This is a genomic window from Paenibacillus terricola (assembly GCF_014779765.1).
In the GTDB taxonomy this organism is placed as follows: domain Bacteria; phylum Bacillota; class Bacilli; order Paenibacillales; family Paenibacillaceae; genus Paenibacillus_T; species Paenibacillus_T terricola.
Genome location: NZ_JACXZA010000008.1, coordinates 111,498 through 169,168 on the forward strand (window position 1 = coordinate 111,498; position 57,671 = coordinate 169,168).

At 49.5% G+C, this 57,671-nt stretch carries 47 protein-coding genes and 1 pseudogene (1 of these 48 only partly in view); 29 read left to right on the forward strand and 19 right to left on the reverse strand.

Features of this window, described 5'->3' with window-relative positions; all coding sequences use genetic code 11:
- From H8B09_RS26225 to H8B09_RS26265, 9 genes are all read left to right on the forward strand, one after another.
- Positions 1-1,243: the 3' portion of a DegT/DnrJ/EryC1/StrS aminotransferase family protein gene (locus H8B09_RS26225; RefSeq protein ID WP_191206559.1), read on the forward strand. The gene continues 83 nt to the left of window position 1, outside the view; only the last 1,243 of its 1,326 coding nucleotides appear in the window; its start codon lies off the left edge, out of view; the stop codon is at positions 1,241-1,243.
- A complete protein-coding gene (gene argC, locus H8B09_RS26230; RefSeq protein ID WP_191206560.1) occupies positions 1,240-2,295 on the forward strand; it encodes an N-acetyl-gamma-glutamyl-phosphate reductase in 1,056 nt (351 codons plus the stop codon). Before H8B09_RS26225 ends, argC begins: the two co-directional genes overlap by 4 nt.
- On the forward strand, positions 2,295-4,142 hold the full coding sequence (locus H8B09_RS26235; RefSeq protein WP_191206561.1) for a M20/M25/M40 family metallo-hydrolase: 1,848 nt from the start codon (positions 2,295-2,297) through the stop codon (positions 4,140-4,142). The genes argC and H8B09_RS26235 overlap by 1 nt, the downstream gene beginning before the upstream one ends.
- Before the next feature lie 3 nt (positions 4,143-4,145).
- Positions 4,146-4,952 carry a thiamine pyrophosphate-binding protein gene (locus H8B09_RS26240; protein WP_191206562.1) on the forward strand — a complete coding sequence of 269 codons (807 nt, stop codon included), beginning with the start codon at positions 4,146-4,148 and terminating at the stop codon, positions 4,950-4,952.
- Complete coding sequence (locus H8B09_RS26245) at positions 4,931-5,893, forward strand: transketolase family protein (protein ID WP_191206563.1); 963 nt, start codon at positions 4,931-4,933, stop codon at positions 5,891-5,893. The genes H8B09_RS26240 and H8B09_RS26245 overlap by 22 nt, the downstream gene beginning before the upstream one ends.
- The gene (locus tag H8B09_RS26250) at positions 5,874-7,088 is read left to right on the forward strand and encodes an MFS transporter (RefSeq protein WP_191206564.1); all 1,215 of its coding nucleotides are present in this window, start codon (positions 5,874-5,876) and stop codon (positions 7,086-7,088) included. The genes H8B09_RS26245 and H8B09_RS26250 overlap by 20 nt, the downstream gene beginning before the upstream one ends.
- A gap of 41 nt (positions 7,089-7,129) precedes the next feature.
- Positions 7,130-8,395: an ATP-grasp domain-containing protein gene (locus tag H8B09_RS26255; RefSeq protein WP_191206565.1), complete on the forward strand. Its 1,266-nt coding sequence runs from the start codon at positions 7,130-7,132 to the stop codon at positions 8,393-8,395.
- Positions 8,396-8,440: 45 nt separating this feature from the next.
- Positions 8,441-8,995, forward strand: coding sequence for a flavodoxin family protein (locus tag H8B09_RS26260; protein ID WP_191206566.1), 555 nt, complete (start codon positions 8,441-8,443; stop codon positions 8,993-8,995).
- A 136-nt stretch (positions 8,996-9,131) separates the two neighbouring features.
- A complete protein-coding gene (locus H8B09_RS26265; protein ID WP_191206567.1) occupies positions 9,132-9,701 on the forward strand; it encodes an SF0329 family protein in 570 nt (189 codons plus the stop codon).
- Between the two features lie 97 nt (positions 9,702-9,798).
- On the opposite strand, the gene H8B09_RS26270 is transcribed toward H8B09_RS26265, so the two are convergent.
- Positions 9,799-10,281 carry a GNAT family N-acetyltransferase gene (locus tag H8B09_RS26270; RefSeq protein ID WP_191206568.1) on the reverse strand — a complete coding sequence of 161 codons (483 nt, stop codon included), beginning with the start codon at positions 10,279-10,281 and terminating at the stop codon, positions 9,799-9,801.
- 297 nt (positions 10,282-10,578) lie between these two features.
- Between H8B09_RS26270 and H8B09_RS26275 the strand changes: the two genes are divergently transcribed.
- Together H8B09_RS26275 and H8B09_RS26280 are read left to right on the forward strand one after the other, a co-directional pair.
- A complete protein-coding gene (locus tag H8B09_RS26275; protein ID WP_191206569.1) occupies positions 10,579-11,361 on the forward strand; it encodes an RNA polymerase sigma factor in 783 nt (260 codons plus the stop codon).
- Between the two features lie 4 nt (positions 11,362-11,365).
- On the forward strand, positions 11,366-12,340 hold the full coding sequence (locus tag H8B09_RS26280) for a hypothetical protein (protein WP_191206570.1): 975 nt from the start codon (positions 11,366-11,368) through the stop codon (positions 12,338-12,340).
- A 94-nt stretch (positions 12,341-12,434) separates the two neighbouring features.
- On the opposite strand, the gene H8B09_RS26285 is transcribed toward H8B09_RS26280, so the two are convergent.
- The 5 genes from H8B09_RS26285 to H8B09_RS26305 all read right to left on the reverse strand — a co-directional run bounded on the left by H8B09_RS26285 (position 12,435) and on the right by H8B09_RS26305 (position 17,406).
- Complete coding sequence (locus tag H8B09_RS26285) at positions 12,435-13,346, reverse strand: aldo/keto reductase (protein WP_191206571.1); 912 nt, start codon at positions 13,344-13,346, stop codon at positions 12,435-12,437.
- A 114-nt stretch (positions 13,347-13,460) separates the two neighbouring features.
- Positions 13,461-14,366 carry an RraA family protein gene (locus H8B09_RS26290; RefSeq protein ID WP_191206572.1) on the reverse strand — a complete coding sequence of 302 codons (906 nt, stop codon included), beginning with the start codon at positions 14,364-14,366 and terminating at the stop codon, positions 13,461-13,463.
- A gap of 55 nt (positions 14,367-14,421) precedes the next feature.
- Positions 14,422-15,807 carry a mandelate racemase/muconate lactonizing enzyme family protein gene (locus H8B09_RS26295; RefSeq protein ID WP_191206573.1) on the reverse strand — a complete coding sequence of 462 codons (1,386 nt, stop codon included), beginning with the start codon at positions 15,805-15,807 and terminating at the stop codon, positions 14,422-14,424.
- 61 nt (positions 15,808-15,868) lie between these two features.
- Positions 15,869-16,612 carry an SDR family NAD(P)-dependent oxidoreductase gene (locus H8B09_RS26300; RefSeq protein WP_191206574.1) on the reverse strand — a complete coding sequence of 248 codons (744 nt, stop codon included), beginning with the start codon at positions 16,610-16,612 and terminating at the stop codon, positions 15,869-15,871.
- Positions 16,609-17,406 (reverse strand): SDR family NAD(P)-dependent oxidoreductase, encoded by a 798-nt coding sequence (locus tag H8B09_RS26305; RefSeq protein WP_191206575.1) that lies wholly within the window; start codon positions 17,404-17,406, stop codon positions 16,609-16,611. The genes H8B09_RS26300 and H8B09_RS26305 overlap by 4 nt, the downstream gene beginning before the upstream one ends.
- 371 nt (positions 17,407-17,777) lie before the next feature.
- Between H8B09_RS26305 and H8B09_RS26310 the strand changes: the two genes are divergently transcribed.
- From H8B09_RS26310 to H8B09_RS26345, 8 genes are all read left to right on the forward strand, one after another.
- A complete protein-coding gene (locus H8B09_RS26310; protein WP_191206576.1) occupies positions 17,778-18,431 on the forward strand; it encodes a GntR family transcriptional regulator in 654 nt (217 codons plus the stop codon).
- Between the two features lie 52 nt (positions 18,432-18,483).
- Complete coding sequence (locus H8B09_RS26315; protein ID WP_191206577.1) at positions 18,484-19,641, forward strand: helix-turn-helix domain-containing protein; 1,158 nt, start codon at positions 18,484-18,486, stop codon at positions 19,639-19,641.
- A gap of 57 nt (positions 19,642-19,698) precedes the next feature.
- Positions 19,699-20,706: a mannonate dehydratase gene (locus H8B09_RS26320; RefSeq protein ID WP_191206578.1), complete on the forward strand. Its 1,008-nt coding sequence runs from the start codon at positions 19,699-19,701 to the stop codon at positions 20,704-20,706.
- A gap of 185 nt (positions 20,707-20,891) precedes the next feature.
- Positions 20,892-21,848 (forward strand): carbohydrate ABC transporter permease, encoded by a 957-nt coding sequence (locus H8B09_RS26325; RefSeq protein WP_191206579.1) that lies wholly within the window; start codon positions 20,892-20,894, stop codon positions 21,846-21,848.
- Positions 21,849-21,910: 62 nt separating this feature from the next.
- Positions 21,911-22,681: a carbohydrate ABC transporter permease gene (locus H8B09_RS26330; protein WP_224754055.1), complete on the forward strand. Its 771-nt coding sequence runs from the start codon at positions 21,911-21,913 to the stop codon at positions 22,679-22,681.
- Between the two features lie 49 nt (positions 22,682-22,730).
- Positions 22,731-24,026 carry an ABC transporter substrate-binding protein gene (locus tag H8B09_RS26335; RefSeq protein ID WP_191206580.1) on the forward strand — a complete coding sequence of 432 codons (1,296 nt, stop codon included), beginning with the start codon at positions 22,731-22,733 and terminating at the stop codon, positions 24,024-24,026.
- Between the two features lie 136 nt (positions 24,027-24,162).
- Entirely contained in the window at positions 24,163-25,044 is an 882-nt protein-coding gene (locus H8B09_RS26340; protein ID WP_191206581.1) for a nicotianamine synthase family protein, read from the forward strand.
- A 206-nt stretch (positions 25,045-25,250) separates the two neighbouring features.
- Positions 25,251-27,077: a sensor domain-containing diguanylate cyclase gene (locus H8B09_RS26345; protein WP_191206582.1), complete on the forward strand. Its 1,827-nt coding sequence runs from the start codon at positions 25,251-25,253 to the stop codon at positions 27,075-27,077.
- Here the strand turns inward: H8B09_RS26345 and H8B09_RS26350 are convergent.
- Positions 27,039-27,554: a hypothetical protein gene (locus tag H8B09_RS26350; RefSeq protein WP_191206583.1), complete on the reverse strand. Its 516-nt coding sequence runs from the start codon at positions 27,552-27,554 to the stop codon at positions 27,039-27,041. The genes H8B09_RS26345 and H8B09_RS26350 overlap by 39 nt on opposite strands.
- 230 nt (positions 27,555-27,784) lie before the next feature.
- On the opposite strand from H8B09_RS26350, the gene H8B09_RS26355 reads away from it, so the two are divergent.
- Complete coding sequence (locus H8B09_RS26355) at positions 27,785-28,882, forward strand: amidohydrolase family protein (protein WP_191206584.1); 1,098 nt, start codon at positions 27,785-27,787, stop codon at positions 28,880-28,882.
- An 80-nt stretch (positions 28,883-28,962) separates the two neighbouring features.
- Here the strand turns inward: H8B09_RS26355 and H8B09_RS26360 are convergent, their stop codons facing one another.
- The 7 genes from H8B09_RS26360 to H8B09_RS26390 form a co-directional block, all read right to left on the reverse strand.
- On the reverse strand, positions 28,963-29,145 hold the full coding sequence (locus H8B09_RS26360) for a hypothetical protein (protein WP_191206585.1): 183 nt from the start codon (positions 29,143-29,145) through the stop codon (positions 28,963-28,965).
- Between the two features lie 83 nt (positions 29,146-29,228).
- Positions 29,229-30,899: a ribonuclease J gene (locus tag H8B09_RS26365; protein WP_191206586.1), complete on the reverse strand. Its 1,671-nt coding sequence runs from the start codon at positions 30,897-30,899 to the stop codon at positions 29,229-29,231.
- Between the two features lie 131 nt (positions 30,900-31,030).
- On the reverse strand, positions 31,031-31,531 hold the full coding sequence (locus H8B09_RS26370) for a GNAT family N-acetyltransferase (protein WP_191206587.1): 501 nt from the start codon (positions 31,529-31,531) through the stop codon (positions 31,031-31,033).
- Between the two features lie 148 nt (positions 31,532-31,679).
- Positions 31,680-32,261 carry an LOG family protein gene (locus tag H8B09_RS26375; RefSeq protein ID WP_191206661.1) on the reverse strand — a complete coding sequence of 194 codons (582 nt, stop codon included), beginning with the start codon at positions 32,259-32,261 and terminating at the stop codon, positions 31,680-31,682.
- A gap of 20 nt (positions 32,262-32,281) precedes the next feature.
- A complete protein-coding gene (locus H8B09_RS26380; RefSeq protein ID WP_191206588.1) occupies positions 32,282-32,602 on the reverse strand; it encodes a MazG nucleotide pyrophosphohydrolase domain-containing protein in 321 nt (106 codons plus the stop codon).
- Between the two features lie 497 nt (positions 32,603-33,099).
- A complete protein-coding gene (gene glgP / locus H8B09_RS26385) occupies positions 33,100-35,274 on the reverse strand; it encodes an alpha-glucan family phosphorylase (RefSeq protein ID WP_191206589.1) in 2,175 nt (724 codons plus the stop codon).
- Between the two features lie 91 nt (positions 35,275-35,365).
- Positions 35,366-36,199 carry an AraC family transcriptional regulator gene (locus H8B09_RS26390; RefSeq protein ID WP_224754030.1) on the reverse strand — a complete coding sequence of 278 codons (834 nt, stop codon included), beginning with the start codon at positions 36,197-36,199 and terminating at the stop codon, positions 35,366-35,368.
- 188 nt (positions 36,200-36,387) lie between these two features.
- On the opposite strand from H8B09_RS26390, the gene H8B09_RS26395 reads away from it, so the two are divergent.
- The 8 genes from H8B09_RS26395 (at position 36,388) to H8B09_RS26430 (ending at position 49,768) form a co-directional block, all read left to right on the forward strand.
- On the forward strand, positions 36,388-38,562 hold the full coding sequence (locus H8B09_RS26395; RefSeq protein ID WP_191206590.1) for an alpha-galactosidase: 2,175 nt from the start codon (positions 36,388-36,390) through the stop codon (positions 38,560-38,562).
- A 121-nt stretch (positions 38,563-38,683) separates the two neighbouring features.
- Positions 38,684-40,468: a sensor histidine kinase gene (locus H8B09_RS26400; protein ID WP_191206591.1), complete on the forward strand. Its 1,785-nt coding sequence runs from the start codon at positions 38,684-38,686 to the stop codon at positions 40,466-40,468.
- Complete coding sequence (locus tag H8B09_RS26405) at positions 40,465-42,015, forward strand: response regulator transcription factor (protein WP_191206592.1); 1,551 nt, start codon at positions 40,465-40,467, stop codon at positions 42,013-42,015. The genes H8B09_RS26400 and H8B09_RS26405 overlap by 4 nt, the downstream gene beginning before the upstream one ends.
- A gap of 85 nt (positions 42,016-42,100) precedes the next feature.
- Complete coding sequence (locus H8B09_RS26410; protein ID WP_191206593.1) at positions 42,101-43,057, forward strand: ABC transporter permease; 957 nt, start codon at positions 42,101-42,103, stop codon at positions 43,055-43,057.
- A gap of 14 nt (positions 43,058-43,071) precedes the next feature.
- Positions 43,072-44,010: a carbohydrate ABC transporter permease gene (locus H8B09_RS26415; protein WP_191206594.1), complete on the forward strand. Its 939-nt coding sequence runs from the start codon at positions 43,072-43,074 to the stop codon at positions 44,008-44,010.
- 86 nt (positions 44,011-44,096) lie between these two features.
- Positions 44,097-45,806 carry an ABC transporter substrate-binding protein gene (locus H8B09_RS26420; RefSeq protein ID WP_191206595.1) on the forward strand — a complete coding sequence of 570 codons (1,710 nt, stop codon included), beginning with the start codon at positions 44,097-44,099 and terminating at the stop codon, positions 45,804-45,806.
- Positions 45,807-45,947: 141 nt separating this feature from the next.
- Positions 45,948-46,910 carry a glycosyl hydrolase gene (locus H8B09_RS26425; protein ID WP_191206596.1) on the forward strand — a complete coding sequence of 321 codons (963 nt, stop codon included), beginning with the start codon at positions 45,948-45,950 and terminating at the stop codon, positions 46,908-46,910.
- Positions 46,911-46,987: 77 nt separating this feature from the next.
- Complete coding sequence (locus H8B09_RS26430) at positions 46,988-49,768, forward strand: DUF8487 domain-containing protein (RefSeq protein WP_502572621.1); 2,781 nt, start codon at positions 46,988-46,990, stop codon at positions 49,766-49,768.
- Between the two features lie 90 nt (positions 49,769-49,858).
- Here H8B09_RS26430 and H8B09_RS30795 read toward each other — a convergent pair whose 3' ends face one another.
- The 3 genes and pseudogenes from H8B09_RS30795 to H8B09_RS26440 all read right to left on the reverse strand — a co-directional run bounded on the left by H8B09_RS30795 (position 49,859) and on the right by H8B09_RS26440 (position 53,259).
- On the reverse strand, positions 49,859-51,358 hold the full coding sequence (locus H8B09_RS30795) for a glycosyl hydrolase (RefSeq protein WP_263576162.1): 1,500 nt from the start codon (positions 51,356-51,358) through the stop codon (positions 49,859-49,861).
- Positions 51,359-51,469: 111 nt separating this feature from the next.
- Positions 51,470-51,682 (reverse strand): annotated as a pseudogene (locus H8B09_RS30935) (carbohydrate-binding protein); the annotation flags it as partial.
- A gap of 572 nt (positions 51,683-52,254) precedes the next feature.
- A complete protein-coding gene (locus H8B09_RS26440) occupies positions 52,255-53,259 on the reverse strand; it encodes a polysaccharide deacetylase family protein (RefSeq protein WP_224754031.1) in 1,005 nt (334 codons plus the stop codon).
- 362 nt (positions 53,260-53,621) lie between these two features.
- Here H8B09_RS26440 and H8B09_RS26445 point away from each other — a divergent pair, with 362 nt between their 5' ends.
- Positions 53,622-54,932 (forward strand): VWA domain-containing protein, encoded by a 1,311-nt coding sequence (locus H8B09_RS26445; RefSeq protein ID WP_191206599.1) that lies wholly within the window; start codon positions 53,622-53,624, stop codon positions 54,930-54,932.
- Between the two features lie 78 nt (positions 54,933-55,010).
- On the opposite strand, the gene H8B09_RS26450 is transcribed toward H8B09_RS26445, so the two are convergent.
- Together H8B09_RS26450 and H8B09_RS26455 are read right to left on the reverse strand one after the other, a co-directional pair.
- Positions 55,011-56,507, reverse strand: a complete 1,497-nt coding sequence (locus tag H8B09_RS26450; RefSeq protein ID WP_191206600.1) for a glycoside hydrolase family 43 protein — start codon at positions 56,505-56,507, stop codon at positions 55,011-55,013.
- 131 nt (positions 56,508-56,638) lie between these two features.
- Positions 56,639-57,502 carry an AraC family transcriptional regulator gene (locus tag H8B09_RS26455; RefSeq protein ID WP_191206601.1) on the reverse strand — a complete coding sequence of 288 codons (864 nt, stop codon included), beginning with the start codon at positions 57,500-57,502 and terminating at the stop codon, positions 56,639-56,641.
- Positions 57,503-57,671: the final 169 nt, after the last annotated feature.

The window sequence follows — 57,671 nt, forward strand, 5'->3', positions numbered from 1 at the left end:
CGCTGTTCTGCCTGAAGATGTAAGAAAGACGAACTTCCCGATCATTACGAAGGAAGATGTCATTCAAATGCTTGTCTCCATCCAACAGGATGGAGACAAGGTGGTGGAAGAATTTCAGGAGGCATACCGTCAATATGTGGGTGCCAATTATGCGATCGCAACGGCCTCCGGAACCTCTAGTCTGCACCTGGCGTTAGTCGGGGCGGGCGTCCAGCCGGGCGATGAGGTAATCGTGCCTGCGTTTACATTCATCGCTACCGCGCAGGCGGTAGTGGCAGCCAAGGCGATTCCGATCTTCGTCGATATCGACCCTGTTACGTACTGCTTGGATCCTTCGAAGGTTGAAGATGCCATTACGCGAAAGACAAAGGCAATTATGCCTGTCCATGTACACGGACTTCCGGCAGATCTGCCTGCTTTAAGCGGAATCGCCAATCAATATTCGCTTCGTTTGGTTGAAGATGCCTCCCACGCGCATTCGGCCTCGATTCATGGCCGGTTGGCAGGTTCGATCGGGGATAGTGCCGGACAAAGCTTAATGGCGGACAAAAACTTCCCAGTAGGCGGAGAAGGCGGCATCGCTTTCTTCAAAGAGAAAGAAGATTATAAACGGGCGCTCGATTTCCTGAACACATCCGGTATTGATTACCGAATGTCGTGGATTGCGGCAGCCTTTGGTCTCAGCCAATTAGATCGCCTTCCCTATTACGATGCGATTCGCGCGCGCAATGCAGCTTACTTGACGAAAGCATTGGCGGAGACGAAGCTATTCAGCGGCCCGCATGTGCCGGGCGGCTATAAGCATAGCTACAACATGTACCGGGTGAAGCTGTCGCCGGAGCGACTGGGACTGGACGATCTGGAGGATTTCCGAGTGAAGGACGCGATTCAGCAGCTCATTCAGCTTGAAGGCGTCTACGCTAGGGAATGGCAGAACGTGCCGATTCCGGGGCATCTCCCATTCCAGAATCGGAAAGGCTTCGGCAACGGGTATCCTTTCACGCTGTCGGACCGTAAAGATTTCGGTTATGACGTCAATCGATTCCCTGTGACGTTAAACATGCTGCGCAATTCCTTAACGATCTGCCGCGAGCTTCGAACGCCGATTGAATATGAGCGCATCCAAGCTTACGCGCTGGCGTTCAAGAAAATCGATGCGAACCCGCATATTATACGTGAGCTTGTCGAGCGAGGCGGCGGCGAGCTGAAATCTCCTTATGAAAGGGATGCCAGATTAGGATGAGTGCGAACGCATCCCCAGGCCGAATCAGAACAGCCATTCTCGGCGGCAGCGGGTTCACTGGCGCCGAGCTGTACAGGCTGCTCAGCAGGCATCCTCAATTCGAAGTGGCGTTCATCTCTTCCGAATCGAGAGCGGGCTACCCGGTTGATAAATACTTTATTGGTTCCGTTCATAAGAAAAAGCCAAGCGCGCTCAAATTCAGCAAGCTGGCGGAGCTTGACGGCCATTATGATGCTATCTTTTCTTGCTTGCCTACGGGAGCATTACCGGAAATTATCCATCAAGTGGCGGAGCATGCGCAATACATTTTCAATGTGAGCGGCGATTATCGTCTCTCCGATCCTACCTTATTAAACGAACATTATCCGAAGACGCTCAAACATGCATTCGAAGAGAACAAACATTATTTTATACCGGAGTTTAGTGAAGTAGACCGCTCGGCGAAGGTCGTCAACTTGCCGGGCTGCATGGCGGTCGCGTCGATTTATACGCTCTATCCGCTCGTGGCTCATGACCTGATTGAAGCGAAGGTTGTAACTGACGCCAAGACGGGTTCAAGCGGTGGCGGCAAATCGACGTCCGAGCATCATGCGGAACGCGCCAACAACTTCAGAGCCTTCAAGCTTCATGGGCATCGTCATCGACCGGAAATCGAGTATGCGCTGCAGCTCCACCTTGATCGGACGGTTCAATTACAGTTTTCCGTGTTTAGCTTGGATTTGCCAAGAGGAATCATGGCGACGTCGTATACGACCTTAAAGGAGCAGGTGAGCGCTGTTGATGTGAAAAAGGCGTTCTATAGCGCTTATTCGTCCAAGCCGTTCCTTCATTATTTCAATTCGGGCAGCTCATCTCCCATGATCAAGACGGTTGTAGGAACAAACTATGCGGAGATTGGCGCTTACGTGGTAGGACGCAGCTGCGTTTCGCTTGCTACAATCGATAATTTGATCAAAGGGGCTGCTGGACAAGCGATTCAGGCGGCAAATCTTTATTTCGGCTTTCCAGAAGAAGAAGGTTTGCTGTTCGAAGGGGAAGGAGCGTGGCCTTAATGAGCAGCGGCAGTTTATATGTAATTAAGCTGGGCAGCAGCACAATCGTGAATCACCCCGAAGTATTCGCCGAGATTGAACGCATAGCGAGGCGAGGCAGCCGAGTGTTGATCGTTGCAGGCGGGGCGGAGGCGATACGCCGGAAATATGAGGCAATATCGCGACCGATGCCATTCCTGACGCTAGCCTCTGGTGACGAGGTACGTTACTGCTCGCCAGAGGAGCTTCCCATCATTCGCGATGCTTATCACGAGAACATCCTGAGCGTTATTCATCAACAGCTGAATGGGCGAGGGCTGCGTGTGTACGCACAGTTGGGCGGAGACCAAGGGTTGGTGTACGGGCAGAAAGCCAAGCCGATTAAGGCTATTCGCGATCACAAGCCGGTTATCGTCCGTGACTCTTATTTCGGACAATTTACTGGCAGCCATACAGCCTTCCTCCAATCCGCTCTGAACGCCTTTGATGTCGTGACGCTTACTCCGCCGATTTGGGATCCGGAGCTTCGCTCCTACATTAATATCGACGCCGATGTGCTAGCCGCGCATCTGGCCGTCGATTTGAAGGCGCATCATTTGCGCTTTGTTACGGGAACGGAGGGACTGTTAAGCGATATTGCCGATCCGCATTCAACGATTGCCGATGTGTATGAAGACGATGTGATCCAATCGGTTCAAGGCCGAATGAAGCAGAAGGTTCGCGCTGCTCAGCTGGCTATTCGGGAAGGCGTCGGCGACGTTCAAATTACAGGGGCGCATACGTTGGAGAAAGGCGGACGAACAAGGTTCTGGAGCGGCAAGAGGGGTCCGGAAGCGTTTGACCTGCTAAACAAGGTTGCTCGAATTCCTTCCGTGTCGGAGGATGAGCATGAGCTTGCCCGTTTCTTGTTGGAAAACGTTCGTATTCCTTCTGTGGCTGGCAAGATTGACGAGGCAGGCAATATCGTATTCCGCAAAGGAAACGGGCCTCATACGCTGCTTTTGCTTGGGCATATCGATACCGTTCCTCATGTGTGGCTAGTCCGTTCGGACAACGAAGGCCTCACAGGAAGAGGCGTCGTTGATGCCAAAGGAAGCTTTGTCAACTTTGTTCATATGCTTGAAGACGTTGAAGTGCCTGAACAAGGAACGCTGCTCGTTATCGGGGCGGTCGAAGAGGAAATATCCTCTTCGAAGGGTGCGTTCTATGTTCGCGACCATTACGCAGCGGATGCCGTTATTATCGGCGAACCCAGCGGAGACGACAGCTTAACGCTTGGTTATTACGGCCTGTTCAAGCTGCGGATTACGATTCGACGGGCGCAGGAGCATACGGCGGCTAAGGATACGGTAAGCGTCGCCGACGAGCTGTATCAGGTGGTATCGGTGATTCGTCAACGAGTGCTGGCAATTGATCCGCATTCGTTGTCCTCGCTTATCGATATTCAGCACAGCCATGAAGAGGGCTATTTGACGGCGGTCGGCATACTCAATTTCCGAATATCGCCGGAGGCTGGCAGCGATTATGCCAGCAGCGTCCCGCTGGCGTTCAATGAAGGCGTAACCGTTGAAGTGCTTCGGGCTACGCCGGGATTTGCGAATCCGCGATCGGACGATTTGGTCAAGTCCTTCATCCGAAGTTTTGCGAAGCAGCAGCGATCGATCCGATATCTCAAGAAAAAGGGAACCAGCGATATGAATACGCTGGCGACGACGTGGAGAGGCGTACCGATGGTTGCATACGGACCGGGCGATTCCAGTCGGGATCATACGAACGAGGAGTATTTGAGCTTTAAGGAATCGGCATCAGCCCGCGTGATACTAAGAGAAGCGGTATCGGAATGGTTCCGGATTCGAACGGGGGTGTAAGCGGTGCAGACGATATCTCTTCTTAGACAATCCGAAGACGAACTCTCGCAGCTGGCAGAGAAAGCGAAGTTGGCTAGGCGTCTTATTATCGACATGGCGGCATCGCCAGTGGGCTGCCACATCGGGGGCAGCTTATCCGTTATTGATTTGCTTATTGGAGCGTATGCCGTTTACGGCAGCGATCCGGATTCCGTTATCGTGCTCAGCAAGGGGCATGCCGCTGCAGCCCTCTACGCCGCTCTATATGTGAACGGCATCCTTGCGGACAATCCGGCGGACAGCTACGGGCAAGAAGGATCCCTATTCACCGGGCATCCGAATCATAAACTGCCTGGCATTCCTTTTGCGACGGGGAGCTTGGGACATGGCATTCCGTACGCTGCCGGGTGGGCGCTTGCCCAGAAGCTGAAAGGATCGCCCGGCATTGGGCTCGCAATCAGCGGAGACGGTGAACTGCAGGAAGGTCTGTGCTGGGAGACGGCGCAAATCGCGCAAGCGCAGTCGCTTGCGAACTTCATTTATATTGTCGACTGCAACGGCGGACAGAATGACGGGTATATCGCCGACATCTCGCCGATCCGCAACTTGCGTCAGCGATTTGAGGCATTTGGCTTCCTCGTCCGCGAGATTGACGGCCACAGCTTAGAAGAGATTGTGGGTGCGGTGGTGCCAGACCCAGAGAAGCCGGTAGCCGTTCTAGCGGCAACGGTCAAAGGGAAGGGAGTGGCGGCAATCGAAGGAAAAGCAGAGGCGCATTATGCCAAAATTCCGCAGAAGCTTGCTGAGCGATGGAAGGCGGGATTGCGTTGACGTTGTCAGGGAGGGATGCCTACAAGGAGGAGCTTGCCGATCTGGCTGCTATTCATAGCGGAATCATCTGTATGGAGGCTGATTTGGGTGGGAAAAATCATCCGTTTCAGCAGCGTCATCCCGATCGATTCGTGAATGTCGGGATCGCGGAGCTCGCAGGCATCGATATAGCCGCTGGGTTGGCGGAAGCGGGTTACGTACCGTTCTTCTCCACATTCGCTTCGTTTGCTGCTCTTCGTGCATCCGAGAGCATGAAGCTAGCGATGGGGTATATGGGCAAGAACGTCAAGGTAGTTGCCGCTTATGGCGGAGTGTCAGGCGGATGGTTCGGCACGACGCATCATGCATTGGAGGATATTGCCGTCGTTCAATCGTTTCAGAATATCCGTATTGCTTGCCCGCACGGAGAAGAAGAGACGAGGCGAGTCATACGGGAAGCTGCGGAATCGGAAGAGCCGTATTACATTCGGCTGTCCCGTAACGACGTATTCGAGAGCATCCCCCGCGAGGAAGGCGGCAGTTGCCGCGATATTCTGGTCGAAGGCGGCAGAGCGGGTATCCACCCGCGGTTATGCCTCCTCTCAGTCGGCGAACAAGCGACAGAGCTCTGCCGCGAAATCGTGAGGAACGACGACTCGATCGTGCATGCTCATCTTTGCTACGTTGATCCTGTCAGTTTAAAGGATTCCATCGAGCAGCTAAGCCGCTTGTCCGACCGTTTGCTTGTTGTTGAAGAACACCGCGCTACGGGAAGTACCGCATCTTATCTCGCGCTGCTGCTTCCGAAGCATGAGGTTTATTCCCATCATTGCGGCGAGCGCTGGCCGATATACGGAGGAACGCACGCCGAGGTGCTATCCTATTTGGGCTTCGGACTCGAACCGCTGCAGCAGCAAATTCGCGAGATTGCAGGAGGTTCCGATGATCTTTCGCGTTCTTAAGCTCAAGGACTTCCGTAATTATTTCATCGCGGATATCGTATCCGGCTTCGGAGTAGGGATGAGCACGATCGGAGCTAACTGGTATCTGATGGATAAGACGGGATCGATATCCGCAGTAGGGCTGATGCTTTCGCTCAATGTCATCGCTGGCTTTCTGATCTCAACCTTTGCCGGAACGTTCATCGACAAGTGGAACCGGAAGACGATTATTTTATGGGCGAATATCGTTCGGGCCGCAGCGCTGCTGTTGATTCTCGGCGGGTTTCTGTGGACAGGATTCCGGGTGGAGTATGTGTACGCCTTTGCTATCTTGAACGGCATGGGATGGGCGTTGTATATTACCGCTTCGCGCAGCTTGCTGCAGGAGATGCTGCCGGAGAACGAGCTTATCCACGGTAATTCTTTAATCGAGATTAGCTTGCAGGTCGGCATGTTCTCGGCGGGCGCGCTATCAGGCGTCCTCTACAAATATGTTGGCTTCGAAACAATTCTTCTTCTGAATGCCATTGCCTTTATTGCAAGCAGTCTCTTTCTTGGTAAAATCCGGTTTACTCCGGTTCATGCCGAGAATCGCGAGGAAAGCTATTTGCACAATTTCAAAGACGGTATCCGCTATTTGGCGGATCGGCCATTTCTTTTTCTGCTCGGCGTCATTTCCATTATTCCGCTTGTGTCCACGATGATCTTTAACGTTGTGCTCCCGGGCTATGTAAGCCGTGCAGTGAACGGCGATTCGGTCGTGTTCGGACTGTCGGACATGTTCTACGGAGTTGGAGGGCTGATATCCGGTTTTATTGCAGCTCCATTGGCTAGAAAACTATCGCAGAACGGTACGATCGTCTTGTTGTTTGCGGTCGCTGTGCTCAATCTGGCGGCGGTATCCTTCAACAAAACAATTGTACTGCTGTATATCGGCAGCGTGCTGATTGGCTTGACGAATTCCTCCCTGCGCGTCTTGATGACGACGGCGTTGATGGAGTCGGTCTCCAAGTCGTATATGGGACGGGCGACGTCGGTTTGGATGGCAATCTCCTTGCTGCTGCAAACTTTTGCCGCTACGGGACTGGGGACATTAATCGACGCTTATACGCCAGGCGCCGGATTTATTTGCATGAGCGGTCTCATGTTCGTCGGGCTTGTGCTGTATTTCGCGTTGAACAGCAGACGAGCGGATAAGGTAACGCTGGAAGCCTGAACGATTATGAGTTGGAATAGGAATATAAGGAGGATGATGAAATGTCTGTAACGGTCAAAACGGTAGCTTTTGTCGAGCCAAGTTTTTATGGCGTAAGCTTCGCCAGAGCCGCATTCGAACAAGGTCATCAGGTAATCGCCATTGTGTCTTCTGCGGATAATCCACGCAAATACGGCTACGAAGGCATCTATCATGATCTCCTTGTTGCCGACATCCGTGATGAGGAGTCCATCTACGAAGCAATCGCGGCTTCTCCTTACGCCAATCGGCTGGATGCGCTTATTCCAGCTACGGATTATGCTTCGCATCTGACGGCGAGGGTGGCGGAGCGGCTTGGCCTTCGCGGCGTTCCTTATGAAGCCGCTTTGCGTTCCCGGAACAAAGATCTCGCCAGGGAAGCTTATGCAAGGCATCAAGTGCCGGGCGCGAAGTATCATAAAGTAAAGACGTACGAGGAAGCAGAGCTTGCAGCTAACGAAATCGGCTATCCAGTCGTACTTAAGCCGACCAACGCCGCAAGCAGTCAACATGTTTATTTTATTCACAGCGGGTTGGAGCTTCAGCAAGCGTTCAGCCAAATCGCACAGTTTAAGGTTTCCTATTTGGATTTTCAAGTACGCAATGATTATTTGATCGAGGAATATATCGACGGACCTGAGTTTAGCGTAGAGCTGTTCCTTCAAGAAGGTGAAGCGGTTTTCTCAGCCGTTACGGAGAAGATCACATCGCCGCTCCCGTATTTCGTTGAAGTACAGCATACACTGCCTACGCCGTCTTACGTAGAACAGGAAGGGGATATCATTCGAACAGCTATTGCCGCGCTTCAGGCGATCGGCATTGCGAATGGCCCAAGCCATGTAGAGATCCGGTTGTCCTCAGACGGTCCTCGCATTATCGAGGTGAACGGCAGACCGGGAGGCGACAACATTTCATCCGATTTGCTCGTACAGGCGTTTGGCGTGAATATATTCGAAGCGACAGTGAATTATTATTTGGGTCAGCCCGTATCGATTGATAAGAAGCATCATCGCGCCGCCTCCATTGCTTATGTGACGGCTGAACGCGACGGGATATTCGAGCGGCTTGACGGATTTGAGCAAATTGAAGGGAAAGCCGGGGTTGTTCGCAGCCTGCTAACCGTGTCCCCAGGTGATCGGATTAAGGTAGCTGCAAGCTCCGATGACCGTCTGGGGTATGTTATCGCAGCAGCCGATACGCCGGAAGAAGCGCGGACGATTGCTCGAACGTTGGTTGATGGCTTGAACATCGTTTATCGGAAGCAGGAGGCGGAAGCGGAGGTAGTCTAGCTTTTCGTCTTCATGCTCTTTATTTCATCGAGAGGTGACGTGAGAATGGGGATTGCAGTTATACATGGAAGCTCCCGCAAGAACGGTAATACGGATCAATTAGCCCGCTTACTGGTAGAGGGGTTCGAGGCAGACCATATTTATTTGGCTGATTATCGGATCGAGCCGATTGTCGATTATCGCCATTCCGAGAAAAGGCCGTATCCGGACGATGACTACCGTAACGTTCTGGAGCGGGTATTGGCTCAAGACGTGCTCGTATTCACGACGCCGATCTATTGGTATGGGCCGTCGGGTCTTACGAAGACGTTCATTGATCGGTGGTCACAGTCGCTGCGCGAGAATAAGGAGCCATTTCTTGCTGCCTTGCGTGCAAAGTCAGCTTGGGTGCTAGCTGTTGGAGACGATGAGCCTCATCTCAAAGGAATACCGCTAATCCAACAATTCCAGCATATATTCGGGTACACCGGAACCAACTATGCGGGCTACATCATTGGCAAAGGCAATAAGCCTGGCGATATTGTGCAGGATACGGTTGCTTTGGCTGCGGTAGAAGCCGTTCGACAGCAGTGGACTCTCGAGAGACGAACACTTACTTGATGCGGCGGTTTGCATCCCAATGAAGAACAGGTCATTTTAAGCTTATCGTCCATCGCGACGGTAAGCTTTTTCCTTTTAAATGTGAAACTCCTTATAGTATGATGGGTATTACTATCGAACATCGGAGGATTACATTTTGTCTTGGAGTAAATTGAAGCAGCAACTGGAGAGTTTCCTTAGCCCTGCGTTAATTGGAAAGTTTGAATACCGTGCAACCAGCTATCGTTATTTACCTGATAAACCAGGTCAATGTTATATTGCCGTAGATAAGAAGAACGTACTCAATATGAATGATGCAACGACATCCATCAGATGGTATCAGTCCGATCTGGAGATTAAGAATGATCCCGCTATTGAAATTGCTATCAGTGAGGAAGAAATTGAAGCAATCAGGCAAGATACCAAGGGGCTGGTTCCGGAGGATCGCCTGGTCGTCATAGCACGCGGGAGAAAGATGACTGTACTCGCCAAAGAGATTTTGTCCGCGCAAACCTCATTAAGTAAATCCAACTTTACGGCTGCAGCGACTAAGTTTCTCGCCTCTTCCATAGAGGAAAGCTTAGAGAGCAAGGATATCATCCTTAATATTCTTGCTTTGGTGGATAGGCGTGTCGGGAAGAAGAGGATCCAGAACATGAGAGAGAGCGTGAAGATGAAGCATCCGAGCGTGCAGTACTTCTATGAACTTCGGCTTAGTACGGTGTGAGAAATCAACAAGAACTATAAATCGTTCCAATTGCCTGGGGAACTATATGAATAAACACCGCCATTTATCAAGGCGGTGTTTGAGCTATTTTTCAAATTTAAGCGTTATTAAATTCCTGGATGGATCTTCGCTTTTCATCATATGTCTCACTATACGAGTTGCTTGTATAAGTTTTTATGACACTCCGCCAGAAGGCCTGAGCGGGATAGTTACGTTCGACTTGCGTTACTTTCCAATCACCCCTGTGTCGATCAAAAATTATCATTGCCGCTTGTTTCCCTACACCTTTGCCGCTATATTTCTTTAGAACAAAAAACTGTTCCATCTCAAACGCTGATTTATTAAGTTCATTATTAGTCATTGTCACAATAACGAAGCCTAACAGCGTCTCTTCAGACTTGATAAAGTAAGCATTATATTTTTCATCAGATAAGTACTTATGAACTGGAGCCTTCCTGAATAAGCCATCTTGATTAACCTCGAAGTTCAAATACGGACTAAATTCGTAATCATAGTACTCGAATAGGTTCAGCAAGATGTGTTCCTCATTGATTGTCACTTCTTCAAGATAAATGTTCATTCATCTTATCCTTTCATCTCAGAAGTCTTCCTTCCACTCTTAGAGAGGAGGGGAAGTTTAAATACATGGGAAGCGATATCTTTAATTTTTCTTTATCTCCTGTGACGATTCCTGCAATTGTGTTGCTTGCAGAATACTTGAAACTCCTTCTTAACTTCCACAGAACATGAATACGTTTGATTCTAGTAATTTCCCAACACTTCTAGGCTGAAATTTTTTTAATTCTATTTTGAATCCCTCGATAGATTACATCAGCCGATGGCATCAATAAGATGGGGCATGGAAGGAGTGAGGGGGTTGCAGACGATTCATAAGGGGCTGTACATAAGCGCTACTGACTTATCGTCGGAAAATCGCGGTCCCGAGCCGGCGAACGAGAAGGATTTAGTTGAAAAAGCAAGGACGGGGGATCCCGATGCGTTCGGCGAGTTAGTACGCAGGCACCGTTCCAAGGCATTAGGAATCGCGCGCTCGCTTACTCAGGACCATCACTTGGCCGAAGATATCGTCCAAGATGCGCTGATTCGTGCATTTCTCCATCTTGGTTCGCTAGTTGATGCTGCTCGGTTCTCACCATGGCTGGCCAAAATCATACGCAACGAGGCGTACATGAAGGTGCGCCGGGGCGGCCCGCATCGAAGGGAGCAGCCGTTCACCAGTCTTGAAGGCGCTAGGCAGCCGGCTATCGGCGCCGATGATTGGCAAGATATCGACCGCATATTGTTCCAGCTAAGCCGCTCGGCACTTGATTCTGCGAGACAGATGCAAGATCCGTCTGCCGCCTTCATGCGCAAGGAGCTGATCGACGGCATCCGCAGTCTGCTGCAATGTTTAAGCCCAAGGGAGAAGCGGATATTCGAAGCTTATTTTTTTGAGCAGCTGCCTCCGCAAGAAATCGCCGCACTATTGGATACCGCGGTTGCGAACGTGTATAACAGCATTTCCAGGGCACGGAGCAAGATGCAGCAGGAACGCATTCGTGTCCACATCAGCATGTATGTGCAGCAACGTCGACAAATGGGGAAACCGGGAAAAGTGCTGCTGGCGCCGCCTTTATTTGTTCCGGTTTGGGAGGATTGAGACGATGACGACAAGAACAAGAGACGATTTTACTTGGAGCAAGAATACGGATACGTCCGCCATCCACAGCATGATTCAATACACGAACAAAGCAGGCATGTCGCTGATCGATGTAATGGGGTACACAGCCCATGCGTTCCGCATTATTATTGACCGAGAGGCTGTCGAAGTAGGCAGCTATTCCGCATTCAATTGGCCGTTATATCACGCACAGCAGCTTAACAATCTCGGGTTCATGGTGCAGACACTAGGCAGACCGAGCCATATCCCGCCTACGCCGGAAGAACTGGAAGAGGCAATTGCTTCTATCCAGACAAGCTTGGACCGAGGCGTCCCTGCGCTTAGTTGGGATCTATTCATTCCGGAGTGGGGATTAATCTATGGTTACGATGACGAGAACAAGGTGCTTCGCTGCCGCGATGTACGTAAAGACGGAGATCTTCCATATGAGAAGCTTGGCCGTGGCGAAGTAACGGAAATGTACGTGTTGACGATAACGGGATCTCACCCTGTCGATAAGCGCACGATGTTGAAAGGTGCGCTTCAGATGGCCGCGACCCATGCGAAGTATGTTGAGGTGGAGGACGAGAGTCATCGTGTCGGTTTAGACGCTTATGATGCTTGGATCGAAGCGTTCACGAAACGGACCGTCGACCCGTTCGGTAACGCCGTAAACTCTGGTAAAGTGTGGGACACACGGGCATTTGCAGCCGAGTTTCTGCTTGAGCTATCGCTTAATTGGGAAGGGGAGACTCTGCAGGATGACCGTTTGCGAATGCTCGCTAAGGAGGCGGCAGAGCAGTATGGCGAAATTGCCGAGCGCTTAGTCGAAATGCGGGACATGTTCCCATTCCCTCAAGGCGGAGACCCGAATAGCAACGAGCAGGCTCAACGCGCTTTGACGCTGCTGCATGAGGCGAAAGCGGCTGAGATCGCTGGTGTTGCGCTGCTTGAGCGCATGCTTGAGGCGTTGGAGTAATATTAAACGAACGATTTAAATAATCGATGAAATAGAGAAGGGTTGAGATCGCTCGAATCAAGAGCGTCTCAACCCTTTTTAAGGAAGCATTCTTTTATACAACCCCAACCGGCGTCCGCCCTATCGCATCTAGGCGCTTCTTGGCTTCCTCGTACACATCTTTCGGCAGCGGGCCCAATTCTGCATAACGGAGATTCTCCACGAGATGAACAGGATTCTTGGTGCCAACGATCGTCGTTGTCATGGAAGGGTGGGACAATGTGAAGCGCAACAGGAATCCAGTCCGGTTCTCGCCATGCGCTAGCAGATCGTCCAGCTTCGCTTGCTCCCATGCGCTCCAACGATCCTCAGAACCGCGTCCGATACCCGGTTCGCCTTGGCCAACGCCGCCGCGAACGATGATGCCGGCCCCGGTACCAGCGGCTTTCGTTATCCAGTCCTCGTGTTCGCGTTCGACCGCGGAGTAGGGCAGTTGGAACGTATCGAAAGTTCCCCAATCCACGAAGGGTGGAAGGTTCGGTAGGTAAGAGGATACGCCGATGTAACGGACTTTGCCGGTTGCCTGAATTTCCTTCAGCACGTCGACCAGCGCACCTTCTTCGGCTTGCTGCGGTGTTGGTCCATGCAGCTGCCATACGTCGATATAGTCGGTTTTCATACGCTGCAAACTTGTATCGATATTATGAAGCAAATTATCACGTGTCCAGATATGGGACGTCTCGTCATGATCGCCGCGGTCGGTAACGCAGCAGCCGCACTTCGTCGCCAGAATGAATTCATCTCGGCGGTGGCTGATGAAGCGACCAATGAATTCTTCGCTCCGGCCATAATCGTAAGAGGTGTCGATCAGGTTGATGCCTGAGTCGAGCACCGCATTCAAGATGCGATCCGCGTCTGCATCTTCGAGCGGTCTTCCGCTCCATACGCGCGGGCCGCGAATTTCCATGGCGCCGTAACTCAGTTTGGTGACTTGCAATCCGGTACGGCCTAATGTCGCTTTGTCCATCGTTGCAGCTCCTTTTACCACTTTATAGCATCCAAGTCCTTTATATCATTTGGAATGATAGACTGGCAACCTGTAACGGGCGTTTTGATCTTATTAGCCACGATTTCTGTTTTCTCATAATCGGACATCGCTGGAGGGACCGCTGTTCTCGTTGCGGCGCGCTTCGTCCAGCTCGTGCTCCCAAGTCAAATGCCGATAAGGCGCAGCTGCATGGTCGGTGTCGAACCACTGCAAGAAATCGTCCCACATGGCCGTCGTCCAGGCTGCATCGATTTGCGCGGTCGTATACGTCTGGCTGTTCAAGCGGGCGAAGCCAAACACGTCGCGCACTTGTGATTTCTCCGCATGGGTTGCTGTCAGCTCCGCCAAGTGGGCGGGAATGAAGATGACACCAGCTGGCGTGCCTAGCACGACATCGCCCGGAAGGCAAATGGCTCGGCCGATGCGAGCGGGAACGTTCATGCCGACCATCGTAACGTCGCCGATCGCCGTCGGGTCGCTGCCGCGATAGTAAACATTAATGTTCTCGATCTGCGCAATTTGCTGATTATCCCGGATGCCGCCCCAAATAACAGCGCCGCCAGTCTTCGTACGAGTAGATATAGCCGTAGACAGGTTGCCTCCTACATAGGTGCCTTGATAGATTTTATCGAACATATCGATGACGACGACGTCTTCTTCCTCCAGCGAATCGATTACCCATTGGTTGAAAAATCCTCTACGGCCCTCTTGCTCATGACCGTAATTCAGCAGTGTCTCATGCAGATCGGGACGCTTAGGCACCATAACAGCCGTAACCGCGCGGCCGACCATCACTTTGTTCGGATGAATGATCTTGAACTCGCCTTCGAATTGATAGTGATAGCCTCTCGACCAGAGTGGTCCCCATGCTTCCTCCAGCGTGATCCTGCCTAGTCGCGCGAGTACGCTGGAAGGCACTTTGGGACGTCCGTCCGGGAAACGCTCGCCTTGCCACAATGGGGAAAGCTGAACTGTATCTTCCGCATTATTAAACTTCATTATGGGCACCTCGCTTTATATTTATATAGATCTGATCCTTCGTACCACTTACCGCTCAGCTCCAAAGTCGGTCATTAGACCAATAATCGTTCCAATCGTCGGTTGGGAGCCACAGCCCAGGAATTTGCGGATGCAGATGCTGCGCGATAACCTCGTCGTTAAGCGCTTCAATGCCAAGGCCTGGCGCATCTGGCACTTGGATAAATCCGTTCTGGACCAACGGTTTTGGCAGCTTGCTGACAATCAGATCGTCCCACCAATCCACATCGACGGAATGGTATTCGAGAGCCAGGAAGTTCTCCGTGGCGGCTGCGGCATGTACGGCTGCCAAGCAGGCGATCGGGCTCTCTGCCATATGGATGGCCATCGCGACTCCGTATTCCTGGGCCATGTCGCCGATTTTCTTCGTCTCCAGAATGCCGCCGGTCGTCAGCACGTCGGGATGGATGACGGATACGCCTCCGGATTCCAACAGAGGTCTGAAGTTCTCTTTGAGATAGATGTCTTCACCAGTGCAGATCGGAGTCGTTACGCTGCTTGCGAGCTGCGCATATTGCTTCGTGTACTGCCACGGGATCATGTCTTCCATCCAAGCCAGATTGTATTTGTCGATTCGACGGCCCAGCTTGATGCAATCTTGTAAGCCGATATGTCCAAAATGATCTACCGCGAGAGGGACCTCATAGCCGATGACTGAGCGAACGTCGGCGACATATTGTTCCAGCATGTCGAGACCTTTCTCGGTAACATGGATGCCCGTAAACGGATGCGCGATGTTATAGATATCGTAGTGGCGGTTGCGAATCTCTCTAAGCTCTTGTTCCGTGAAGTTCGAATGCTTGCGTGAATACCAAGACTTGGACAATGCTTTCATTTCCTCGAGAAAACCAAGCGGGGCACTCAAGGTTCCCGGTTCATGAATGATTTGATTGATGCCTAGATCCATCTTAAGGAAGGTGAAGCCCTTCTCCATCCTTTTCTGCAACGCCAATCCCATTGCCAACCCCGTATCTTTACCGTCAACGTCGGTGTCGCAATACATGCGGATTCGATCACGGAATTTGCCGCCAAGCATCTGATAGATGGGCATGCCGTAGGCTTTGCCTGCAATATCCCATAGGGCGATCTCAATGCCGCTCACGCCGCCGCCTTGACGAGCGTGTCCGCCGAATTGCTTAATTCTGCGGAACAGCTTGTCGATATTGCACGGATTCTCGCCTAGAAGTCTGCTCTTGAGCTGAAGGGCGAACTGTTTGTCGGCGCCGTCGCGCACTTCGCCGAAACCAATGATGCCTTGATTCGTGAACACTTTGATCAAGCTGCAGTGCATAGGTGCGCCTGCAATATCGGCAAATCGAATGTCGGTAATGCGAAGCTCCGAAGGTTTGGAGTTGGTGTTGACATAGGCTAGCGTGCTTTCAAAGTTTTCTACTTGATTCACGGGCAGTGCTCCTTTGCGGACTATAGTATTGGATAAGGTCATTTGGTTATCTCAAATCCGGTTACATCAACATGCCTCCACCATCCAAGCGGATCGTAGACCCTGTCATGAACGAGGTTTCGCCTGAGGCGATGTAACAGACTAGCGAAGCAACGTCCGCAGGCAGTCCGACGCGTCCAAGCGGGAATTTCTTGCGGTTAGGCTCTCGGTGGGATGCCTTGAATTTGCCGACGTCGATAGCGCCAGGCGCAATCGTATTGACCGTAATGCCATAACGCGCGAGTTCAAGGGCGCTTTCTCTGCCGAGCATCTTTATGCCGCCTTTGGACATGCAGTATACAGCGTCGAAGTCGGTCGGTCGTTTGCCGTGGACAGAGGAGATGTTAATAATCCGGCCGGCGTTCCGCTCTTTCATATAAGGGATAACCGCCTGCATGCACTGCCAGTACCCCTTCAGATTGATGTTCATAACGCGGTCGAATTGTTCCTCGGTATATTCGAACCATTGGATGTTAAGCTGCAGTGCGGCATTGTTAACCAAAATGTCGATGCCGCCAAGCTCAGCTGCGACTGTATCGACCATGCGGACGATCTGCTCCCGTTCAGCGACATCCGCCTGCACGATCATACACGCTCCGCTGAACTCCTCGATGCGCTGCTGCGTGTCTCTAGCCCCGGCATCGCTCGAGTTATAGTGAATGGCAACCTTCACGCCACGCCTCGCAAGCTCGATGGCAACGCCTTTGCCGATGCCCGTACCTGCACCGGTGACGAGTGCCGATTTTCCTATCAAGCTCTGGTTCATTGCGATCGCGTCTCCCCCTCGGTGGGCTTGTTCATGCGATGATCCATATAATGCAGCAGGAAGCCGCCGTCCAGGCGAATATCGGCCCCGTTGAGATAGCCAGATTCCTCCCCGGCTAAGAAGTAGGCAAGATCGGCTAGATCATTGGCCGTTCCGAGCTTCGTGCCAGGGATCTTGTACCGGTAATCGTTATAAAGTCCCGTAATATCACTTTGAAATGAAACGTCTGAGCCTTCGACGGGGCCCATCTCAATCACATTGACGCGGATGCCAGCCCGGCCGAGGAATAGCGCCGCTTCATGCGCCAGCATCTTCACTGCGCCTTGCGAGGCGCTATAAGCGAAGGACATTCCTGTTGGCTTCTCGTTGTGAATGGAGCTGACGAAGATCATGCTGCCGCTGCCTCTATCCGTCATTCGTCTGCCGAACGTCTGGGTGCAGAAGAAGGCAGACTTGGCATTTCGCTGCATGATCTCGACAAATTCCGATTCAACGCAGCTTTCGACACGGGCAGGTCTAATTAAGCTGCAATTGTGAATCATGACGTCGACGGGGCCAAGCAGCTTCTCGGCCTGATCCAGCATAGTCGTTAAGTCGTGGCTGCTGCATAGATCAGCGTGGGTAATGAGTACCTTGGAGCCAGCGGCTCGGCAGAAGAGGATGACGTCTTCCCATTCCTTGACTTCTTGCGAACTGTTCAGAATCAGATCCGAACCGCCAGCGCTAAATCGTGCGATTAGACCTTCGCCGGACCAGCTATCGGCATCCGCGATGAACACTACTTTCCTAGGCAAACCGTGTACACCCCCTCATGAATGATGGATTTCCTACGGTCAATAGTTTCTCGTTACATGACCATCTTACCGAGCGTTCGAAGCGAAATGCGATGCTGTAAAATTACGATTTTGTTTGTTTTTTAACCACATATGAATTTTGAATCTTCCAAGCTTCCTGGAAGAACAAATTCATATTGGCGATAAAACCTATCTCTACGCGCGGTCGCTCATCCCTGAATTGCCTCGATAGAGGTTTTCTCATGGTCGATGAAGCGAAATGTAAGCGATTAATTTTCATCTTGACATTCCTGTTACAAGCGACTAGCATCGAATTATCGATTATCGATAATCCATACCAAAACTTCCATATCACAAGGTGGTGAGAGCACGTGTCCATCGAAACAGCAAGTTCAGCGCCAAGTCCAATCTCTCTAAGCGAGCATGTCTATATCACCTTGAAGAGACAGATTATGAAGGGTGAACTGCTGCCCGGACACCGCATGATCGTTCTGGATATCGCCAAACAATTCAGCGTCAGTCAGGCGCCTGTCAGAGAAGCGCTCGAGAGGCTGAAGCAGGAAGGTCTCATTGTCGGCAGGATGAATAAAGGGTCAGCCGTTTCCGAGATTACAGCCCAGGAAATACGAGACATCTACGAGCTGCGTCAACTGGTCGAAGGCAATGCTCTTCGCGCCACGATGAAAGTGTTGGAGGCCAAGGATATCGCTTACCTTGAGGGCGTCATTGCCGGGATGAGGGAAGCGATTGATAAAGAGGACCCGTACCGGCTCGTCGAGTTGGATATGCTCTTTCACGGTTACTTCTATTTGCGGAGCGGGAACGCACTGCTATACGACATTTGGAACAGTATCAAGACGAAGATTATGCGCTTTATCTCAATCACTAACCAGGATCACCCCGGCTACTCGATTCCTGATTCCCATTCCGAAATATTGGAGCTTATCAAATCAGGTGACGTCGATCGTACGGAAGAGAATCTGATAAGAGGTTTGGATTTCTATAAGAATTACACCGGAGAATAGCACGGGAGTCGTCATTCGTTATTTATCCTTTCTCTAGAGAGGAGTGTCGATTATGATGCAAGGGGCAATGGTTCGTGTCCGAACGCTGAACGATCTGCTCCCCGGCAGAAGCTATGCCACCGGAGATATGAAGAGACACCTAGAAGAGAACGGGCATCACGCGTATTACGTTTACCCTGCGCTGGCTTTGTTCAGCGTCATTACCGCGGAGGTGGATTTATGGTCTCGAAGACATGCGGTCGATGAACTGTATGCCATTATTAACCGTCATGCACCTGGCAATACCGCAATCCTTCCAGATGACAAGGGGCATGTCGGCGTTATTTTCTCATGGGATGACCGCGAATTAATTACGGATTTGTACAGCAGCATCATTAGCCATTTTAGCCATGAACACAGCCCCAGCCCTCCATTGATCTCGCTTGGCATTAGCAACCCTTATCCGCATCTATCGGATCTGCATCATAGTTACGAGCAAGCTGTCCTCGCATTGAAACATCGATTCTACCTTAATCAATCACAGCCGATATACTTCAGCAGTATGACCGAGTACGCGAATGACACTGAATATCCTCTAGCGATGGAGGATGAGCTTCTGCATCTTCTAACTAGCGACTCCATCACCGAATGTGCAACAACCAAGAAAGCGGTGGAACGCTTCTACGAATCGTTAACGCGAAACGGCCCTTTGCCGGTCTCCAAAGTCGTTGACGTAACGTTACAGCTTCTGGTCAGCTTGCAGCTTCGGGTCAAATCCGCATTAGGCCAGCCTCATCTATGCAGTACTCCTGATATTACGGCGTTCATGCAGCTGCGCACGCTGGAAGAATTGAAAGCTGCCGTATGTCAATCGATCAAGGGACTAGGGGGGACCTCTTACACCTCAGACTGCCTTGATCACAAATTAATTAAAAAAGCGGTCACTTTAATGGAAGAAGAATATGACCGGGCATCGCTTCATTACGTCGCCGATAAAGTATTCATTACGCCTGCCTACTTAAGCTCTCTATTCAAATCGAAAATGGGCATCACGTTTATCGAGCATCTTACCCGTATACGAATTTCCAACGCCAAGAAACTGCTCAAACAAACCCATCTGAAAAACTATGAGGTCGCTGAACGAGTTGGCTATAACGACTCTCGTTACTTCAGTCAAATTTTCAAGAAGATGGTCGGGTTGTCGCCGAGCGGATTCCGAGACGCCAATTAACGATAGATACAATTGCAATGGGGGTTATTAACGAGAATATAAGGAGCGTGTTCCTTCATGAAGCTAGCCGAGTTTTTCACGTCCCATCCGAACCAGTTATGGCATCTCGCGAAGCAGATGGGCGTAGACTACGCCGTTGGTCCGCTGCCTAGAGAAGAGAACGTCATGAAGCCTTGGGATTATATGAATCTGCTCCACATGAAGCAGCGCTACGAGAATCATGGGATCGAGCTGCTTGTTATCGAATCAGCCCCGCCGACGAATAAGATCAAGCTCGGGCTGCCGGGCCGCGATGAAGAAATCGAATGGATGGGGCAGCTCATATCGAATATGGGTGCGCTTGGCATTCCCGTCCTATGCTACAACTTTATGGCGCAATTCAATTGGTTCCGAACGTCGACGACGACGCGTACCCGCGGCGGAGCGCTTGTGTCCAGTTATGACCATTCCCTGATAAAGAATGCGCCGCTTACGGAAGCGGGCATCGTTACCGAAGATCAGTTGTGGGACAATCTGCAATATTACCTGGAGAGAATCGTCCCGATTGCCGAGAAAGCGAAGGTTAAGCTGGCGTTGCATCCTGACGATCCCCCTATTAGCCCGATCCGTGGCGTATCTCGCATTCTCCGAAATGCGGAGGCGCTGCAGCGCGCGATCGATCTTGTGCCGAGCGAATACAGCGGGATTACGCTATGCCAAGGCACGCTGGCGACAGCAGGCGAACATATTCCGGATGTCATTCGCCATTTTGCGAGACAGGACAAGCTATTCTTCGTGCATTTCCGCGATGTTGTCGGGACGCCGGACAAATTCCATGAGACGTTCCATGATGATGGCCAGACCGATATGTACGAGGCGATGAAAGTGTATTATGAGGTCGGATTCGACGGACCGGCGAGACCCGACCATGTCCCAACAATGGAAGGGGAAGATAATACGAATCCCGGATACGAAACGCTTGGGCGACTTTATGGTGTGGGCTATATCAAAGGGCTGATGGAGGCTGCTGCGGCGGAACGGAAGAACTCGTCGATCGGGAGCCTGAACGTCATAGCGGTTCAATAGATAGAGAAGGAAGAGCTATGCAGCTGCGGCTGCATAGCTCTTTTTGTGCGCCCAAAATGTCTTATTAAAGAGACTATCAAGAGTGTAAAAAAACAAACCATTTCATAATTCTATCGCATGTTCATCTGTAAGCGATTTCAATAAGATTAGCTCTATAGAATCTGTGAGGGGGGGATGAACGTGAGATGAATGCTGAAGCAGTTGTGAACAAGCGGACGGATGCCAAGCTGCGCTTGACGAAGAAGAAGCTGAAAGGCTCAAACGATAATCTGGCAGGCTACATTTTCATTTCGCCATGGCTGATCGGCTTCTTGCTGCTCACAGTATGGCCGATCATCCAATCGTTCTACTTGTCCTTTACGGAGTATTCGCTGCTCGAAGCTCCGACCTGGACGGGAATGGACAACTACAAGAACATTTTCACGAACGATACTGATTTTACCACATCGCTGAAAGTCACCTTTATATTCGTGTTGTTCTCCGTTCCGCTCAAGCTGTTCTTCTCCTTGATGGTCGCGATCATGCTGAACAAGAATGTGAAGGGCATGAATCTGTACCGGACAGCGATTTATTTTCCTTCTCTCATTGGCGGGAGCATTGCCGTATCGGCCCTATGGCGCAATATGTTCAATCTGAACGGGTATTTCAACCATGTGCTTGCCTGGTTCGGGATCGAAGGCGTCGGATGGATTACGAATCCGCACACTTCGCTCGGAACGCTCATTTTGCTTAATACATGGCAGTTCGGCTCTACGATGGTCATCTTCCTGGCGGGTCTGAAGCAGATCCCTAACGAGCTTTATGAATCGGCATCGGTCGATGGCGCTACGGGGATTCGGAAGTTCTTCCACATCACGTTGCCCATGCTGTCGCCGGTTATGTTCTTCAACCTGGTGCTGGGCATTATCGGTTCCTTCCAAATGTTCACCTCCGCATTCATTATTACGCAAGGTGGTCCTATCAACTCGACGTATATGTACGCGTTGTTCCTCTACGATAAGGCATTCAAGCATTATCAGATGGGATACGCATCCGCGCTCGCTTGGATTCTTCTTGTTATTGTCGCGCTAATGACGGTCATTAACTTCATGGTATCGCGATACTGGGTATTCTATGAGACGGATGGAGGGAAGCACAAGTGATCAAATCGCTTAATCGGAGTCCCGTCACCCGCCATCTCCTGCTGATTGTGTTCTCCCTTCTCATGCTGTATCCGGTCATCTGGTGGATCGGTGCTTCTCTTAAGACGACGGCCGAGATGAGTTCGCCTTCCATCTGGCCTTCCAAGCCAATCTGGGAGAATTACACGAAGGGCTGGCAGTTCTCTCCTGAGTTCACGTTTGGACGGTTCTTCGGCAATACGCTCATGATGGAGTTCTGGAACGTGCTCGGCGGCGTTCTTACAAGCGCCATCGTCGCTTATGGTTTTGCCCGTCTGAACTTCAAGTTCCGCGGCGTGTTCTTCTCGATTCTACTGCTTACGATGATGCTGCCGGGGCAAGTGACGATCGTTCCACAATATATTCTCTACAATAAGCTGCATCTCATGGACAGCTACATTCCATTGATTCTTCCGCATTTCTTCGGGGGCGGCGCCTTCTTCATCTTCCTGCTTGTCCAATTCATAAGGGGCATCCCGCGAGAACTCGATGAAGCAGCGAAAATCGATGGTGCGTCCGTATACAGTATTTTTTATCGAATTGTTCTCCCCCTTATCAAGCCTTCATTAGTGACAGTGGCCATTTTCACTTTCTTATGGAGCTGGGACGATTTCTTCGCACAAGTGCTCTACTTGAATTCGGTTAGCAAATTCACGGTCAGTCTGGCTCTACGCATGTACGTGGATCAGTTTGAAATCCAATGGGGCAGGTTGCTCGCGATGTCGTTGCTTTCGGTTGTGCCTTCTACTATTTTGTTCTTTATCGCGCAGAAGCATTTCGTCGAGGGAATCGCAACAACGGGCTTAAAGGGATAGATGCATGACGGGTCACGAATTCACAATTCAGCATAAAGGGGAAATGATAATGGAGAACAAGATATGGTCCAAAGGAATGACGTTGTTGACGCTAGGCGCGATGCTGGCATTGACGGCTTGCGGGAGCGGCGGAGATTCGAAGGATAGCGGCAGCGGCGGCGCGGTTAAGCTCAAAATCATGTGGCAAGGACCGGATACGAGGCATCAAGCGATGCTGAAGACGCAAGAGGTGTATACGAGCCTCAATCCAACGATCACCTTCTCGCCTGAATACATGGCATGGGATGATTATTGGAAGAAGCTGCCGACGCTGGCCGCTTCCCATTCTATGCCGGATGTGCTGCATATGGACGGGGCGTACATTCAAGAATATGCGACTAGAGGGACGCTCGAAGATCTATCGGATATGGATCTCAGCGGTGTCATCGACGATAAAACGTTGGAAAACCTGAAAATAGACGGTAAGCTGTATGGCATCCCGATCAGTCGTAACGCGCAAGGGATCGCATTTAACACGGAAGGGCTAACGTCTGCCGGCATCGAGCTGCCGAAGAAGGATTGGACTTGGGACGAGTTCTTCGACTTCGCGAGAAATGCACGTACGAAGCTTCCGGATGGCGTTTATCCGATCAGCGACTCGGATACGTGGGACTTCTACCAGTACTATCAAACATCGAACGGCAAGGGTCCGATTATTCAAGAGAACGGGACGAAATTCAATCTGGACAAAGAGCTGTTCACGAAATTCTACGGCATCTATGCGGAGTTCCGCGAGAAGAAAATCGTTCCTCCTGCGGACATGGTCAGCTCGTTCAAGGAGAATGATCCGCAAGCGGACCCGATGGCAAGCGGCAAAGTTATGACGCGTGGCGCGACGGTCGGTTCAGTAGGCGCGCTTGAGCAGTTAATGCCAGGGAAGGTAGACGTCGTCAACATTCCGGTGGGACCTGAAGGCGGCGGTTGGGCGCAGCCGACCATCTTCCTCAGCGTAAGCACCGATTCCAAGCATAAGGATGAAGCGAAAGCCTTCATCAAGTGGTTCGTTACGGACAGGCAAGCCGGCACAACGTATGGCATGAACTTCGGCATTCCGATCTACGACGATGTCTATAAAGCGTTGGAGCCTACTTTGCAGCCGAAGGATAAACTGGGCAACAAATTGTACGATACGGCGAAGGATAAGGCGCTGCCTTTCTACCCAGCTGCAGCAGGGTGGACGGAGTGGGTAGACAACTACAAGAAAACGATGGATGCCGTTATGTTCGGCCAGAAATCAATTGAAGATGCTTATAATGAGATATCCAAAGCAGGCAACGCGATCGCAGAGAAGCAGAGCAAGAAATAAACGTAATAAAACATGTAAGGCGGCGAACCGTTCCAGGTTTGCTGCCTTTCCTTGTTAATGCCCTCGTCTACATCCTTGGTCATATGAATATATTGAGAAATAGGCATTGGGATGCAGGGCGGGGGAGGATCGAAGAATGGAAGCTAATTCGACGGGTTCATCAATTATAGATATAGGTAACGCGTCCGGCATGGGGAAGATTGAGAGCTTTATTGCTTTTATCCGTGATTTAAACGAACTTCTTCAGAGGGAAGCCGATTTGTCTCCTTCTAATCTTACCGTTACAGAGAGGATTGGCCAGCTGTCTCGCTTGCTGCGGTTACGTTATTTGCCTGAAGAGGTACAAGCCGTCCTTAACGATGAATATATTCGAATGATCCAAATTCAATTGCAGGATAAATTATCAGAGGCTGAATTTCTAGTAGAGCTAAGCGATGCTCATCTCATGTGTAAAGCCAACGGCGCTGTTATGGATATCGTGACGAGATTGCCCAACTGGAACGTATATAAGGCGCTAGTTAGCCAAGAGCTTGCGATGCTTCGTCAATTGAATCGATTAGATGGTTCAGCAGAGAAGCCGAAGCCACCAATTGTCTTCGTAGGAAGTGGACCAATGCCGATCAGTCCGATTATTGTGCACCTGTTTGGCGATGTTGAGGTTATTTGTCTTGAGATGAACGTTATTGCTTACGAGGCTTCACGCTCCTTACTCGCTCACTTAGGGTTGGAATCGACGGTTTCCGTCGTCCTGACGAATGGTTCCGATTACGACTACAGCTCCTACAGCTGTATCTTCTTGGCGAGTCTGGTTCGAAATAAGCAAGAGGTGCTTGAACAAATTCGCCGGACTTGCGCCGATCCTTTGGTAGCGATTCGCACCGCAGAGGGTATGAAACAGATGATGTATGAGGCGATAGATGAATCATTGTTAGAGAAACAGCGATGGAGGATCTTAGGACGAACACGTCCTGATGAAGGGTTAGTTATTAACTCGACCTTGTTTCTTGATCGTGAATAAGGGAGATAGGGTCTTCACCGAGAGGGGCGGCCCTATTGTTTTTTACTTCTTTTCATCGATAGTCATTTTTCCTTATTGACATTGATCTTGGTTGTCTTGATTATTATGTATGCCGAGACTAATAAAAGTAATGTTAAGTTAGGCACTTCATACCGATATATTATATAATAGACCCCCGTGATTCATGCATAAGGAGTGTAAGTCAGATGCATCATCAGATTTTCACCATTGCAGCTATCGTTTTATTAATTGGGATCGTTCCCGTTATCATTTATGCAGCCAGAACACACCATCGAAAGAAGCAAGCCGAGCAGCTCCTTATCGAATCCGAAAGCAAATATCGTGCGTTGGTTGAGCATGCGGTTGATATGTTTTTCGTCAACGAATTTGATATGGATCGTATGCCTTTTATTGAAGTGAATGAGCTCGTTTATCGTCTGCTTGGGTACTCGCGTCAAGAGATGGCTGCGATGTCGCCCATTGATCTTTGCGTCCAAGATCCCTTGTTGAGAGAACGCTACAAGCTGCTTCTCCAGGAACTAGATAGGACGGGGTTCGCGCAATACAGAACCAAGCTGCAAAGTAAAGATGGACGAGTCATTCCAGTTGATGCGAATGCTCGGATTATCGAGTTGAACGGTAAACGTGTGTCCGTTAACATACTTCGAGATATTTCTGAAAGTCATACAACAGAACTGGCACTGAAGGAAAGTGAAGAACGTTACAGACGACTAATCGAGCTGCTCCCAGACGCAGTAGCTGTCATCACAGATGGCGTTGCCGTCTTTCTCAATAACTCAGGAGCTCGCATGTTTGGGGCAACCTGTCCCCGTGATATCGTCGGCATGCAATTAATGGACTTTGTCCATCCTGATTATCGTTCCTTGATCGATAGAAGGGTGGATGACATCATAACGAATCAGCTTCCGTCAGATCCTCTTGAGATATTAGTATACCGTTTGGATGGTTCTATGTTTTACGGAATGGTTCAGTCCACGCCGATCCTATATCAGGGAAAGCCATCCGTACTATGTGTGATGCATGACATTACGGAGAGGAAACAAACGGAGCAAGCGCTGAAAGAGAGTGAAGGGCAGTACCGAAAGATGATCGAATTGTCTCCGAACTCCGTGTGCTTAATTAATGAGGCCGGTAAGATTGTGTTCGTCAATGACAAAGCCGTCGAGTTGTTCGAAGCGGATTCCTATTTGTCCCTCGTTGGCGTAGATAAGTTCGACCTCATTGCTCCAGCGTTTCGCGAGGAAAGCAGAGCTCGTTTTCGATCTATTTTTAAACGGGAATATTCAGGACTTACTTATGAGAATCAATTTATAACTTTGCGTGGCCATCGGTTTGTTGCGGAAATTTCCGTAACTTGTGTACAGTATGACGGGGAATTAGTGGTACTGGCGCATATTCAAGACATCTCGAAGCGGAAGGCCAAGGAAGAACGGCTGAAGGAATCCAATCGACTGCTTAGGGAGCTATCCACGATAGATGGCCTTACCGGTATCTCGAATCGCAGACATTTCGAGGAATCGCTGGAGAAGGAATGGAATGTTTCGTCCCTATCTTCAACACCTTGTTCTGTTATATTGTTTGATATTGATTATTTCAAGCGTTATAACGATACGTATGGGCATCAAGGCGGGGATGCTTGCCTGAGAGACATTGCTTCAACCATACAGACGCTTGGGCGGCCTAATGATGTATTTGCTCGATATGGGGGTGAGGAATTTGTCCTCTTGCTCCCGGAGACCGATTCTGATGAGTCGTTGCTTCTTGCTCAGCGAATTGAGCAGCAAGTGAAGGGATTGCGAATCCCTCATGCTGCATCTAAGGTGAATGAATACGTAACTGTGAGTATTGGAGTTGCAACGATGATTGCTACCCCTGAATTGAAGCGGGAGGATCTGATCGAGCAAGCGGATCGAGCGCTTTATCGGGCCAAATTAGCAGGCAGAAACCGCATTGTTGTGGACAGTGATGCGGAATTAAGTCAAAGCAGCTTCTCTGGCGGCATTGTGAGCTAGCCGATGCAAATAGTTGTTTCTCTTATGCGTGCTCATATATTTAATTTGAACGTCAAGGTCGGGGAGTAGGCGATTGAGAGCCGCAAGAGCTGTTAATAGTGTATCCCTTCCTTGTTCATCGTGTGAATGGGCAAACTGGTCTTGAACCAGTAGACGCGCAATACGGCTGCAGTCTGTATAGATGACAGCGATCTTCGGCTGATGCTCTAATGTTGCTGCTGCAAGGGTTTCCAGACTAAGTGCAATCGCCATCATTTCACCGTAGATCGAACCTTGATCCCGTTCCATTGCCAGCTTCTTAGCTGCTATGCTGATCGTTCGATTGTAGACCATGCAGCAGGCTGCTCCATAGGTATTGGTAGAAGCGAAGCCGGCATAATCGCAGTATAGAAAGACGGTTCCTTTGTTCATGATATTTTGTCTTAGGCCGGGGATGGATAAGGCTTTATGAAATAGTGCTTCTTTGGTCAAATCCATGAGCGCATCTCCTAATCATAGCTGCGGCTAGTGGTGTCTATGCGATCAGGATGAACCGAAGGGTGGATGTTTAAACCCGAGACAACCTCATCAACGTTAATAACGATCCGGGGAAGGGTACAATATGGCTTCCTGCGGGTCGTTTTTTATACAACCATCCATTTAATTATTGTAAAATATTTACGAGTAGCTATGGATGGAAACCTTTGGTTGAGGGGGATTTACGGACAGTGGGAAAACTTACAGGTTGGAAGCCAGTCGTATTATTATTCATCACGACGTTGACAGCGTGGGGGATCTCAGGATGCGGCCAAGAACAATCAAATGATGTAGTTGCAACCGTAACTGCTAAGGAAAAGGCATTGAAGAAGAGCACCGATGAACCGACACTAGCTCAACTGGTGGATACATACGGGGATTTAGGACTTGTAGACGCTCATAATCATGATGCCAGCGATAATCAGTATGATCGGACGTTCCGAATATGGGAGCAGGATCGAATCGCTCATGTCGTCTTATTCGGTGATGTCTCCGAACGAAGCGCGATTCGAACGGATGCCAACAGTTGGTCGGCCTATCAATCGAATCCGGATTTCTATATTCCTTATTTCTCAGGCTTTGATTTGCATTCGTCTACAAGTCTCGATGATATCAAGGATAAACTGGAGAAGGGGTATTTTGGGCTGGGAGAAGTAGTAGGGGCATCGACGAATTCTCCAGTCGTATCTCGTGTGGAGTGGAAGGCTTTCGATCCGATGGATGGGTATCTTCCTCAGATCTATGATCTAATCGCGGAGTATAAAGCTCCCATCCTGCTGCATATCGATCCTCCGAATGGTACCCCAGTGGCGAAGCTTGAACAAGCGATGAAGGAGCATCCGGACACGATCTTCATCTTTGCGCACATCAATGCCTACAACTCGTCTCAAGAGGTTGACCGACTGCTGTCGACCTACCCGAACTTGTACGCGGATTTCTTTGCCGGTTTCACTGTCTACAACCCTTCAGGCGGTAATACGGAGAACTTCATTGATGTGATGAAAAAGCATCCGGATCGCTTCATGCTCAGCACCGATTCGGGGTATGGGCTCGAGGGAGGGGAAGAGAAGGCAATCGATGCGATGTATCGCATTCTCTACTTGCTGGATGATCCTAAGATTGCGCGCATGATTGCGCAGGACAATCTGATGAAACTTATTCATGAGCAGCCAGCAACCGCGACCCAGTTGAAGGCGATCAAGGAGCTGGAGCAGCGGACAGGCAAGACGTTTAATAAAGAGGGGCTCAGCAAGCGTGAGGCGGGCATTATTTTGGCGGAAGAACATTAAGGTAGAAGGTAATTCGGCTCATCGGCCTTTCCAATAAGCGAAAAATCCGCGAATCTCCGCGGATTTGTCAGCTTTCTGCTTTACTCGCTATGCGTATCGACGATATCATCCAGTGCAGATGAATGCTCCTGGCTGGCTGCAAGTATTTCCTGATCGACAGCGTTCGTTCCTTGAATCTGTTCAGCTGCTTGCGCTTGACGATTCAACTGCTTCTCTGCCTGTCCAATTCCAGGCGCTCCTTGATGGCCTTTGCTTGAACTCATTGGTGTCCACCTTCCTTCAATGCTTACTGCCGATGAGGGGATCGGCGTCAATAGTATATCCTTAAGTTCCCATTTCCATCAGACTATACTTGAATAATAATGGGCAGAATCATCGGTCTTCTCTTCGTCTTCGCATATAGGAATTTCCCGACAGTTTCCTTCACGTCCCGTTTATAGAGTCCCCAATGTCGATGCAGCTTTGATTCTTGATGCTGTTCCATCACCTGCAGCGTAATCCGGTTCACCTCATCCAGCAATCCTTCCGACTCTTTGGCTAAGACAAAGCCGCGAGAGATAATATCAGGTCCCGACACAACCTTATTCTCCGATTTGCCGAACGTAATCACAATAATGAGAATGCCATCTGCAGAGAGCACTTTGCGGTCGCGCAGAACAATGTTCCCGACATCGCCAATGCCAAGACCGTCTACATACGTATCGCCATTGGGCACATTTCGTTCCTGGAAGGCTTCAGATCCTGCGAAATCTACAACATCGCCATTGTTCAGTATGAAAATATTGCTGTCGTTAACGCCGACCGATTCAGCTAACAATCGATGGAGATGAAGCATACGGTATTCGCCGTGAATAGGAATGAAATACTGCGGCTTCATTAAGGTAAGCATCAGTTTGAGCTCTTCCTGGCTGGCATGTCCTGATACATGCATACCCGTAGTCGACCCTGCTCCATAAATGACTCGTGCTCTGCGCTCGAACAAGTTGTCTACGATCCGAGAGACGCTTCGTTCGTTGCCCGGAATGGGAGAGGATGCGAATATGACGGTATCGCCAGGGAATATAGCAAATTGCCGATGATTGCCGCTGGCGATTCGACCAAGGGCGGCCATCGGTTCGCCTTGACTTCCCGTGCAGAGCACGACGAGTTCATCCCTTTTATATTTGCTTGCTTCATCGGCCTCTACTAACATCGCTTGAGAGATCGTCAAATAACCTAATTTGGATGCAATGTCGACAACGTTAACCATGCTTCTGCCCGCTAGCGTGATTTTACGATTCGTCTTGGCTGCAGCATCGATAATTTGCTGTAGACGATGGACATTGGAAGCGAACGTTGTAATATAAATCATCCCGCTTGCATTTGTGAATGCTTCGAGGATGTTGGCGCCAACGAGCCGTTCGGAAGGGGTAAAGCCGGAACGTTCTGCGTTTGTGCTCTCGGATAGCAAAACGAGTACACCGTTGTTTCCGATTTCGGCCATTTTGTGAATATCGGCGTATTGGTTATTGACTGGCGTGAAATCAAACTTGAAATCTCCGGTATGGACGACCATCCCTTGTGGCGTATGTATTACGACCCCTAAGCAATCTGGTATGCTGTGATTCGTGCTGAAGAAGCTGACCGGTACTTGGCCAAGCGTGAGCTCGGAGTGCGCATCGATTTGATGAAGGATGGTCGCAGCAAGCAGTCCATGCTCTTTCAGCTTTGATTTAATTAGCCCCAGCGTCAATCTCGTTGCATAAATCGGCATATTCAATTGTTTGATAATATAAGGGATGCCGCCGATATGATCCTCATGGCCATGCGTAACGACAAGTCCTCTTACATTGCTTTCATTCTCGATTAAGTAAGAGATGTCCGGGATAATGACGTCAATGCCGAGCAGACTTTCATCAGGAAATTTCGAGCCGCAGTCGACTACAATGATGTCTTCTCCACACTGAATGACATACATGTTTTTGCCAATTTCATTCACCCCGCCAAGCGGAATGATCGATAATCTGTTATCATCCATCTATAACTATCCACCAATCCATTGAAGTTTTTCCTTATTTGATTCTGTTGTGTTGTTCCCTTAGTTGGTCCTGTTTATGCCGAGATATAGGCAAAAAGCAAGGGCTGCCCCTAGCGGAGCAGCCCTTGCCTCTATAGTTCCTTGATCAAATACAATAGCAAATCATCATCCACCCGAACCATGCTTCCCGGTTCGACATCCTGATTCGCGTATTGAATGCCTCTGCCATCAAGCACATAACCTCGCTTGCAGTAAATGCGCTGCGCATTGCCGTAATCCCGGTATAGACCAACGCCTATCCCGACGCGAGAACCGCGTTGGCGGGCGGTGTTCTCCAGCTCATCCATCATCAAGTTAGCAATGCCTCTTCTGCGATAGTCGGGAACAACGCCCATATCATTGATTTCAGGAATGTTATGCTCGGCGAAATAAGGGTAATACGAATTCATTAATAGATGTCCGTACCCGACAATCGTATCGTCTATCTTTGCAATTACCGTCACACGCTTGTTCTCAGCAATCTCTTGCAGGCACTGTTCCCAGTATTCACGTGGCCGCATATCGCTTAGCTGCTTGGTTAGTTCATCTATTTGCAGCTCGTTAATGACTCGTTCAATCGCTATCGTTATCATTCTACTGATGCCCCCCTTTTGTTTGTGTCAAGAGAATGATAAGTCGAGTATATCGCCGTTTGTATTATTTTGGAATATAAAGTTTAACCATAAAGCAAAGAAAGAACCACTGTAATCAGTGATCCTTCCTCGTGAATATGAGTTTGAGTTATGTACGCTGCTCAGTGAGGTAAGTTTTGACCGATGGAGCGGTATAAGTTGCGAACTTCTCCAATATGCCTTCTGTCGTATCGTCTGTGATGACCATCGGGCGATATTTGGGCTGCATGAAGCGTTCGCGTTCCATGACATCAAACATAGCCAATAGAGGATCGAAATAATGATTAATATTCAGAAGTCCACATGGCTTCTCATGTAAGCCCAATTGGCCCCATGTGAAGATTTCAAAGTATTCTTCCATGGTTCCCGGTCCGCCAGGCATCGCAATGAATCCATCGGACAACTCAGCCATCTTGGCTTTGCGTTCATGCATCGAGTCAACCATAATGAGCTCTGTCAGCCCAGTATGTGCAATTTCTCGGCTTTGCAAGAAGCGGGGGAGGATTCCGATGACTTGACCGCCGTGCTCCAACACAGCATCAGCAACGGCTCCCATCAGCCCAACGTTGGCCCCGCCGTATATCAGCGTGATTTGGTTGTTGGCAAGCGCTCGACCCAGCTTAATGGCAGCCTCTTTGTATATGGGTGAGTTTCCCTCGCTAGAGCCGCAGAATACAGCGATTGATTTCATCATGATACTCTCCAATCGATTTAGTTTGATGAATAACGGGCTGCAAGCTTTTCTTTATGTGCATCTAGAATTTCTTCGAGTGAAATATCATATTGGTTGGCAATGACAATTAGATTCCCAAGCACATCCCCAAGCTCTTCTACCAATTGCACTTTGTTCTCCTCATAGGTGCCGTCAACCTCATCGGGACGATCTCTTCCGATCTCTAGTGCACGAATGGCGCGGGCTACTTCTCCTGTTTCTTCTGCAAGAAATCCGATGCGAATGAAGATATTCAGGTCGGACCATTTGCGCTGCGCGTAATAATCCTTGACCCACTGTTGAAATTCGTTAATATTCATTGTTGTTCCCCCATTGCAGAGTTGAAAATGCCAGTCCTTCTATTATAACCTGTGCAGCATCCAAGCGAGACCAACGATTCATAAATTATAAGTAAAGAGCGAGTCTTATGCCGTTGGCGATCCTCGCTTACGCGCTAGCAACGGTTGTAGAAGAGCCTTATCGGGGAAGAAATGCACCATTTCAAATTAAGGGTTGTTGGAGAGCCTATTGGCCCATTAACCTAGTTGAAATCGCTGTATTTCCCTACAATAGCACCAATTGCAACCGTTACAAGTTGAGAAGCTGCATTTTCAGCGAAATAACCACTCCAGCATCCGTTAGATGAGGCGCGTTCAATAGTTATGCTCACCCTTCGCCGTGAAGGGTGGGATGCTGTAACTCTCCGCGCTGGTCTTGATCGGAGATTGCGCAACAGTGCGTGGCACAACGCGCGCTCATGTCACAACAAAAGGCCGCCGAGTAAATTCGACAGCCTGCTTGAAATATTCGTCGTTCTTTATCCCCAAGTCGCCAATTCCATCTCGAAATCGTTAGCAAAATCAGGGCTGATCGGCGTGACGCGAACGTTCACATTCGACCGCCATACATCGATCGGAATTTCCGGCGAGACGCCCTCGTATACGTACAGTCCTTTAGACAGTTGCTGTACCAACTCCAGCTTCGCACGCCAGATGCCGCGGCGGCCATCGGAGCCGACCGCTTCCACACGGACATCCTTATGCCAGATCGGACCTAGATCAATCTTGGCGATGAAGGCCGTCTTGTTAAGCCCGATTCGGCTGCTATGGTTGTCGAGAATCTCGACTTTGTTCACATGAACGGCAGACCAGTTGTCTCGTATGAATCGCTTATAGGCGCCAACTCTCGATGCCACCTCGAAGTTGTCGGCGCGGAACCGCTTGCCTCTTTCGGTTGCGGGCACATAGATCCGATTCCAGTAATCCGTTACCATTCGATGGGTGTTATAGACAGGGGTGAGGGAGACAATAGACTCCTTCATCATGTTGACCCATTCCGTCGGAATCGCGCGTTCGCCTCGCTTGTAGTAGAGCGGAACAATTTCATCTTCAAGCAGGCGGTACAGCGTCTCGCTGTCCTGCCTTGTCTGTTCATCGGAGCCGCCGTCCGTGACCCCGTCAATGGCCCAGCCGTTGCGTCCATTGTAGCCTTCTACCCACCAACCGTCGAGCACGCTGCAGTTGAGCACACCGTTCAAAGCAGCCTTTTGCCCGCTAGTACCGCTCGCTTCCATCGGCTTCACCGGTGTATTCAGCCACACATCGACACCTTGGACGAGCTTCTTCGCCTTATCCATCGCATAGTTCTCGACAATATGAACGCGACCCTTGAATCGGTCTTCTCGAGATAACTCCACAATTCGCCGGATGAGATCTTTGCCCGGTTCATCCGCAGGATGCGCCTTGCCGGCGAAGATCAAGCAGACCGGCCGCTGAGCGTCGCCCAGAATGCGCGCTAGTCGATCGAGGTCGCTGAAGATGAGCAGCGCCCGCTTATACGTTGCGAACCGTCTTGCGAAGCCAATGATCAAGGGTTCTTCACCGAATGCAGTGAGGGGCAAACCTAGCTCCTGAACCATCTCCGACTTCGCTTTCTTATGCTCCTTCCACAGTTCAGTAGCTGGAATTTCGCGAACCGAAGCCCATATGTCCACTTCCTGCGTACGGATAGCCCAGTCTGATACGAGGTGCTGATCATACAGCTTCTTCATCCCGTCTGCCAGCCAAGTACCGATATGAACACCATTCGTGACGGAATCGACGGGAATGTCTTGAATCGGAATATGCGGCATCCAGCGATGGAACAGCTCGCGGGTTACTTCGCCGTGCAGCTTGCTAACCCCGTTTACCTTCGAAGACGAGCTAACGGCAAGCCGCGTCATGTTGAATGCGCCATCCAATTGGCCAAGCGCCAGAACTCGATCTCGGTCTGCGCCCATCTGCCAATAATAGTCGCCGAGATACCTGTCAATCATCTCGATAGAGAAGACGTCATGTCCGGCAGGGACTGGCGTGTGTGTCGTAAAGACCGTACTTGCCTTAACCGCTTCAAGCGCCGTCTCGAACGATACACCTTCGGCAGACAGCATACGGATGCGCTCGAATGCAAGGAAAGCGGAATGCCCTTCGTTCATGTGCCATACGTCAGGCTTAATCCCTAGCGCAGCCAGCAACCTTGCGCCGCCAATGCCTAGAAGCATTTCTTGACTGATGCGGGCATCTTGATTGCTTGGATAAAGGTTATCAGTCAATTGACGATCGGATTCACTATTCGCTTCAACATCCGTACTAAGCAGATAGAGCGTTACGGAGCCTAATGACACATACCATGCTTTGGCATACACAGGTCTTCCTGCAATCGTCACTTCAATAATAATCGGCCGGCCCTCGGCGTCCTTCGCCAGTTGAACCGGGTACACGCTAGCCTCCAGATTTACATCCGGATATCGCTGCTGCTGCCAGCCGTTCTCATTGATTTGTTGTTGAAAATAACCTTTCTTATAAAAAATGCCTACGCCCGTAAGCGGAATGTTCAAATCTGCGGCCGCCTTGATATGGTCGCCAGCTAAGATGCCAAGGCCGCCTGAGTAAATTGGCAATGACTCGTCAAGTCCGAACTCTGCTGAGAAATACGCCACACCACCGTTTGGCATTCTCCCACCTCATTTTCGCTTTATTGCGCTACGACATGTAAGCGCGTGACTTGATGCTTTATTACTATATGCGGGGAAGCTGTACACGTGCCTATATCTTACGTACCTCGAATCGATACTGCCTGGGCGAGGACCCCATTACCTTCTTGAACATCTTAGAGAAGAGCAATGGGTCATAATACCCGACAGAGCGGGCAATATCCCCGATTGTCAGTTCTGCGTTTCCCATCATTTCGCACGCTATATGAATTCGATACCGGATTAAATAATCTTGAATACTCGTGTTCAACTCTTGGTGGAACAGCGAGCATAGGTAGCTTCGGTTGAGTCCAATGAATTGAGCGATATCTTCTATCGTGATTTTCTGAGCGTAATTGGTCTCGATGAAATCCTTTACCTTCTCGACGTATATTTCGGCTCGGCTTTCTTTATGCTCAGAAATCGGCATTGCTGGTCCAAATTCAACAAGAAGCGACAGCAGGGAGTAGAGCAGCCCGGTTAGATGGGTTTCTCTCGCTTTGTGATAACGTTTGGATTCATTCATGTATGTAAAATATTGATAAATGCGGTCGTCCTGCTCGTAGTGGAAGATAGGACTGTCCAGCGTAAGGCCTGCCTGCTTCAAGAGCGAATCAGCCAATACGCCGTCAAAACCAAACCAGCAGTACGTCCAAGGGTTCGTCGTATTCGCTTCATAATAGGTGACCACATCCGGACCAATGAGAAATCCTTGCCCCTTTCGGAGCTCATACCGGGTTCCGCCAACCTCGAAGATTCCTTCTCCGTCCATAATGTAATGGAGCAGATAATGACTCCTCACGGCTGGTCCGTGAAAATGGCCAGGAGAACATGCTTCGCTGCCATATTGGGTCAAATACAATTCGGTGTGTTGTTTGCTGCGCGGCAAATACTCGATCACAGTCATTCTCCTCAAATATTTATATCTAGTATTATGACATATTTACTGAGTACCATGCCATGTACTTCGTTATTGGTAATCGTTTATGATTCCAGTACAGTTGTATTTCATTCTATTCGGTAACAATCAAGCCTAAAGACATGTAATTTCTGGAGTTTAATCGTTATTCGTATGATGGAGAGGGGAATCGATCAATGACTATCATGGTTCAAGAGCAGCAGGGACTTTTTCATCTGCAATCGTCCGGCATGAGTTATCTCATTCAGATTGTGAATGGGTACCCGGCTCATGTTTATTGGGGAGGCAAGCTGCAGCATCGAGAGCGGATGGAGGATATGCTCATCCATACTCCTGATGGAGCGGGATTGGATCGGCTGCCGCAAGAATATCCGCAGTATGGAAGCGGGGATTTCCGTAACCCGGCATACCAAGTCGAGCTTGAGGATGGGACGAGGATCTCGGAGCTCAAGTATGTCGGCTACCGCACGATGAAGGGCAAGCCTACTCTATCTGGGCTTCCGGCTGTTTACACGGAGGATGATACGGAAGCGGATACGCTGGTGCTTGAATTGAAGGACCATTATTCGGGACTTCAGGTTGACCTGCTTTATACGATCTTCGCAGATCGTAACGTCATCGTTCGCTCCGTTCGCTTGCGCAATGAGGGCGGGAAGCAGCTTCGGCTTCGCCGTGCGCTGAGCGCTAGCGTTGATTTTGCAGAGAAACGTGATTTCGAGATTACTTATCTGGCAGGCGCGTGGGCGCGGGAAGGAAATATCAATCGCAGGTCGCTGCTTCAAGGCGAGACTCGAATCGATAGCAAGCGAGGCATGAGCAGTCACCAATTCAATCCGTTCGCTACGCTCGTCACACCGGAAACGTCGGAGGACCATGGTGAGGCGTATGGCTTCAGCCTCGTGTACAGCGGCAGCTTCGAGGCGACGGCAGAGGTGGATTCCTTCGGCTCCACACGGATCAGCATGGGCGTGAATTCGTTTGATTTCGCATGGCTGCTCGCTCAAGGGGAGAGCTTCCAGACGCCAGAGGTCGTCATGGTGTATTCCAGACAAGGCCTAGGAGAGATGTCACGCACGTACCACCGCTTGTATCGGACACGGCTGTGTAGAGGCGAATATCGTGATCGCGAAAGACCGATTCTCGTGAACAACTGGGAAGCGACTTATTTCAATTTCAATGCGGATAAGCTGGTATCCATCGCGGAAGAAGGGGCGAAGCTGGGCATCGAGCTGTTTGTGTTGGATGATGGCTGGTTCGGCAAGCGGGATGCGGATAATTCGTCTCTCGGCGATTGGTACGAGGATCGTCGGAAGCTGCCGGACGGACTTGCGGATGTGGCGGAGCGCATCAATAAGCTGGGGCTTCGATTCGGGCTGTGGTTCGAGCCAGAGATGATCTCGCCTGATAGCGAGCTGTATCGCAAGCATCCGGATTGGTGTCTGCATGTGCCAGGGCGTCGGCGCTCGGAAGCAAGATGGCAGCTCGTATTGGATTATTCCCGCCAAGAAGTGCGAGATTACATTTACGACTCGCTTGCCGCTATTTTTACAACCGTTTCAGTCTCCTATGTCAAATGGGACATGAACCGCGCGCTGACCGAGATCGGTTCTGCCGAGCTGCCTCCTGAACGCCAATCCGAGACGGCCCATCGCTATGTGCTCGGGTTGTATGAGCTGTTGGAACGGATCACGACGTCGTTCCCGCATATTCTGTTCGAGAGCTGCTCCAGCGGCGGCGGACGATTCGATCCGGGCATGCTCTATTACATGCCTCAAACCTGGACGAGCGACAATACCGATGCTGTTGAACGGCTGAAGATCCAATACGGTACTAGCCTAGTGTATCCTGTGAGCGCAATCGGCGCCCATGTATCCGCAGTTCCGAATCATCAGGTTGGGCGGATAACGCCGCTTGATTTCCGAGGAAATGTCGCCATGTCCGGCAACTTCGGGTATGAGCTTGATCTGACGAAATTTACGGATGAAGAGAAAGCGCTCGTTAAGGAACAAGTTGCAGACTACAAGCAGATTCGCGGATTAGTGCAGCAGGGTGACCTGTATCGGCTGAAAAGCCCGTTCGAAGGGAACGAGTCGGCTTGGATGTTCGTATCGGAGGACCAAGAGGAAGCGCTCGTTTATTACTTCCAAGTGATGGCTGTCCCTCACGCGCCACGTAGAAGCTTGCGGCTTGCGGGATTAAACCCTGAGCTCGAATATGAAGTTCGGTCAAGCGACAGCGAGACGGCATCGACTTTCGGAGGAGACAGACTTATGCAGCTGGGACTGCATCTTCCATACAAACAGAAGGACTACGAGAGCGGATGGTTCAGCGTTCGAGCCGTTAAGCGATAATGAGCTCTTGAAGCACGGCCAGCTAGCCCGAGAATGAATTTGTAAATATTCCCTGATACCCCTTTTATACGAAAGGGGTATTTTGGCACGCAACGGCCTAAGTGGCCCGGGAGGGTACATCATGTTCGTAATCCGAATGATGAATGATATGAAGATGAAGAAGAAGCTGGCGCTGGTGTTTATTTCGGCTGCTATTATTCCGCTGCTGATATGCGGCTTATTTCTAATCGAGAAGCTTCGCGAAATCGTAATTAATGATGCTTTCTCTCAAGCATCCGCCAATGTTGAACGTGTTCAGAAGCGGACGGAGGAGCTGATTAACGTACCGCTGGATATCTCGTATCGGCTAATGACGGATAATCGAATGAAGAAGGTGGCCAGCCAGCAATATGACAGCTATGTCGATGTCATTAAGACGTATCGGGAATATACAGACATCCGTGATTATCTTCAGTTATACAACAAAGAGATATCCGGCATACGTGTCTATGTCTCCAATCCAGGAGCGCTTAATAATTGGGAGTTTATTCAACCGAGCACCAAGATAACGTCATCCGTTTGGTATCAGGAGGCTGTTGCCCAGAAAGGTCTCGTCGGATGGAACTTGATCCTTGATGAGCGGTATGGGGCTGAGAATCTGAGTCTCATTCGTGCCTTTCCATTAGACGAACACGGACGCAGCGGTGTTCTTGTTATGAATGTAAACAAGCAGCAATTACATGCGATTGTCGAACAAGAGTCATTCCCAACCTTGATCGTGGATGACCACAACCGGATCGTCGCGGCCAACGAAGCGGATATGCTCGGGAAGAATCTGTCTGACATTCACGCCGATTCCAATATCTTGTCTAGCCAGGAAGGCAGTTATGACACACAGATTAACGGTAAATCGTCCAAAGTAGTAATCGCTAACTTGAATCCGGAGAATAGCTGGAATGGGTTGCGCATTATTTCGATTTTTACGGTGTCAGAAATTACCCATGACGCGAATCAAATCATCATGCTTGGCGTGATTGTGATTACAGGCAGTTTGATTGTTGCCATCTTATTGATCTATGCATCCGCATCATTAATCTCAAGAAGGCTGCTTCGTTTGAGTAAGCATATGTCCAGAGTAGGAGCTGGCTCTTGGGAAGCAACAATCGAAATAGATGGGAAAGATGAGGTCGCCCTGCTGTCCAGGCAGTTTAATGCACTCGTCCGAAACGTCAATGACTTGATTCACGAGGTTAATGAAACGAACCAGCAGAAAAATCTCATTGAGCAAAGACAGAACGAGATGAAGTTCAAAATGCTTGCGAGCCAGATCAATCCCCATTTTCTATTCAATTCGTTGGAGTCGATTCGGATGGAGGCTCACATTCGTAAGCAGGAAGATATCGCTGAAGCAGTATGGATGCTGAGTACATTGCTGAGGAGCAGTCTAGAGGTCGGGAATGGCACGATTGAGCTGCGCGAAGAGCTTGAACGCATACGCTGTTACCTGGATCTTCAGAAGTTCCGGTATGAAGATCGTTTGATTTATCGGCTGCGTGTTGATCCGATGACCGAGAGAATGCAAGTGCCGCCATTGATCATCCAGCCATTAATCGAGAACGCCGTCATACACGGTCTGGATAATCATGTTGAAGGAGCTGTTATCGAGTTGGAAGTGATCGGAGTGCCCGAAGGTATACACATTACTGTACGAGACAACGGTGCGGGTTTCAATACCGAACGGCTAGCGCAAATTAGAGAGGAGCTTTCGGCGTCCGTGCAAGAACAGGAGGGCCAGCGGATTGGGCTGCGCAATGTGAATGATCGGTTAGTTTTGTTATATGGAGCATCAAGCGCGCTGCAGATCGAGAGCGAGCCCGGACGTGGTACGGTCGTTAAATTTTTCATTCGTGGAGGTGAATTCCAATGATGAAGGTCGTTATCGTGGATGATGAACCGAAGGTCCGACAGGGCCTTCAAACGCTAATCCCTTGGGAAAGTCTCGGTTTCACCGTAGCAGCAACAGCTGCTAATGGTCAGGAAGCATTGGTTGTTATTAAGGAAGAAGTGCCGGAAGTCGTCATCGTCGATATCCGCATGCCTGTTATGGATGGATTACAGCTGATTCAGCAGCTAACATCCATCGGTCATCGGATGCAATTTATTATCCTCAGCGGCTATGCCGACTTCGAGTATGCCCAACAAGCGATCAAATACGGGGTAACCGGTTATCTTCTAAAACCGGTGGATACTCGCGAAATGTCCGCTAATCTGATCCGCGTCCGCGAGCGAATCGAACAAGAGCGTGCCCAAAGGAGTCATTCTCAACGGGAAGCTGTAAACCAAGAGCTGATTCTGCGCAACCTGTTAGTCCCTCAGGAAACACAGGATGCAATGGGTGATCCTATAAAGGGGATAAACCAAATACAGGAAGCGGGGCTGCTGTGGAACAGCTATGAGGTTGTCGTTATCCATCCTCTGGGATCTGCGTTGGACCGTGCGTTAGCCAAGCTGTCCGATGGCCTCAAACCATTGATAGAGGGGCGGAGCAAGGGAGCAGTGGCCGTCATTTCCCCTTATGTCGTTCTTCTCCTCAACGAGCCGCTGAGGGGCAGTCAACGGCGTGCATCTCTGTATGACGAGATTATGAATGCAGATGACGGTGTACGATTCGCTGCGGCAACCGGAGGAGCGGTGTCCGCGCCTGAGTTGGTAGCCGAATCCTATAATAAAGCGCAGGAGGCTGTGCGTCTATCCTTCTTCAGCGAGAAAGGTTGTCTTCTAGGACCTAGTCCACATCAGCACTCAACTTCGGAGTCATCTCATGTATATCGCGATAGCGCAGAAGAGATGGAGGATCTAGTCTTCCGCTTGTACTACTGTCTAGATGTTGGGAACGATGCTTTCATCTTGTCGCTTCTGCAAGAGGCTGCAGCTTATTTCATTACGCAGCATCAAGATGAGAAAGCCGTTAAGGAATCGTTCTTCTTTCTGTCGAACGCCGTTATTCATAAGCTGAATGCGTCAGCCCGAATGGACTCCAAAGAGACGGAGGCTGTATCCCGTTTCTTGAACGGGATATTCCAGCAACCATATCTCGGTGATCTCTTAGAAGCGATTCATCGCTTTCTACTCGCATTCGCTCACAAGTCAGAGCCTGGGGGCAAGGAGCAGGATTTTAAGAAAATGATCGACTTTATTCATAAGCATTACGCGGATAACTTGAAGCTGGAAACGTTGGCTGGCCTGCTTAGCTATAGCACTGCCTATCTTGGACAGCTGTTCAAGAATCGAACAGGCGAGTACTTCAACACCTATCTGGACAAGGTTCGCATTCAGAGAGCTAAGGAGCTGCTGAGCCAAGGGATGAAGGTCTATGAGGTCGCCGAATGTGTTGGTTACACAAATGTGAACTACTTCCACAGCAAGTTTAAGAAGTACGAAGGCCGCTCGCCTTCGGAATATAAGAATCATTAATTTGTAGATGATTTTCTCCGAAATCCGTTAGATGGGCCTTGTCTCCTCTCTCCTTTAAGATGAAAGACATGAGAGGGGAGAAGCAATGAAAACAGTAACAAGCAATGCAGAAAACGCATACAAACTGCCGAAGCGTCACGCGTGGAAGGTATTCCGAAACCAACAGTACCTTTACTACATGTCTATTCCATTCGTTCTTTGGGTTTTTGTATTTCAGTACTTGCCATTATGGGGCTGGACGATGGCCTTCCAGAAATATAAACCTGGTCTTGGCTTCCTGGATCAGAAATGGGTAGGTCTTGAGCACTTCAGCGTGTTATTCGGCGATGAGCATTTCTACCAAGTGCTGCGCAACACACTGGCTATGAGCTTGATGGGCTTAATTGCTGGCTTTATCGTACCGGTCGTGTTCGCGCTGCTGCTCAATGAGGTCCGGGTACAAGTGATGAAGCGATTTGTTCAAACCGTATCGTACTTGCCGCACTTCGTATCATGGGTCGTTGCTGCAGGCATCGTCACCAAGATGCTCTCGACGGATGGCGGTGTTGTGAACGATATTCTGATGAACCTGCATCTAATCGATAAACCCCTTCAATTCATGGCAGAAGGAAATTTGTTCTGGGGAATTGTAACCGGGGCAGATATTTGGAAAGAAACCGGGTGGAGCGCGATTATTTATCTTGCTGCTATCTCGGGTATTGGGCCTGAGTTGTATGAAGCGGCGAGAGTGGACGGAGCAAGCCGGCTTCAACAGATGTGGCATATTACACTGCCTGGTATTCGCCCAACGATCATTGTGCTCTTGATCATGTCTATTGGACACCTGCTCGGCACAGGTTTTGAGAAGCAGTTTCTGCTTGGCAACCATTTGGTCATCGATTACTCCGAAGTGCTTGATTTGTATGCGCTTAATTATGGTCTGGCGATGGGACGGTACTCTTTCGGAACAGCGATCAACATTTTCAATTCCGTGATTAGCCTGCTCCTACTGTTTGCAGCCAATGGTATATTCAAGCGCTTTACGAACGAAAGCATTATGTAAGGAGGAAAGATAGCATGGAGTCAGTCAAAAGCAGTTCATTCAACAGCCGGATGGGCAGAAGGTTGAAGTCGAAATCGCCACAGGATTTCATACTGGAACTTTTCGTTTACGTGTTTCTGATTGTCGTAACGGTCGCTACAATCTACCCGTTCCTGAACGTGTTGGCAATCTCCTTTAACGATTCTGTCGATACCGTTAGAGGCGGGATTACGATCTGGCCGCGGGAGTTCACGTTCCGCAACTACGATTTGATATTTACCTTCGGCGGGTTGATTACAGGATTCAAGATCTCGGTATTACGAACGGTAATCGGCACTGTTGCAGGTTTATTCAGCGGCTCGATGCTCGCATATACGTTGTCGAGAAGCGATTTCCGAGCAAGACGGTTCATTTCAACCTTTCTAGCCATCACAATGTATGTTTCCGGAGGCTTGATTCCAGGATTTATCTTGATGAAGAACCTCCACTTGATCGATACGTTTGCTGTATACATTCTGCCAGGACTCGTAAGCGCTTTTAATGTTTTCGTTATTCGTTCGTTTATTGACGGACTTCCTTATGCGCTTCAAGAATCGGCCAAGCTGGATGGTGCTAACGACTTCACGATCTACTGGCGCGTTATTCTTCCATTGTGCAAGCCGGCACTCGCGACAGTAGCGCTGTTCTTGGCAGTCGGCCAATGGAACTCGTGGTTCGATACGTACTTGTTCAACGGGTCCAATGAATCATTAACAACCCTTCAGTATGAATTGATGAAAATATTGCAAAGCACTACGACAACCGCAACCAATTCGCAAGACGCCGCCAACATGGCCCAGCGTATGCAGCAGGTATCGCCGGAATCCGTCAAAATGGCAATTACGATCATCGTAACGGTACCGATTCTAGTCGTGTATCCTTTCTTGCAAAAATATTTCGTTAAAGGCATGACGCTCGGTGCTGTAAAGAGTTAGTGCCTATGCCATTACGGTATATCCAGGCCTATCGCCTGTCCTATACAAATTTCATTATGCTCACTTATTAAGGGAGGTTTCGCTTCATGAAGGTAACCAAAAAAGGGACGGTCACCACTTCTTTGCTTGCGCTGTCAGTAGTAGTAGCACTTACGGGTTGTTCGAGCAATAAAGGATCGTCAACAACAGAAGGGACTCATGCAGAGGAAGGTTCGACGTCTGGGACAAGCCTGAAACCCATTACGCTCACTTATTTCTCGGAGGATTCGAGCACGAACTGGAATAATATGAAGGACGAAGTCGGCAAGGTCATTGCAGAGAAGACCGGCGTAACTTTGGATGCTGAGTTCGCAGTCGGCGACCCGGTTCAGAAGATTTCATTGATCGCAGCGACAGGCAACTACCCCGATCTGATCGCAGCCAAGGCGGATGTAGGCAAGCTGGTTGACGCAGGAGCCATCCTCGACCTGACGGATTTGATTGATAAGCATGCTCCGAACATCAAGAAAATGCTTGGCGATAAGCTCGTTCGAACGAAGTACAGCCTTGATGACCAAGCGATCTATGCAATTCCGACCTGGTCCTCGGTCGATGAGAAGAAGTTCAAAACGGATGGCGGCTTCGAGCTTCAGCATCGCGTCGTGAAAGAAGCGGGATATCCGGAAATTCGTACCGTGAAGGATTACGAGAAGGTCATTCAAGATTACATCGCGAAGCATCCAACAGACGAGAATGGCAATAAAAATATCGGTTTATCCTTAAATGCAGACGATTGGCATATGTATCAGGTAACGAATTCGGGATTCCAGACGACTGGCGGACCCGATGACGGCGAGTACTACATCGATCAAGAGACTCACCAAGCGACGTATCATTTCCGTCGTCCAGAGGAGAAGGAATACTTCCGCTGGCTGAATCACATGAATGATATTGGATTGCTTGATCCAGAGAGCTTCGTGCAGAAGACGGATCAGTTCAAGGCGAAGGTCGCATCGGGCCGCGTCCTTGGTTTGGCCGACCCGGAATGGGATTATGGCGATGGTCAGAACGCGTTGAAAGCAGCAGGCAAGTTCGATCAGACTTACGGCCACTATCCAGTCACGATGAGCAAGGATTACAAGGATACGAATTTCTGGCCTGCAGGCTTTGACGGAGGCTATGGCATCTCGATTTCCAGCAAAACGAAGGATCCGGTTCGTGCAATTCAGTTCCTGGACTATCTTGCATCCGAAGAAGGCCAAATCCTTGTGAACTGGGGCATTGAAGGAAAACATTATACGTACGAGAACGGTAAGCGGACGATCATTCCAGAGGTACAGCAGCGTATGGATAAGGACGGCGCTGCCTTCCAGAAAGAGTCCGGCATCGGTCTGTACTGGAACATGATGGTTCATTACGGCGACGGAATTAAAGATTCTACAGGCAACTTCTTCACGCGCAACTATCCGGAGATGCTTACAGCGACGTATAATGAGGCGGAGAAGGAGACGTTAAAGGGGTACGGCATTGATCATTGGAAGGATCTCTTCCCTTCGGAAGAAGAGTTCCAGCCAAGAGCCTATGGTGCGGCGTACACGATGTCCTTGCCAAATGATGATCCCGCAGTTATCCTCGGAGCGAAGATGAAGGATATTACATGGAAGCGCATCCCGCAAGCTGTCATGTCGAAACCGGAACAATTCGATGCGATCTGGGACGCTTATATGGCGGATCTGGAGAAGGCTGGCGTAGAAGAGATGGAAGCATCCTATACGAAGCACATCCAAGATCGAATCAAACTGTGGTCTAACCAGTAATTCAGGTTTGAATAAACGAAGGGGCCGTTCTCCATTTCCTTATCGGAAAGGAGAAGCTGCCCCTTTTTTTCTCATCGTGTTAGGTGAGCTGTTGGACAAAGAAAGAAAAAAGTAGAAATTTAAGAGGAGTGGATCATAGAGATGCCGAATGCAGTTCCTTGTAATCCGAATGCCATCCATGAAGTAAAAGCCGTTCTACGATACTTAAACGAAATATGTGGAAGAGGTATCCTTACCGGACAACATACTCAAACGAATGTACAGAAAGAGCTTCTGTATATTGAACAAGTCACAGGGAAGCTGCCGGCGTTATGCGGGTTTGAGCTGTTGAGTTATTCGCCTAATATTAACGAGGCTAAGAGCAGCAAGGAATGCTTGCTTGAAATCGAAGAGAACCGCAATACGCTGGACCGAGCTTGGGAATGGGCGGAACGTAAAGGGCTGATCACATTCACATGGCATTGGTTCTCTCCCCTCGGAGGTTGGGATAAGTCCTTCTATTCCAAGAATACGACCTTTGATGCCTCCAAGGCTGTCGTTGAGGGAACAGCAGAGTATAAAGCGCTCATTGCTGACATGGACCATATGGCTGCCATACTGATGCCGTTCTGTGAGAGACGAATTCCGATTCTATGGCGACCCTTCCATGAAGCAGAAGGAGATTGGTTCTGGTGGGGGCATAAGGGGCCGGAAGTTGCCAAGCAGCTGTACCGCATCATGTATGATCGGTATACCCATGTGCATGCGCTTAACAATCTGATTTGGGTATGGAATTCCCCATTAGCAGAGGGATATGTAGGTGACGATGTGGCAGACGTCATATCCAGGGATCTGTATCCTCCCAAACACAGCCATACCGACTTAAAGTCGGAGTATGAGGAATTAATTCGGATTACTTCAACTCCGAAGCTCGCAGCCCTAGGTGAGATTGGTGTACTGCCTAGCATTAAGCAGCTATCGCAAACTAGAATTCCGTGGTTGTGGTACATGATCTGGTCCAATGAATTCGGAGCATCCGGAGAGTGGACCTCCGAGGAGGAGCTTCGCCAAGCGTACCAGCATGAATATGCGATTACATTGGATAAGCTTCCCGCATTGTATTGATCGAACGTTACTCTGAAGAATAGGACGTGATGGGGATGCTCGCTTGTTTGCGTTTGGAAGGAAGTTGGAGTCTTCAATTGGATGAAGGAACAAAGGGACTTCAGCTCCCCTTTGAGGAAACGATTCAGCTGCCAGGCACAACGTCGTATGCGAAGAAGGGGACCCGAAACGACAGCGTTCATCTTAATCATTTGACCGATGAATATGCATTCGAAGGCTTCGCTTGGTTCTCAAGGGAAATCGATATTCCGGACGAGCTGCACGGACAAGTATGCCTGCTGTATCTGGAACGTACAAGAGTCACTACGGTCTGGATCGACGATCAAGAGATTGGTACTCAGAACAGCTTGTCCGCACCGCATGTGTACGATCTGACTCCGTACATCCGCAGAGGCAAGCAGCAGATCACCATCCGCGTCGACAATACGAACTACCCGACCAAAGGAGGACATCTTACTTCTCCGGACACGCAGACGAATTGGAATGGCATTACAGGACGGATCGAGCTGCAATTCTATCACGAAACGCATTTGCAGGGCGTCAAGCTGTTTCCCCATGTGTCGGAACGGTCCGTTACGATTCAGACGCAGATCGCTGGATCGATGGCCGGCATGCAGCTCAAGGTTTCTGCCGAGAGCTTCAACGTAGATCGACCACACATCGTTTCGGAGCAGGTGTTTATCGTGGACGCTGCGAATCTGACTGTCCAGTATGCGCTCGGTGATGAGGCACATCTGTGGGATGCGGAGTGTCCGGCTCTCTATAAGGTAACCTTGTCGCTGTACGATATGGCAGGAAATGTGCTGGATACCTATGAGGCGGCGTTTGGGCTGCGTGAATTCGCGGCTGCGGGGGACAAGTTTACGATTAACGGTCGGGTGACATTCCTGCGTGGCAAACACGACGGGCTATTATTCCCGCTGACTGGTTATGCGCCTACGACGGTGGAAGAATGGCTGCGTATTCTAGGTATTGCCCAGTCGTACGGCATTAATCACTATCGTTTCCATACCTGCTGCCCGCCGGAAGCAGCCTTCACAGCGGCTGATATGCTTGGAATATACATGGAGCCGGAGCTGCCCTTCTGGGGTACCGTTACAGATGAAGGGGATGAGCGACATACCGAACAGGAGCAGCAGTATCTGATCCATGAAGGATTCGCCATGCTGGATGCGTACGGCAACCATCCATCCTTCGTTATGATGTCGCTGGGGAACGAGCTCTGGGGCAGCAAGGATAAACTGAATCACATCCTGAAGGGGTACAAGACGTACGATAACCGTCATTTGTACACGCAAGGATCAAACAACTTTCAGTTTGTCCCGGACATTCTTGAGGAAGAGGAATTCTACTGTGGCGTCCGATTCGACCGAGATCGGTTGTTCCGGGGATCTTATGCCATGTGTGACGCTCCGCTCGGGCATATTCAGACGGACCGACCAAGCACGATGAAGGATTATGATACAGCGATCATACCGCCGTCTGTTGAGCATCCTGCTGGAAGTGCGCTTGAAGGTGGACTGATTCAAATCCAATACGGGACGGAAGCGCGAACGGTGCAAGCCGAGCACACGACTGGGGAGCTGGTTCCGCACATTCCAGTTGTATCGCATGAGATTGGACAATTCGCTTCTTATCCCAACTTCAAGGAGATTCAGAAATACACAGGTTCGCTGAAGGCAAGGAACTTCGAAGTGTTCCAACAGCGATTAGCGGATAAGGGAATGGCTCATCTAGCCGAAGCGTTCTTCCGCAACTCTGGACAGCTGGCAGTTGCCTGTTATAAGGAGGAGTTGGAAGCTGCCTTCAGAACCCGGCGATTGGCAGGGTTCCAGCTGCTCGATCTACAGGATTTCAGTGGCCAGGGTACGGCGCTCGTCGGGGTTCTAGATGCTTTCATGGATTCCAAGGGCTTCATTACCCCTGAAGAATGGCGAACCTTCTGCAATGACGCTGTGCTGCTGGGACGGTTTCCGAAGTATCAATATACGGCAGGAGAAAGCTTCGAAGCTCGCATTGAACTGGCTTATTATCGCAGCGAGCCGCTATCTTCCGCGACTCTTCATTGGGAGTTGTCAGACGGAGACCATGTCCTCGCAGCTGGACGTGCAGTCGTCATGATGGACGGAGCGAGTGGGGTGAACCATATCGCCGATATCGAGACCATGCTTCCTGATGTGAACGCAATGACGAAGGTATCGCTGTCTTTACGTATTAAAGGGACGGACATATTCAAGCGTTATGATTTGTGGCTTTACCCACGTGAGATCGTAAGCGTCGAACCAGTTGAATTCCATCTTGCACGGGAATGGACGCGCGATACGGAAGATCGGCTGGCAAGAGGGGAGAATGTCGTACTCATCCCGAACTTGAATCGATTGGCGCATTCGATTGAAGGCTTGTACTGTACGGACTTCTGGTGTTACCCGATGTTCCGTTCGATCTCCGAAAGCATGAATAAGCCTGTGCCGGTTGGGACGATGGGACTGCTAATTGATAACGAGCATCCTTCGCTTGCGCGATTCCTTTCCGCTACGCATTCTACATACCCGTGGTGGTCGATCGTGTCCAGCTCGCGTTCTATTATTCTGGATGAGGCGCCTCGGGGATTATCACCTATCGTGCAGACGATCGACAACTTTGAACGCAACCATAAACTCGGCTTATTATGGGAATGCAAAGTGCTGCAAGGTAAGCTGCTCGTTTGTACGGTAGACGATGAGCGCATTGAAGGAACGCCTGAAGGCAAGCAGTTCTTGGCAAGCATCTACAGCTATGCAGCATCTGAAGCCTTCCAGCCTAACATAACGCTTAGTACGGATGAGGTTGGAGGATTGTTTGTTCAAAATCAGCTGTAAGATGTTTGGGCAGCAACCGTCTCGGATTTGCGAGACGGTTGCTTTGCGCTGAAGTTAATCATTCGTTAGCTATGTGTCAAGTTGTTTCGTTTAACGTCTGATGCTGCTCACCGTCGCTGTAACGGATCCGGGGTTACCGTTCGCATCGACATAAGTAAAGGTGAAACTGCCGTTCCTCGTAAATATATACACGCTGGACCCGCGGTTATTCGTGATGGTCACCGGCTCCGTCATGGATAGACGAGCAACTACAAACTTGCTAGATGGATTCATTGTGCTATAAGTGATTGATGCCGAATAAAGGTTGGCCGGCAATTCATCCCTTGTTATGACATAATCACTGTTGTACACCTCTTGAATATGCTCCAGCGTGTTATACTTTCCGTCACGGATGTAATCGCCTGTCCACGTACTGAAGAAGAGCCAGTGCGCTGCATACAATTGAAGCTGTTCCGGATCAGGGATTGGACCATTCTCGGGCAGTGCCGCCATTTTCTTGTCCTGCACAAGACTCACCAAGCTGTCGTATTTGGCAATGCTTGGGCCGTAATTTCCTGCTTCGTTGTACACATCCACACTTGCAATATCGACAACATCATCTCCCGGATACCATTCTGGTTGTTCCGAGTTCCATACCCAGATGAGGTTGTTCAATTGATGATAATTAGTTAGACGATCATACATGAGTCGATAGAGTTGCTTGGCGGATTCAGGCCCTTTGGCGCCCCACCAGAACCATCCACCCTCTGCTTCATGCAGAGGTCTCCACAGCACGGGAATGTGAGCGTCTTGGAGTTTCTTCAATTGAACAGCAATCGCATCGATATCTCGCACCATTAGCTTATAGTCTTTGGAATGAGGATGCTTAAGTGCATATTGTACGTCGAATGAGGTGGCATCTGTGTAAAACCCTCTCCACCATTCCTTACCTGGAATGTCGTATAGTCCTGTTGGCGCGTTCCAATGCCAGACGAACGAGACAATGCCGCCATTTCGCGCCCATTGAATGGCTTTATCGACTTCGGTCGAGCTCGTCCCGTGTTCAACACGGGAAGGAGAGTAGTCCATCATATCGGTTGACAGTATGGCAGGATATTTCCCCGTTTGCTCCTTAATCCACTCTGCGTCTTCAAGAGTCTGCTGACCGGACAAGATGTTCTTGCCATAATGATTAACGAAGTAGCTCATGAGCGCCTTCGTTTTTGTCGTTGCGTTCGGATTGACGAGTTTAGCAACGACCTGGTGCTGATTAGCTGCTGCAGCAGTAGAGAGCTCAACGTAGTCGATATTGTACCAACCCCAATTCGGATTGAACTGAATCGTATTGCTTCCTGCATTCAACATAATCTTCCCGCCCTTAATCTCGGAGAAGCTCGAAGTCGCAGGGAGTGACAGCTCATTGGCCTGGCCATTGACCACAAGCTGTGTTTTCTTGTCACCGTTTGGTGCACTGTAACCGATTACAAGATCGTAGAGACCACTAACGCTCGCGTCATAGGTCAACGTGAGCGAACCTGTGCTTTTGAAGGCAGCGTATCCGGTGCCGGAATAACCCGTATCGGTTGTGCCAATGCTAACATCTCCAGTCATGACTCCGTCTTCCGCTTCGATTTTACCGGAAGTTGCTGTCGGTGCGGCCGCTTCGACTTTAATATATTCAATTCCGTAATATCCCCATCCACGGGTAAACGTAATATCGTTCGTGCCGGAATTTAGGGCGATCCGGCTAACCATCTTCTCATTCACAACACTTCCGGCAGGCGGAGCATCCAATGTCAAGCTGCCGACCCCAGCGCCATTGACCTCGATGCCCGTATCTTTGGAGCCATATCCCTCTGGAATGTAATAACCTACGCTAAGCTTATATAGACCAGCTGAAGGGGCATTGACCTTAAAAGTGGCTGTTCCGCTCGGTTGACCGGAGTTTTGATCGTCGTCATAGAAGAAAGATACATATCCATTGCCCTTGTATAAGGTGTCCTTGGCTGGGGAGAAGTAAGCTTCTCGATACCGCTGCCCTGAAGAATGGCGTCCTTGTAGTTGCTGACAATGTCACTGCTTTCTGATTTGATTGTTGTAATTGCAGATTCAGCATGCACTGCTGCTGGCACAACGAATAAAGATAAGCACATCAATGATAGTAGGATGGAACGTGGAATACGATTAATTTCCCTAAACCTCGAAGCTAGCATACAACCACTCCTCGAAATAGATTCTAATGATCTCTGTACAATAAAGGCTGTGGCAAAAAGGTGTGTTCCTGTTCTGTTGTATGCGTTTTCAGATTAATCCGTACATAATATCACCTCTCTTACTGCCATCTTAAAGCAGAGAGGAGATCGTGCCTATTCGATGAATTATGGCTAAATTCATCTATAAATTATGGATGGCTCGAGAAGGATAGGAAGGAGTGAATAAGGTGAAGTTGATTAGTTTTGGAAGGGGATAAATAAGAAGAAGCCGTGGATGTCCACGACTTCAAGTTGTTATTCTGGGAACGGATTGCTTCGTTTACGGAACTTCCGATACCCCATATAGCCGATCCCAATCAGGACGAGGAATCCAAGTGCCCAGTATCTTTTGCGATGAGGGGCTTGTTGAACGAATTTCTTTGTTTTATGAATGATTGCGTCTTTGCTATATGGATGAGCGGTTCTTAAGATTGCTGCTTCTAGATCGGCAGGCGTAATAGAAGGGCTGCCTCCGTTGATTCTTGGGATTTGCAACCAATTCGACTGTCTAGTAGCGATGTCTTCTCTAACTGTAAAAGCATATTGGATATTGGCTTCTCGTACAAGATCCATCGATTCCTGATCATGCATGCCATAGGGATAAGCAAATGTATCAATCGGATTCTTATTGATAGGAGCTAATTGATCTTTGCATGCGGCGAAATCGTCGAGTATCCGTTTCTTATGCTGCTCATCGGTTTCTGTCACCCCATTAACCGTAAGGCGGGCAGTCAGGGCATCATACCGGTTGTCGACTTTGTAGTGCAGCTTATTCGTATGGCACTGCACCTCTGCAAGATTGTCTGCCGTGACTTGTTCCAACTCCGCATGGGTCATATGAGGGATATACCCGTATTTCTTATTATCGGTAGCGCTAGTAATGATAAAGGCGACAGATGGAATACGCTTTGATTTGAGAATCGGATAGGCCAGATTGCTAAAGCTCTCGTAACCGTCGTCGAATGTCACGAGCACCGCATTCGGAGGAACGCTCCCGCCATTCATATAATCGATAAATTGTCTTAGCGAAATGAAATTATAGCCTTTCTGCTGCAGGTAGGACAATTGATCGTTGAATTGAGTGGTCGATATAATGTCTGGATTAGGTTTGTTGCTGCCATCGGTCATGTGATGATACATGAGAACAGCGACCTTGTCATCGTATTCTGACTTGGATGCAGCCGCAGCCGTATGAACAGTTGGAATCATGAGAAGGAATAGAGTAGATAAGACCATAATTGTTCGCTGGATCGTATTCAATATGCAGCACACTTCCTTGAATCAGTATAAGTTCCTTTGTTTCAACTTTGATGCTTTACTGGTAAGTATAGCAACGAATTTCCCATATATGAAGGGTATGTATGACGAAATATTGAAGGCAACATAAGGGAAGGGACTCCGACCGGTGGAGTCCCTCCTGATGTATAAACATATTCCACTATCTTCAAACCGCAATCTTCAGATAAGGACTTCGTCATGAGGAACTTGTACTTTTCTTAAATCTACGATTAACAACTGAAACTTATTTGATTTACTTTCGTTGATATTCAAAAGTAGGGATTTTGAGAGTGATGTAAAAGAACTCGTAGAAACAATCGAAACGATGAATAGGAGGGTGCAGCATGCAGCTTAGTAAAGGACAGAAAATCGACATTACGAAAGGTCGTTCGATCAGTCGGTTAACACTTTCATTCGGTTGGGAAGTTCGAAGGGCGGATGTCAGTGTCGATGCCTCAGTATTTCTGTTGTCCAAGGATAATCGATGTGTGCAGGATCAGGATTTGATTTTCTACGGCAATCCTCATTCTGCTGATGGTACGGTTATTTATTCCCAGGATGGTACGGGCAAACAAGGGACGCTGCGCGTAGGGCTCCGTGATTTGCCCGATCGAATCGACAGGCTAGCTGTTACCGTATCGATCTATGACAGTGCGAAACGCGGTCATACGATGAACGATGTATCGTCGTTATACGTGAAGCTCATGGATGATGTCAGCGGCGCTGTTATTGCGAGTTACGAGTGCGGGGCGGATGTAGCCGCCGAAACGGCTATCATTGTGGGAGAGTTGTACCGTTACCAGGGCGAGTGGAAGTTTAGCGCGGTTGGCAGCGGATTTTATGGCGGATTAGAGGCGCTTGTTACTCACTATGGACTTGAACTCGAACAGGAAGAGGGTCTCTCAGACATTGCAGCAGCGGTAGAGGAAGTGAAGGCCGCGATTGCAGAGCAAGCTCCTTCTCTAGCCGTTCCAGACACGACTGTCCATTCGACTATCGATTTACGTAAGAAGGCAGTCGAATTCACTTTGAAGAAAAAGCAGCTGACGGACGTAGTCGCACGGGTTGGTGTTGTGTTAGACATATCTGGATCAATGCAGTATCAATATCGCAGCGGCATTGTGCAGGACGTTGTGGAACGAGTGCTTGCCATTGCGTGCAAGTTTGACGATAATGCAACGCTTGATGTATGGATCTATGACAATGAGTTTTCTCGGATGGCTTCGGTGACGGAGTCGAGTTTACAGCAATATGTGAAGAAGCAAATTTTGGACAACCCGTTCGTCCATAAGTTTGGTCGTAATAACGAGCCGCCAGTAATGGAAGACGTCATTCGCAAATATACGATCGAGGAAAATTCGGATACGCCTGTATATATCATTTTCATCAATGATGGCGGTGTGCAGAAGTCCATTCAGAAGGTGATCACTCGTTCCGCCGTTCTTCCGATCTTCTGGCAGTTCGTCGGAATAGGCGACTCAAGCTTCGAGGTGCTGAAACGGCTGGATACGATGCAGGGCAGAATCGTCGATAATGCGAACTTCATTCATTGGGACAAAATCGAGCATGTGTCGGATGAGGAATTGTACGACCGGCTGCTGGATGAGTTTCCGCAGTGGATCCGAGCGGCGAAGCAGAAGGGGATTCTTCGATAAAGCTTATTCGGCTAGTTTCGATATCATAACTCTAGAAAGCCGCGGACCCAATATCCGCGGCTTTTCATCTTTTCCTTTTTACAAATATTCACACGCAAACTTCGTAAACTCAGCCTTCGCGCCTTCTCCAATCGCATACAAGCCGATAACGACGCCTGTGAAGCCGCCGGCTACTTCAGAAGAGAGGTACTTGGTCTGTGCCGTGCCGAGTTCAATCGTCTGGCCTCCGGCTCCTTGGATCGAGAAGCCGTAACGTTCAGCTGAAGCCTGAATGTGAAGCCGTACATCCGCACCTGTATCGATCGAGACAACCTTCTGTTCGTGTTTAATATCGCCGATGTTAAGACGCAGTACAGCTTCGAGTTGATCGCCGATCTGGCGAATTGCCAGATCGTAATGATGGCTCTCGTCCATGTACAAGGTAATGCCAGCCTCGCCGTTGTTCGTCAGAGTCACTTGAGACGAAATCGAAGCATTGAAATCTCGTTGACGGATTCCGAGGAAAGTAGGCGTATCCGCTTGATCAAGCGTCACAGCTGTTCCTGTAAGCGTCAGTTTATCGTCTTGCGGCAGGTAGTTCTCCACATGCGGGTGACGCAGAAAAACCCACTCGAGATCCCACTTCGTATTGTTGAATGTATAGAGCTTCTTCTCTTGCTGTACCACATGCTCGCCAATCCGGTCTGTCTCGATCTCGGCGCGCGTCGTTCCATTGTGACCCGCTGTAAACCAGCCATCCTCATCGAACGTAACCGGTGCAAGGAATACTTCACGTCCAAGATGGTGATAAGCGATCCACTGGCCGATCTGGCGGAATCCGAGGTGGAAGATCCACCAGTTGCCGTCTCCATCTTGAATGAGATCGCCGTGGCCGATCGCTTGAATTTGATAGCCGCCAAGGTTCTTGTTCGTCAGAACCGGGTTATGCGGGTAGGCTTCGAAAGGACCATGCAGCGATTTGCTTCGAGCGTACGTGATCATATGGCCGAACTCGGTGCCGCCTTCGGCTGCCATCAAGTAGTACCAGCCATTGATATGATACATATGAGGGCTTTCGAGATAACGGCCGCCTGTCCCTTTCCAGAGCGGACGGCTAGGCGTAAGCATAGTTCCTGCCTCAATATCGATCTCGCATTGCAAAATAACGCCGCGACCATCCTCGTCGCTGCCATTGCTCATGAAGTAAACGCGGTTGTCTTCAAAATACAGATCCGGGTCGATGCCGCCTTGTTCGATGAAGATTGGTTCCGACCATTCGCCATAAATATCGTCCGTCCACACGTAGAAGTTCTGGCGCGTCGTATCGTTCGTCGTTGTCATATAGAATCGTCCGTTATGATGACGAATCGTAGGGGCGAACACGCCGCCGGAGCTGTTTACTTTCTCCAGCATGATCTGGCTAGGCCGCGTCAAGACATGACCGATAGGCTCCCAATTGATTAGGTCTTTACTCTCGAACAGTGGGACGCCTGGGAAAAATTGAAACGAGCTGCATACCAAATAATACGTATCGCCAACCTTGCAAATACTTGGATCCGGGTAGAATCCTTTAACAACCGGATTGTTAAATTTCATGTGAATTCACCTCTTTTATTGTTTATCGAAAACGTTTTCGGATATCGATCAATGTAGCATCATTATAGAGTGACGATTTATAAATCGCAACATACAAACTCGGTTTCACTCGATTTTCAAAGAGCTGACCATCATCGCTGCTGCCGATATTTCTTCGGTGACAAGCCCATCACTTTCGTAAACTGCCGTGTGAAATAATTGCTGTCATTGAATCCGCTGGCAAGCGAAACCTCCATGATCGAGAGGCTGGATTGCTTGAGCAGCGAACATGCATGCTCTAACCGAAGTCGTTGGATATAGGAGAAGGGCGTTGTTTGATAATAAGCCTGAAACACCCGATTCAGATGCCTCACCGAAATGCCGGAATAGGATGCGATTTCCTCCAGAGACAGTGTCTCCAAGTAATGATCCTCGATATACGACATCACATTCGCCAAATTCATCAGATTGCTCTGCACACCTTGTAATTCCTGACCTTCGTATTGCCTGGACAAATAAACGACAAGCTCTAGAAAACGCGAAGTAAGGATCGTCTGATAGCCCTGAAGCTTGTTCGTATACTCCTCAATCATATACGCGATGCTCGAGAAGACGTATTCGAGATTGGTGATCGGCAGGCTTAGCTTGCTTTTATAATCCTGGATTTTACGATAGAACGGCTCCAAGACGAACATCGCTTGAAACCCATTCGACGTTCTTAAGTCGTGGCCGGCGGCACGCAGCATCTCGGGACGATACATGATGTTGCAAATTCGGAAATCGTGAGGGTCCTTATACGCATGCAAGGTCTCGCTGTCTATAACGAAGACGTCGCCTTTCTTAATAAAAGAGGCCTCGGTATTCACGATATGGGTCGCATTGCCGCTTAATACGATAACAAGCTCGGAGAAATCCTCATGCTTGTGGAGATCCATATCTTCATCGTGACCGCCGTATTGGATGAAGAATTGGAAATCCTTATCCGTCGTAAACCAATTCAATTGGACGGTAATCAAGACCATTCCTCCTTTCCTAACCACATTAATTTCACGCCTAGCTCCATTGATGTCTATATCATGCTAGTTTCTGACCTGAAAATCAAGGAATGTTCCAAAGTTCCTGCCCTATAATGAGCACTGACACAAATATGAAGGAGTGATGAGGGTGTCAGACCTACCATTACAG

Excerpts from the sequence above, each read along its gene's own strand:
- argC (WP_191206560.1), top strand. The coding sequence starts at position 1,240 with ATGAGTGCGAACGCATCCCCAGGCCGAATCAGAACAGCCATTCTCGGC.
- H8B09_RS26235 (WP_191206561.1), top strand. The coding sequence starts at position 2,295 with ATGAGCAGCGGCAGTTTATATGTAATTAAGCTGGGCAGCAGCACAATC.
- H8B09_RS26245 (WP_191206563.1), top strand. The coding sequence starts at position 4,931 with ATGGAAGGCGGGATTGCGTTGACGTTGTCAGGGAGGGATGCCTACAAG.
- H8B09_RS26250 (WP_191206564.1), top strand. The coding sequence starts at position 5,874 with ATGATCTTTCGCGTTCTTAAGCTCAAGGACTTCCGTAATTATTTCATC.
- H8B09_RS26255 (WP_191206565.1), top strand. The coding sequence starts at position 7,130 with ATGTCTGTAACGGTCAAAACGGTAGCTTTTGTCGAGCCAAGTTTTTAT.
- H8B09_RS26260 (WP_191206566.1), top strand. The coding sequence starts at position 8,441 with ATGGGGATTGCAGTTATACATGGAAGCTCCCGCAAGAACGGTAATACG.
- H8B09_RS26270 (WP_191206568.1), bottom strand. The coding sequence starts at position 10,281 with ATGAACATTTATCTTGAAGAAGTGACAATCAATGAGGAACACATCTTG.
- H8B09_RS26280 (WP_191206570.1), top strand. The coding sequence starts at position 11,366 with ATGACGACAAGAACAAGAGACGATTTTACTTGGAGCAAGAATACGGAT.
- H8B09_RS26285 (WP_191206571.1), bottom strand. The coding sequence starts at position 13,346 with ATGGACAAAGCGACATTAGGCCGTACCGGATTGCAAGTCACCAAACTG.
- H8B09_RS26290 (WP_191206572.1), bottom strand. The coding sequence starts at position 14,366 with ATGAAGTTTAATAATGCGGAAGATACAGTTCAGCTTTCCCCATTGTGG.
- H8B09_RS26300 (WP_191206574.1), bottom strand. The coding sequence starts at position 16,612 with ATGAACCAGAGCTTGATAGGAAAATCGGCACTCGTCACCGGTGCAGGT.
- H8B09_RS26315 (WP_191206577.1), top strand. The coding sequence starts at position 18,484 with ATGATGCAAGGGGCAATGGTTCGTGTCCGAACGCTGAACGATCTGCTC.
- H8B09_RS26320 (WP_191206578.1), top strand. The coding sequence starts at position 19,699 with ATGAAGCTAGCCGAGTTTTTCACGTCCCATCCGAACCAGTTATGGCAT.
- H8B09_RS26325 (WP_191206579.1), top strand. The coding sequence starts at position 20,892 with ATGAATGCTGAAGCAGTTGTGAACAAGCGGACGGATGCCAAGCTGCGC.
- H8B09_RS26330 (WP_224754055.1), top strand. The coding sequence starts at position 21,911 with ATGCTGTATCCGGTCATCTGGTGGATCGGTGCTTCTCTTAAGACGACG.
- H8B09_RS26335 (WP_191206580.1), top strand. The coding sequence starts at position 22,731 with ATGGAGAACAAGATATGGTCCAAAGGAATGACGTTGTTGACGCTAGGC.
- H8B09_RS26340 (WP_191206581.1), top strand. The coding sequence starts at position 24,163 with ATGGAAGCTAATTCGACGGGTTCATCAATTATAGATATAGGTAACGCG.
- H8B09_RS26345 (WP_191206582.1), top strand. The coding sequence starts at position 25,251 with ATGCATCATCAGATTTTCACCATTGCAGCTATCGTTTTATTAATTGGG.
- H8B09_RS26350 (WP_191206583.1), bottom strand. The coding sequence starts at position 27,554 with ATGGATTTGACCAAAGAAGCACTATTTCATAAAGCCTTATCCATCCCC.
- H8B09_RS26360 (WP_191206585.1), bottom strand. The coding sequence starts at position 29,145 with ATGAGTTCAAGCAAAGGCCATCAAGGAGCGCCTGGAATTGGACAGGCA.
- H8B09_RS26365 (WP_191206586.1), bottom strand. The coding sequence starts at position 30,899 with ATGGATGATAACAGATTATCGATCATTCCGCTTGGCGGGGTGAATGAA.
- H8B09_RS26370 (WP_191206587.1), bottom strand. The coding sequence starts at position 31,531 with ATGATAACGATAGCGATTGAACGAGTCATTAACGAGCTGCAAATAGAT.
- H8B09_RS26375 (WP_191206661.1), bottom strand. The coding sequence starts at position 32,261 with ATGAAATCAATCGCTGTATTCTGCGGCTCTAGCGAGGGAAACTCACCC.
- H8B09_RS26380 (WP_191206588.1), bottom strand. The coding sequence starts at position 32,602 with ATGAATATTAACGAATTTCAACAGTGGGTCAAGGATTATTACGCGCAG.
- glgP (WP_191206589.1), bottom strand. The coding sequence starts at position 35,274 with ATGCCAAACGGTGGTGTGGCGTATTTCTCAGCAGAGTTCGGACTTGAC.
- H8B09_RS26390 (WP_224754030.1), bottom strand. The coding sequence starts at position 36,199 with ATGACTGTGATCGAGTATTTGCCGCGCAGCAAACAACACACCGAATTG.
- H8B09_RS26395 (WP_191206590.1), top strand. The coding sequence starts at position 36,388 with ATGACTATCATGGTTCAAGAGCAGCAGGGACTTTTTCATCTGCAATCG.
- H8B09_RS26400 (WP_191206591.1), top strand. The coding sequence starts at position 38,684 with ATGTTCGTAATCCGAATGATGAATGATATGAAGATGAAGAAGAAGCTG.
- H8B09_RS26405 (WP_191206592.1), top strand. The coding sequence starts at position 40,465 with ATGATGAAGGTCGTTATCGTGGATGATGAACCGAAGGTCCGACAGGGC.
- H8B09_RS26410 (WP_191206593.1), top strand. The coding sequence starts at position 42,101 with ATGAAAACAGTAACAAGCAATGCAGAAAACGCATACAAACTGCCGAAG.
- H8B09_RS26415 (WP_191206594.1), top strand. The coding sequence starts at position 43,072 with ATGGAGTCAGTCAAAAGCAGTTCATTCAACAGCCGGATGGGCAGAAGG.
- H8B09_RS26420 (WP_191206595.1), top strand. The coding sequence starts at position 44,097 with ATGAAGGTAACCAAAAAAGGGACGGTCACCACTTCTTTGCTTGCGCTG.
- H8B09_RS26425 (WP_191206596.1), top strand. The coding sequence starts at position 45,948 with ATGCCGAATGCAGTTCCTTGTAATCCGAATGCCATCCATGAAGTAAAA.
- H8B09_RS30795 (WP_263576162.1), bottom strand. The coding sequence starts at position 51,358 with ATGACTGGAGATGTTAGCATTGGCACAACCGATACGGGTTATTCCGGC.
- H8B09_RS26445 (WP_191206599.1), top strand. The coding sequence starts at position 53,622 with ATGCAGCTTAGTAAAGGACAGAAAATCGACATTACGAAAGGTCGTTCG.
- H8B09_RS26450 (WP_191206600.1), bottom strand. The coding sequence starts at position 56,507 with ATGAAATTTAACAATCCGGTTGTTAAAGGATTCTACCCGGATCCAAGT.